This is a genomic window from Nocardioides sp. Root240 (genome assembly GCF_001428825.1).
In the GTDB taxonomy this organism is placed as follows: Bacteria; Actinomycetota; Actinomycetes; order Propionibacteriales; family Nocardioidaceae; genus Nocardioides.
This window is the reverse complement of the sequence record NZ_LMIT01000015.1, coordinates 1-55,482: the sequence shown is the minus strand read 5'-3', so window position 1 is coordinate 55,482 and position 55,482 is coordinate 1. Positions and strand designations below refer to the sequence as shown.

The 55,482-nt window shown below is 70.3% G+C and carries 55 protein-coding genes and 1 pseudogene (1 of these 56 only partly in view); 16 read left to right on the top strand and 40 right to left on the bottom strand.

Annotation, left to right across the window (positions count from 1 at the left end; genetic code table 11):
- A protein-coding gene (locus ASE20_RS21320; protein WP_056896598.1) for a carotenoid oxygenase family protein crosses the window boundary here: on the bottom strand, positions 1-155 show its 5' end (the start). 1,339 nt of this gene lie to the left of the window's left edge; 155 of the gene's 1,494 nt are visible here — the first part of the coding sequence; it begins with the start codon at positions 153-155; the stop codon falls past the left edge of the window.
- A 219-nt stretch (positions 156-374) separates the two neighbouring features.
- Here ASE20_RS21320 and ASE20_RS25730 point away from each other — a divergent pair.
- The 5 genes and pseudogenes from ASE20_RS25730 to ASE20_RS21300 all read left to right on the top strand — a co-directional run.
- Positions 375-779: pseudogene (locus ASE20_RS25730) on the top strand (ABC transporter ATP-binding protein); the annotation flags it as partial.
- 1 nt (position 780) lies between these two features.
- On the top strand, positions 781-1,294 hold a 514-nt coding region (locus ASE20_RS25725), incomplete at its 5' end, for an AAA family ATPase (protein WP_414858382.1).
- A gap of 6 nt (positions 1,295-1,300) precedes the next feature.
- On the top strand, positions 1,301-2,047 hold the full coding sequence (locus ASE20_RS21310) for a hypothetical protein (RefSeq protein WP_056896597.1): 747 nt from the start codon (positions 1,301-1,303) through the stop codon (positions 2,045-2,047).
- Positions 2,040-2,777: a hypothetical protein gene (locus tag ASE20_RS21305; protein WP_056896596.1), complete on the top strand. Its 738-nt coding sequence runs from the start codon at positions 2,040-2,042 to the stop codon at positions 2,775-2,777. The genes ASE20_RS21310 and ASE20_RS21305 overlap by 8 nt, the downstream gene beginning before the upstream one ends.
- Positions 2,774-4,348 carry a phytoene desaturase family protein gene (locus ASE20_RS21300; RefSeq protein ID WP_056896595.1) on the top strand — a complete coding sequence of 525 codons (1,575 nt, stop codon included), beginning with the start codon at positions 2,774-2,776 and terminating at the stop codon, positions 4,346-4,348. The genes ASE20_RS21305 and ASE20_RS21300 overlap by 4 nt, the downstream gene beginning before the upstream one ends.
- A gap of 7 nt (positions 4,349-4,355) precedes the next feature.
- Here ASE20_RS21300 and ASE20_RS21295 read toward each other — a convergent pair whose 3' ends face one another.
- From ASE20_RS21295 to ASE20_RS21275, 5 genes are all read right to left on the bottom strand, one after another.
- A complete protein-coding gene (locus tag ASE20_RS21295; protein ID WP_056896594.1) occupies positions 4,356-4,967 on the bottom strand; it encodes a TetR/AcrR family transcriptional regulator in 612 nt (203 codons plus the stop codon).
- Positions 4,968-4,972: 5 nt separating this feature from the next.
- Complete coding sequence (locus ASE20_RS21290) at positions 4,973-6,145, bottom strand: phosphotransferase (RefSeq protein WP_056896593.1); 1,173 nt, start codon at positions 6,143-6,145, stop codon at positions 4,973-4,975.
- A 508-nt stretch (positions 6,146-6,653) separates the two neighbouring features.
- Positions 6,654-8,594 (bottom strand): flavin-containing monooxygenase, encoded by a 1,941-nt coding sequence (locus ASE20_RS21285; protein ID WP_056896592.1) that lies wholly within the window; start codon positions 8,592-8,594, stop codon positions 6,654-6,656.
- Between the two features lie 143 nt (positions 8,595-8,737).
- Positions 8,738-9,505: a crotonase/enoyl-CoA hydratase family protein gene (locus ASE20_RS21280; RefSeq protein ID WP_056896591.1), complete on the bottom strand. Its 768-nt coding sequence runs from the start codon at positions 9,503-9,505 to the stop codon at positions 8,738-8,740.
- Positions 9,502-10,269 carry an SDR family NAD(P)-dependent oxidoreductase gene (locus ASE20_RS21275; RefSeq protein ID WP_056896590.1) on the bottom strand — a complete coding sequence of 256 codons (768 nt, stop codon included), beginning with the start codon at positions 10,267-10,269 and terminating at the stop codon, positions 9,502-9,504. The genes ASE20_RS21280 and ASE20_RS21275 overlap by 4 nt, the downstream gene beginning before the upstream one ends.
- A gap of 99 nt (positions 10,270-10,368) precedes the next feature.
- On the opposite strand from ASE20_RS21275, the gene ASE20_RS21270 reads away from it, so the two are divergent.
- A complete protein-coding gene (locus ASE20_RS21270; RefSeq protein ID WP_056896589.1) occupies positions 10,369-11,133 on the top strand; it encodes an enoyl-CoA hydratase/isomerase family protein in 765 nt (254 codons plus the stop codon).
- Positions 11,134-11,341: 208 nt separating this feature from the next.
- Here the strand turns inward: ASE20_RS21270 and ASE20_RS21265 are convergent, their stop codons facing one another.
- Genes ASE20_RS21265 through ASE20_RS21255 form a run of 3 tightly spaced genes read right to left on the bottom strand, consistent with a single transcriptional unit; the run spans position 11,342 to position 15,872 of the window.
- Entirely contained in the window at positions 11,342-12,478 is a 1,137-nt protein-coding gene (locus tag ASE20_RS21265) for a CaiB/BaiF CoA transferase family protein (RefSeq protein WP_056896588.1), read from the bottom strand.
- Positions 12,475-14,268: an AMP-dependent synthetase/ligase gene (locus ASE20_RS21260; RefSeq protein ID WP_056896879.1), complete on the bottom strand. Its 1,794-nt coding sequence runs from the start codon at positions 14,266-14,268 to the stop codon at positions 12,475-12,477. Before ASE20_RS21260 ends, ASE20_RS21265 begins: the two co-directional genes overlap by 4 nt.
- Before the next feature lie 23 nt (positions 14,269-14,291).
- Positions 14,292-15,872, bottom strand: a complete 1,581-nt coding sequence (locus ASE20_RS21255) for an aldehyde dehydrogenase family protein (protein WP_056896587.1) — start codon at positions 15,870-15,872, stop codon at positions 14,292-14,294.
- Between the two features lie 143 nt (positions 15,873-16,015).
- Between ASE20_RS21255 and ASE20_RS21250 the strand changes: the two genes are divergently transcribed.
- The gene (locus tag ASE20_RS21250) at positions 16,016-16,696 is read left to right on the top strand and encodes a TetR/AcrR family transcriptional regulator (protein ID WP_082612751.1); all 681 of its coding nucleotides are present in this window, start codon (positions 16,016-16,018) and stop codon (positions 16,694-16,696) included.
- A gap of 72 nt (positions 16,697-16,768) precedes the next feature.
- On the opposite strand, the gene ASE20_RS21245 is transcribed toward ASE20_RS21250, so the two are convergent.
- The 16 genes from ASE20_RS21245 to ASE20_RS21170 form a co-directional block, all read right to left on the bottom strand.
- A complete protein-coding gene (locus ASE20_RS21245) occupies positions 16,769-17,956 on the bottom strand; it encodes an NAD(P)/FAD-dependent oxidoreductase (protein WP_056896586.1) in 1,188 nt (395 codons plus the stop codon).
- A 5-nt stretch (positions 17,957-17,961) separates the two neighbouring features.
- Complete coding sequence (locus tag ASE20_RS21240; protein WP_056896585.1) at positions 17,962-18,156, bottom strand: ferredoxin; 195 nt, start codon at positions 18,154-18,156, stop codon at positions 17,962-17,964.
- Between the two features lie 29 nt (positions 18,157-18,185).
- Entirely contained in the window at positions 18,186-19,436 is a 1,251-nt protein-coding gene (locus tag ASE20_RS21235) for a cytochrome P450 (protein ID WP_056896584.1), read from the bottom strand.
- A gap of 105 nt (positions 19,437-19,541) precedes the next feature.
- Positions 19,542-19,949 (bottom strand): SCP2 sterol-binding domain-containing protein, encoded by a 408-nt coding sequence (locus ASE20_RS21230; protein WP_056896583.1) that lies wholly within the window; start codon positions 19,947-19,949, stop codon positions 19,542-19,544.
- A 72-nt stretch (positions 19,950-20,021) separates the two neighbouring features.
- A complete protein-coding gene (locus ASE20_RS21225) occupies positions 20,022-20,600 on the bottom strand; it encodes a hypothetical protein (protein ID WP_157538330.1) in 579 nt (192 codons plus the stop codon).
- On the bottom strand, positions 20,597-21,091 hold the full coding sequence (locus ASE20_RS21220) for a hypothetical protein (RefSeq protein ID WP_056896581.1): 495 nt from the start codon (positions 21,089-21,091) through the stop codon (positions 20,597-20,599). Before ASE20_RS21220 ends, ASE20_RS21225 begins: the two co-directional genes overlap by 4 nt.
- A complete protein-coding gene (locus ASE20_RS21215; RefSeq protein WP_056896580.1) occupies positions 21,088-22,410 on the bottom strand; it encodes an MCE family protein in 1,323 nt (440 codons plus the stop codon). The genes ASE20_RS21220 and ASE20_RS21215 overlap by 4 nt, the downstream gene beginning before the upstream one ends.
- The gene (locus tag ASE20_RS21210) at positions 22,410-23,696 is read right to left on the bottom strand and encodes an MCE family protein (RefSeq protein WP_056896579.1); all 1,287 of its coding nucleotides are present in this window, start codon (positions 23,694-23,696) and stop codon (positions 22,410-22,412) included. The genes ASE20_RS21215 and ASE20_RS21210 overlap by 1 nt, the downstream gene beginning before the upstream one ends.
- A 1-nt stretch (position 23,697) precedes the next feature.
- Positions 23,698-24,918 carry an MCE family protein gene (locus tag ASE20_RS21205; RefSeq protein ID WP_056896578.1) on the bottom strand — a complete coding sequence of 407 codons (1,221 nt, stop codon included), beginning with the start codon at positions 24,916-24,918 and terminating at the stop codon, positions 23,698-23,700.
- Positions 24,918-25,943, bottom strand: coding sequence for an MCE family protein (locus ASE20_RS21200; RefSeq protein WP_056896577.1), 1,026 nt, complete (start codon positions 25,941-25,943; stop codon positions 24,918-24,920). Before ASE20_RS21200 ends, ASE20_RS21205 begins: the two co-directional genes overlap by 1 nt.
- Positions 25,940-26,974, bottom strand: coding sequence for an MCE family protein (locus ASE20_RS21195; RefSeq protein WP_056896576.1), 1,035 nt, complete (start codon positions 26,972-26,974; stop codon positions 25,940-25,942). Before ASE20_RS21195 ends, ASE20_RS21200 begins: the two co-directional genes overlap by 4 nt.
- Positions 26,971-28,224, bottom strand: a complete 1,254-nt coding sequence (locus ASE20_RS21190) for an MCE family protein (RefSeq protein WP_056896575.1) — start codon at positions 28,222-28,224, stop codon at positions 26,971-26,973. The genes ASE20_RS21195 and ASE20_RS21190 overlap by 4 nt, the downstream gene beginning before the upstream one ends.
- A 7-nt stretch (positions 28,225-28,231) precedes the next feature.
- The gene (locus tag ASE20_RS21185) at positions 28,232-29,107 is read right to left on the bottom strand and encodes an ABC transporter permease (RefSeq protein ID WP_056896878.1); all 876 of its coding nucleotides are present in this window, start codon (positions 29,105-29,107) and stop codon (positions 28,232-28,234) included.
- A 16-nt stretch (positions 29,108-29,123) separates the two neighbouring features.
- Entirely contained in the window at positions 29,124-29,909 is a 786-nt protein-coding gene (locus ASE20_RS21180; RefSeq protein ID WP_056896574.1) for an MlaE family ABC transporter permease, read from the bottom strand.
- A 143-nt stretch (positions 29,910-30,052) separates the two neighbouring features.
- Positions 30,053-31,219, bottom strand: a complete 1,167-nt coding sequence (locus tag ASE20_RS21175; RefSeq protein ID WP_056896573.1) for an acyl-CoA dehydrogenase family protein — start codon at positions 31,217-31,219, stop codon at positions 30,053-30,055.
- 16 nt (positions 31,220-31,235) lie between these two features.
- On the bottom strand, positions 31,236-32,021 hold the full coding sequence (locus ASE20_RS21170) for an enoyl-CoA hydratase/isomerase family protein (RefSeq protein ID WP_056896572.1): 786 nt from the start codon (positions 32,019-32,021) through the stop codon (positions 31,236-31,238).
- A gap of 131 nt (positions 32,022-32,152) precedes the next feature.
- On the opposite strand from ASE20_RS21170, the gene ASE20_RS21165 reads away from it, so the two are divergent.
- Positions 32,153-33,280 carry an acyl-CoA dehydrogenase family protein gene (locus tag ASE20_RS21165; RefSeq protein ID WP_200952908.1) on the top strand — a complete coding sequence of 376 codons (1,128 nt, stop codon included), beginning with the start codon at positions 32,153-32,155 and terminating at the stop codon, positions 33,278-33,280.
- A 113-nt stretch (positions 33,281-33,393) separates the two neighbouring features.
- On the opposite strand, the gene ASE20_RS21160 is transcribed toward ASE20_RS21165, so the two are convergent.
- Positions 33,394-34,191 (bottom strand): enoyl-CoA hydratase/isomerase family protein, encoded by a 798-nt coding sequence (locus tag ASE20_RS21160; RefSeq protein ID WP_056896571.1) that lies wholly within the window; start codon positions 34,189-34,191, stop codon positions 33,394-33,396.
- A gap of 48 nt (positions 34,192-34,239) precedes the next feature.
- Here ASE20_RS21160 and ASE20_RS21155 point away from each other — a divergent pair, with 48 nt between their 5' ends.
- Both ASE20_RS21155 and ASE20_RS21150 read left to right on the top strand, forming a co-directional pair.
- On the top strand, positions 34,240-34,710 hold the full coding sequence (locus tag ASE20_RS21155; RefSeq protein ID WP_056896570.1) for a PaaI family thioesterase: 471 nt from the start codon (positions 34,240-34,242) through the stop codon (positions 34,708-34,710).
- Between the two features lie 2 nt (positions 34,711-34,712).
- Positions 34,713-35,513, top strand: coding sequence for an alpha/beta fold hydrolase (locus ASE20_RS21150; protein WP_225868960.1), 801 nt, complete (start codon positions 34,713-34,715; stop codon positions 35,511-35,513).
- A gap of 10 nt (positions 35,514-35,523) precedes the next feature.
- On the opposite strand, the gene ASE20_RS21145 is transcribed toward ASE20_RS21150, so the two are convergent.
- Together ASE20_RS21145 and ASE20_RS21140 are read right to left on the bottom strand one after the other, a co-directional pair.
- Entirely contained in the window at positions 35,524-36,084 is a 561-nt protein-coding gene (locus tag ASE20_RS21145) for a TetR/AcrR family transcriptional regulator (protein ID WP_056896568.1), read from the bottom strand.
- Positions 36,085-36,116: 32 nt separating this feature from the next.
- Positions 36,117-36,821 (bottom strand): hypothetical protein, encoded by a 705-nt coding sequence (locus ASE20_RS21140; RefSeq protein ID WP_056896567.1) that lies wholly within the window; start codon positions 36,819-36,821, stop codon positions 36,117-36,119.
- 113 nt (positions 36,822-36,934) lie between these two features.
- Here ASE20_RS21140 and ASE20_RS21135 point away from each other — a divergent pair, with 113 nt between their 5' ends.
- Positions 36,935-38,509 carry a phytoene desaturase family protein gene (locus tag ASE20_RS21135; protein ID WP_056896566.1) on the top strand — a complete coding sequence of 525 codons (1,575 nt, stop codon included), beginning with the start codon at positions 36,935-36,937 and terminating at the stop codon, positions 38,507-38,509.
- A gap of 10 nt (positions 38,510-38,519) precedes the next feature.
- On the top strand, positions 38,520-39,227 hold the full coding sequence (locus tag ASE20_RS21130) for a hypothetical protein (RefSeq protein ID WP_056896565.1): 708 nt from the start codon (positions 38,520-38,522) through the stop codon (positions 39,225-39,227).
- Between the two features lie 115 nt (positions 39,228-39,342).
- Here the strand turns inward: ASE20_RS21130 and ASE20_RS21125 are convergent, their stop codons facing one another.
- From ASE20_RS21125 to ASE20_RS21090, 8 genes are all read right to left on the bottom strand, one after another.
- Positions 39,343-39,675, bottom strand: a complete 333-nt coding sequence (locus ASE20_RS21125) for a GIY-YIG nuclease family protein (protein ID WP_056896564.1) — start codon at positions 39,673-39,675, stop codon at positions 39,343-39,345.
- A 257-nt stretch (positions 39,676-39,932) separates the two neighbouring features.
- The gene (locus tag ASE20_RS21120) at positions 39,933-40,952 is read right to left on the bottom strand and encodes an acyl-CoA dehydrogenase family protein (RefSeq protein ID WP_056896563.1); all 1,020 of its coding nucleotides are present in this window, start codon (positions 40,950-40,952) and stop codon (positions 39,933-39,935) included.
- A 1-nt stretch (position 40,953) separates the two neighbouring features.
- Entirely contained in the window at positions 40,954-42,111 is a 1,158-nt protein-coding gene (locus tag ASE20_RS21115; RefSeq protein ID WP_056896562.1) for an acyl-CoA dehydrogenase family protein, read from the bottom strand.
- A gap of 11 nt (positions 42,112-42,122) precedes the next feature.
- Complete coding sequence (locus ASE20_RS21110) at positions 42,123-43,313, bottom strand: thiolase family protein (protein WP_056896561.1); 1,191 nt, start codon at positions 43,311-43,313, stop codon at positions 42,123-42,125.
- Positions 43,314-43,351: 38 nt separating this feature from the next.
- Entirely contained in the window at positions 43,352-43,759 is a 408-nt protein-coding gene (locus ASE20_RS21105; RefSeq protein WP_056896560.1) for a nuclear transport factor 2 family protein, read from the bottom strand.
- An 89-nt stretch (positions 43,760-43,848) separates the two neighbouring features.
- The gene (locus ASE20_RS21100; RefSeq protein ID WP_056896559.1) at positions 43,849-45,270 is read right to left on the bottom strand and encodes a wax ester/triacylglycerol synthase domain-containing protein; all 1,422 of its coding nucleotides are present in this window, start codon (positions 45,268-45,270) and stop codon (positions 43,849-43,851) included.
- Positions 45,254-46,162, bottom strand: a complete 909-nt coding sequence (locus ASE20_RS21095; RefSeq protein WP_056896558.1) for an alpha/beta fold hydrolase — start codon at positions 46,160-46,162, stop codon at positions 45,254-45,256. Before ASE20_RS21095 ends, ASE20_RS21100 begins: the two co-directional genes overlap by 17 nt.
- 329 nt (positions 46,163-46,491) lie before the next feature.
- The gene (locus ASE20_RS21090; protein WP_056896557.1) at positions 46,492-48,828 is read right to left on the bottom strand and encodes an ATP-binding protein; all 2,337 of its coding nucleotides are present in this window, start codon (positions 48,826-48,828) and stop codon (positions 46,492-46,494) included.
- Between the two features lie 152 nt (positions 48,829-48,980).
- Here ASE20_RS21090 and ASE20_RS21085 point away from each other — a divergent pair, with 152 nt between their 5' ends.
- Together ASE20_RS21085 and ASE20_RS21080 are read left to right on the top strand one after the other, a co-directional pair.
- Positions 48,981-49,706 carry an SGNH/GDSL hydrolase family protein gene (locus tag ASE20_RS21085; RefSeq protein ID WP_157538331.1) on the top strand — a complete coding sequence of 242 codons (726 nt, stop codon included), beginning with the start codon at positions 48,981-48,983 and terminating at the stop codon, positions 49,704-49,706.
- 6 nt (positions 49,707-49,712) lie between these two features.
- Positions 49,713-50,075, top strand: a complete 363-nt coding sequence (locus ASE20_RS21080) for a hypothetical protein (protein ID WP_056917916.1) — start codon at positions 49,713-49,715, stop codon at positions 50,073-50,075.
- A gap of 82 nt (positions 50,076-50,157) precedes the next feature.
- Here ASE20_RS21080 and ASE20_RS21075 read toward each other — a convergent pair whose 3' ends face one another.
- Entirely contained in the window at positions 50,158-50,877 is a 720-nt protein-coding gene (locus ASE20_RS21075) for a hypothetical protein (protein WP_056896554.1), read from the bottom strand.
- The gene (locus ASE20_RS21070; protein ID WP_056896553.1) at positions 50,874-51,578 is read right to left on the bottom strand and encodes a hypothetical protein; all 705 of its coding nucleotides are present in this window, start codon (positions 51,576-51,578) and stop codon (positions 50,874-50,876) included. The genes ASE20_RS21075 and ASE20_RS21070 overlap by 4 nt, the downstream gene beginning before the upstream one ends.
- A gap of 151 nt (positions 51,579-51,729) precedes the next feature.
- Between ASE20_RS21070 and ASE20_RS21065 the strand changes: the two genes are divergently transcribed.
- The gene (locus tag ASE20_RS21065) at positions 51,730-53,370 is read left to right on the top strand and encodes a GMC family oxidoreductase (RefSeq protein WP_056896876.1); all 1,641 of its coding nucleotides are present in this window, start codon (positions 51,730-51,732) and stop codon (positions 53,368-53,370) included.
- A gap of 28 nt (positions 53,371-53,398) precedes the next feature.
- On the opposite strand, the gene ASE20_RS21060 is transcribed toward ASE20_RS21065, so the two are convergent.
- Both ASE20_RS21060 and ASE20_RS21055 read right to left on the bottom strand, forming a co-directional pair.
- A complete protein-coding gene (locus ASE20_RS21060; protein ID WP_056896552.1) occupies positions 53,399-53,794 on the bottom strand; it encodes a hypothetical protein in 396 nt (131 codons plus the stop codon).
- 348 nt (positions 53,795-54,142) lie between these two features.
- Positions 54,143-54,544, bottom strand: coding sequence for a nuclear transport factor 2 family protein (locus ASE20_RS21055; RefSeq protein ID WP_056896551.1), 402 nt, complete (start codon positions 54,542-54,544; stop codon positions 54,143-54,145).
- Between the two features lie 96 nt (positions 54,545-54,640).
- Here ASE20_RS21055 and ASE20_RS21050 point away from each other — a divergent pair, with 96 nt between their 5' ends.
- Complete coding sequence (locus ASE20_RS21050) at positions 54,641-55,003, top strand: winged helix-turn-helix transcriptional regulator (RefSeq protein WP_056896550.1); 363 nt, start codon at positions 54,641-54,643, stop codon at positions 55,001-55,003.
- Positions 55,004-55,482 lie beyond the last annotated feature (479 nt).

Genomic DNA, 55,482 nt, shown 5'->3' with positions numbered 1-55,482 from the left:
GGACGCTTCCAGGTCGGCCCGACGCGGTAGAAGCCGCCGGCCAGGTCCTTCGGGATCTCGCCGTGCGTGACGATGCACTCGTCAACCGTGGCCTCGAACCGCATGGGCTGGAAGGGCCCGCGCAGTGAGTTCTCGGTCGGGAGGTCGTAGCTCATCGTTGCTCCTCGTTTCGCCTCAAGCATCCGCCTCGGACGACGGTCCGTCCATCGGCGCGACATTCTGAACTTGCTCGTCTCAATTTATAGACCGAACCAGCGCCGGTCAAGGACCCACGGGCTCTCGCGACGTCCACGAAAGGCGCTCCCCTGTTGACGTGACGCGGCTCACGAGGTTTATTTAGACTGCAAGGATCATAAATACCACGGGGAGTCACCATGGGCGTCGAGATCAAGATCGACCACCTCACCAAGAGCTTCGGGAAGCACCTCATCTGGGGCGACGTCTCGCTGACGCTTCCCGCCGGGGAGATCTCGGTGATGCTCGGTCCGTCGGGCACGGGCAAGTCGGTGCTGCTCAAGACCCTCATCGGCCTGCTCAAGCCGGATGCCGGATCGGTCATCATCGAGGGCACCGACATCGCCGCCTGTCGCAAGGCCGAGCTGTTCGAGATCCGCAAGCTCTTCGGCGTGCTGTTCCAGGACGGCGCGATGTTCGGCTCGATGAACCTCTACGACAACGTCGCCTTCCCGCTGCGCGAGCACACCAGCAAGGGCGAGACCGAGATCCGCGGCATCGTGATGGAGAAGATGGAGCTGGTCGGCCTCACGGGCGCCGAGCTCNGGCCGGCCTGGCCCGCGCGCTCGTGCTCGACCCCGAGATCCTGCTGATCGACGAGCCGGACTCGGGCCTGGACCCGGTGCGCACCTCGTTCATCAACCAGCTCTTCGTCGACCTCAACGCCCAGATCGACGCGACCTTCCTGATCGTCACCCACGACATCCACACGGCTCGCACGGTGCCGGACAACATCGGCCTGCTCTACCACCGGCACCTGGCGATGTTCGGGCCCCGCGAGATGCTGCTGTCGTCGGAGGAGCCCGTGGTCCGCCAGTTCCTGAACGCCCAGAAGGTAGGCCCGATCGGCATGTCGGAGGAGAAGGACGCCGACGAGCTCGCCGCGGAGAAGGACCTGAGCCTCGCGGCGCTGCCGCCGATCGCTCCGCAGCTCCTTCCGTCGAGCGGCATCCCCCGCAAGGGCCAGCGCCAGCCCGGTGCCTGGTGCCGCGAGCACGGCGTGACGCCGCCGCCCGGCTCCTTCTCCGAGACCCTCTCCCCCGCCGCGATCGGGGTCTGAGCTGCCGTGCAGGGCTACGACCCGCAGGTGACGCTCGCCGCCATCACGGACAACGCCGTCCCGATCGTCGTCATCGGCGGCATCTCGATCGTCGCCATGTGGGTGTTCTTCGTGGAGGCGGCCCGGATGAGCCGGCGCGACCGCGTCGCGCCGATGGCACTGTGGATGACGGTGCTCTGGTGGCCGCACGACGGCAACTACCTGCTGCGCTTCGACGACTGGTTCTCGACGTACGACCACTGGTTCATGCAGCTGTTCTGGTTCGCCATCATCGTCACCTTCGTCTCGGAGACGATCTACGTCGTCCAGACCATCCGCTACGGCCGTGACGAGCTCTCGCCCGGACAGTCCCAGGGGATGCACACGCTGCGCATCCTCGGTGCACTGGCCGCGGGCGTGATCAGCTGGTCACTGCTCAAGGGCTCGCTCGAGGACCCGCTGTTCCTGCTGTCCTTCATGGGCACGCTGCTGTGGGGCCTGCCGTCGTCGATGGCGCTGCTGACCCGCCGCCGCTCCGCCGTGGGCCAGTCGCTGCTCGAGTGGCAGGCCTACTGCGTGATGACCTTCTGCTACTCGATCGCCTCGATCGGCTTCTTCGAGGACGACTTCTTCCACTCCTGGCAGTACGTCGGGATCTGTGCCGCTGCGTGCACCTGGAGCGTCGCCGTCGTCGTACAGCTGCGCGCCGCCGGCGCCGTCCGCAGCTCCTGGACCCCCGTCCGTGCTCCCGGGGAGGTGCCCGCCCATGTATGACCCCGCCACCATCCTCGGGGCCATCGACGACCACACGTGGCCGATCATGATCGGCTTCACCCTCGCCATGGTGCTGCAGAACGTCGCGATGGTGACCGCCGTCGTGATGACCCGGCGCGAAGGCTGGATCTCGATCCCGCTCCCCTGCACCTTCCTGTGGTTCGCGCACGACCTGGGCGTCGTCGTCCGCTTCGACACCTGGTTCCACACCTACGACCACTGGTTCCTCAAGCTGTTCTGGGTCGGCCTGGTCACCGCCTTCCTGCTCGAGCTGGTCTTCATGGCGCAGGCGCTGCGGGTCGGCCGCAAGGAGTACCTGCCGAACGGGACGCAGCAGCAGTGGGCGGCCCTGCTCTTCGGAGGGGCGGCGCTCTTCGTCCTCGCGTGGGAGTACCAGAAGACGATCTGGGACGACCCGCTCTACCAGGCCCTGGCGGCGACGACGCTCTACGCGCTGCCCATGGCCGTCGTACCGCTGGTGCTGCGCCGGCGCTCGGCGATCTCGCAGTCGCCAGTCATCTACGCCTGCTTCGCCGCCATGGTGCCGCTGTGGTGGGGCGTCACGGCCGGCGCGTACGGCGACGCCTTCCGCACCTGGCAGTACCTCGGCTCGGGTGTCGTCGCCTTCACCTGCCTGACCGCGGTCGCGGTGTGGATCCACCGGCTGCGGTCGACCGGCGAGGTCAACGAGCCGCGCCTCGACGAGGTCGCCGCGCTGGCTGCCCGATGAGCACCTACGACTACGTCGTCGTCGGCGCCGGCCACAACGGCCTGTCCGCCGGCGCCACCCTCGCCACGGCGGATCGCTCGGTCTGCGTGGTCGAGCAGCTCGCCATCCCCGGCGGCCTGTCGGCGAGCCACGCCTACCTGCCCGAGGCGCCCGAGCACCTGCTGAGCCTGGGTGCGATGGACGACATGTTCATGGCCCAGACGCCACTGGCCCGGGAGCTCGGACTCGCCCGGCACGGCTACGCGACCATCCCGCTCGACCATCCCTACGGCTGGATCGACGAGGACGGCGAGACCCTGCTGCTGTGGCGCGACATCCGTCGCGCGATCGAGGAGATCAAGCACTTCTCGCGGGCCGACGCCCGCACCTACGCCGACCTGCAGGGCCCGATCAACTGGGTGATGGACCTCGTCGACAAGCTCTTCGTCCAGCACCCGTCCGCGTGGGGCAAGCGCGACTTCGCCCGCTACCTGCTGCGCCACCGGCCCGACCGGGCCACCCGTCGGCTGCTCGGCGGACTGGCCACACTCAACGCCTTCGAGTGGATCTCCGAGACCTTCGAGTCCGACGCGATGCGCGGGCTGTGGGCCTACTGGTCGAGCATGATCGGCCCCTCCGACGCGATCGGCAGCGGCGCCTACGTCCTCGGCTTCGCCGGCGTCCACCGCGGCCCGGGTGTCCTGCGTCCCCGGGGCGGCATGTCCGGTCTGGTCCGGGCGATGCAGGGCGTGCTCGAGGAGCACGGCGGCGAGCTGCGGCTGAGCTCGCCGGTCGCGGAGATCCTCGTCGAGGGCGGCCGGGCGATCGGCGTACGGCTGGCGGACGGGGCGGCGCTGAAGGCGCGGTACGGCGTGCTGTCGAACCTCGCCCCGCAGGTCACCTTCGGCCCGCTGCTCGCCCCCGAGCACCTGTCGCGCGCCGAGCACAACCGGGTCGCGATGGTGCCGTCGAACTCGATCAACGTCGCGGCCTTCAAGATCGACGTCGCGACGGGCGGACGGGTCGGCTTCCCCGCCGCAGAGCTGCGCCGCTCGAAGCGCGACGACGCCGACGTCCGCAAGGCCACCCTGATGACCGGCACCCTCGAGGACCACATCGCGCAGATGCGGGCCATGAAGGTCGGCCTCAACACCGAGGATCCCCCGGTCTACATGGCGATCCTCTCCGCGGTGGACCCGACGATCGCACCCGACGGCGGCGACGTGCTCTACCTCAACTCGAACGTTCCGCTCCGCCCCGACGGCGGCTGGGAGACCTCGAAGGACGCGATCACCGACGCGGTCTGGAAGTCCGCGCAGCGCTTCCTCGGCGGCACGGACACCGAGATCGGCCGGGTGGTCTCGAGCCCTGCCGACTTCGAGTCCCGCTTCGCCGCACCCGCCGGCGCCTTCTTCCACGTCGACATGCTGGTCAACCGGCTCGGGCCCTCGCGGCCTGCACGGGGCTTCGGCGGCTACGACACCCCTGTCCCCGGGCTCTACCTCGCCGGCGCGGCCGCCCATCCCAGCGGTGGGGTCACCGGGTGGCCGGGGCGGCTGGCCGCCCAGCACGCGCTCCGGCAGGAGCGCTGAGGCCCGGTCAGGGGTCCAGCTGGGCGAGGAAGCCCGCCAGCACGAACTTCGTGACGGCATCGGTGAGCCGGTCCGGGTCGCGGTTGGGGCTGTCCGCGGCGAACATCAGGTCGGCGAACGTCGCCACCGACAGGATCAGGCCCATCGACAGCGAGACCGCCATCTCCGCGTCGTCACCGCCCTCCCCTCCCAGGGCCGCGGCGAAGCGCCGTACGGCCTGGCCGTGGGTGCCGTCGGTGGCGATCTCGCGCGGCCCTCCGTCCCGCTGGGCGAGGGCCCACGCGACGAGCAGGCCCTGGTGCTCGCGGACGAAGGCGAGCAGCTGGACCACGAAGACGCGGACCTTCTCCTCCAGCCCGGGCGGGTCGTCCTGCTCCTCCCACTCACCGAGGAAGCCGTCGACGAACTCCCGCGCCGGGCCGATGATCGACTGCTCGAAGAGGCCGGCCTTCGAGCCGAAGTAGCGATAGACGAGGGTCTCGGAGACCTCGGCCCGCACAGCCACCTCGGCGAGGCTGGCGTCGTGGTAGCCGCGCTCGCTGAACACCGTGCGCGCGTGCGCGAGGACGGCGGCGCGCGCCTCGCCGCGACGGTGGGGACGACGCCGGATCTCTGCCACGGGTCCTAGATTCCCAGAGCGCCGAAGCAGTCCAGGTCGTCGATGGCCGTCGCAATCCGCTCGATGATCGCGAGGCTGATCTCGTCGGGCTGCATCTTCGGCTGGTACCAGGCGCGACCGATGGTGAACGTCCAGGCCGACAGGGGGTAGAACATGCTCTGCCGGTAGCGGAGCAGCGCCTCGTCGATGTCGGGCGCGACGCCGCCGGCGAGCGCCAGCTGCTCCAGGTAGTGCTCGAGGAGCTCGTGCTCCCAGGCGCGACGGTCCTCTGGGCGGCACGCCGAGGAGATGAAGTACGCGACGTCGTAGGACCAGCCTCCACGCATGACCGCCTGCCAGTCGGTGATGCCCATGGCCCCGTCGGCCGTGACGTAGGTCTGGCCGGCGTGCGAGTCGCCGTGCAGCAGGGTGGGCGTCATCTCGTCGGTGCAGACGCGCAGTCCCTTCTGGGTGCCGGCCCACAGCCGGTCCGCCTCACCGACCAGCGACCGGGGGATGACCGCGGCGGCACGTTCCATGCCGACCTTGCATCGGGCCTCGAAGTCGAGCATGCCGGCGACGTTGTCGTAGTGGTCCGTCGGGGTCTTGAGGACCTTGAGCTCGGGCGAGTCCCACCATGCCCCGTGGTAGCCCGCCATGTTGCGGAGCACGTCCTCGACCTGCGTGCGGCTCAGCGGAGCCGTGGGCTGGACGAAGGTGGCACCCTTCGAGGCGTCGATGTCCTCCAGCACGATGATGCTGCGCCATGACCTCTCGTCGACCGCACCCCAGTACCCCTTCGGCGCCTCCATGGCGATGCTCGGGCGGAACGTCATGAAGAAGTGGGTCTCCCCCGCCAGCACGTCGGCCCCGCCGAGCAGCAGTCGCTGGGTGAAGCTGGCCGTCGACTTCGTGAAGAGCTCGGTCGGCAGGCCGGCAGCCGTGCCGGCGGCGTTGTACTCCACGCGCAGGGCCGCCCGCTCCGACGTACCGCTCGAGCCGCCGGGGCTGTGCCACGCCACCACCTCGGCGCCGGGCACGCCACGGCACAGCACCGCGGTCAGCCACTCGGGCGTCAGCGTGACGCCGTTGGAGGGCACGTCGCTCGCCACGCGCGGCGTGACGGGACGGATCTTCTCGGCGACGACGTGGGCCCCGACGGTCGCAGCGCGGCCGGCGAGCCAGAGCAACTTCTGCATGGAGAAAGTTTAGGCATGCTCAACTATCTTTGTGAAGTAGATCATCTCAAAAAGATCGGACAGCAGGGCGCCGCTGGATGCCTCCAGGGCTGCGGTGTCGTGGGCGGCGGGGTTCCCAGGGGGCAGCAACGGGGAGTCGGGTGGGGGTCGGGTCCGGCGGCCGGGCTGCGGCCGGCTTGGGAGTGGTGGCGCGTGGCGACCCCCTCGAGTGGGCAAGAACCGCACGTTTTCGGGCAAATTCTTTGCGGTCTGTGACCAAACGGCACCCCTCCCAGGCCAGCAAGAGCCACTNGGCGGCCGCGTCAGCGGCGGCGCGGACGAAGTCCGCGCCGACAACCGCGCCGCCCATCCGACCAACAGGATCCAGCAGCACGAGCAGTCCCAGAAGCAGGGCCAGGGGATTCGAGGCTCAACCACCGGAGCACCTCGACCACCGCGGCAAGTCCCGAAAAATGAGCTTGCGCCCGGACCTCCCCCAGAAGTCCAGGCGCAAGCCGTCAGGCGATGGCTACGACGACGCGTCCGCCACCCTCGTCTCGTGGTAGTCGGCGACGTCGAGCTCGCGCATCCGTCCCCAGGAGTCGAGGTAGGTCCACGGGCTGCTCACGACGATCCGGCCGGCCTCGTTCCGGTACCAGGTGGTCATGCCGGGGTGGGACCAGATGCACTTGTCGAGCTCGGCGTCGAGCTCCTTGTTGTAGGCCCAGAAGACGTCCTCGTCGACCTCGAGACTGCTCACCTCGCCCGAGGCCAGGCGGGCGATCCCCTGCATGATGTAGCGGACCTGGAACTCGCACGCCAGGATCGCGCTGCCGCCGTGGCCGGCGTTGGTGTTCGGGCCGTTGAGGATGAACATGTTCGGGAAGTCCGGCACCGTCACGCCGAGGTAGGCGCGGGCGTCGTGGTCGCCCCACTGCTCGGCGAGGCTCCTGCCCGAGACGCCACGGATCTCCATGGGCCACAGGAACTGCAGCGCCTTGAAGCCGGTCGCCCACACGAGGATGTCTGCCTCGTGCAGCTCGCCGTCAGCGGTGACGACACCCTCGGGCGCGATCCGCTGCACGTCGGTCGTGACCAGCTCCACGTCGTCGCGCTGGACGGTGCGGAACCAGCCGTTGTCGAGGAGCGGGCGCTTGCCGTACGGCGGGTACTCGGGGATGCAGGCGTCATACAGGTCGGTCCGGTCGCCGAGCTGGTCCTTGATGTACTTGGTCAGGAAGACGCGGTGCCGCTCGTTGGCCTCGTTGATCGAGAGATCCGGCTTGGTCCACTCCGGGTCGATCCGCAGCGACGAGTGCAGGCGGTCGCTGAAGTTCCAGAAGGCGCGCAGCCGGTACCACCGGGTGTAGAGCGGCAGCCGGTCCATCAGGTAGAGCACGCCCTCGGGGACGTCGCGGTGGTAATTCGGGTGCGGGACCGCCCACTGCTTGGAGCGCTGGAAGACGACGACCTTCTTCGCGACGCCGGCGATCGAGGGCACCAGCTGCATCGCGCTGGCGCCGGTGCCGATCACGGCGACCGTCTTGCCGGCGTACTCGACCTCGGGGTCCCACTCGGCGGTGTGCATGATCGGGCCGGCGAAGGAGTCCGCACCCGCGATGTCCGGGATCGAGGGGCGGTTGACCATGCCGACCCCGGTGGCGAGCACCGGAGCGGTGTACGTCGCGCCCACACCGGCACCGTCGACGACCTCGAGCCGCCAGGTGGTCGTCGTGGTGTCGAAGTCGGCGCTCCGGACCTCCTGGCCGAACACGATGTGCTCACGGATGCCGTAGCTGTCGACGAGGCGGGAGAGGTACTGGTGCACCTCGGGGCGCTTCGCGAAGAAGCGGCTCCACGCGCCGTTCGGCTCGAACGAGAAGGAGTAGAGGTGGCTCGGGGTGTCCACGCCGCAACCGGGGTAGACGTTCTCCCACCAGGTGCCGCCGATCTCGTGGTTCTTCTCGATGATCGTGAACGGGACGCCGGCACCCTTGAGCTTGATAGCGAGCGCGATGCCGGAGAGGCCGGCGCCGATGATCAGGACCTCGAAGCCCTCGGGCAAGGGGTGCGGGACGTCGATGTCGCGCGAGAGGACGCCGAGCTCCTCGGCGAGCAGCTCGCCGTACTCCTCCGGGATCTCCTCGACCAGCGCGACCCCGAGCATGCGGGTGACCTGGTCGGGCGTCAGCGGGCGCTCGGCGATCAGACCGGACTCGGCGTCCAGGATCGCGCGCAGCGCGGCGGAACGGATCTCGGCCTGGACGTCCTCGGGCAGCGAGCCCGAGTCGTTGTCGTCGAGCACGGGACCGCGCTGGGGTCGGTACTTCCCCGACAGCCACTTGTCGTCGCCTGTCAGGTGTGCCAGCACGAGCAGCAGGGTGGGGATGTTCGCGTCCTCGAGGGCCGCCGCCAGGCGGTCGCGGTCCGGGGCCGAACCGTCCTCGACTCGGTTGATCAGCTGGGTCACGTGATTCCCCTTCTGGAAAATCTTATTGAACGTCTATGTCTCAATAATACCTCCCGGAGGCTGCATTTCGTCAACAGCGCGCCTCAAAAACGGACAGTGGCCGGCCACACCCGCGACCGACCACTGCCTTGACACGACTCGTCTCAGGCGCCGCTCCAGACGGGCGTCCGCTTCTCCACGAAGGCGCGGGCACCCTCTGCGGCGTCCGCGGACGATCGAACCGGGTCGGTGTGGGCCGCCTGTCGGTCGAAGCCCTCGTCGAGCGTCCAGTCGGCGGACTCCACCACGATCCTCTTCGCCGCGCGGACGGCGAGCGGCGCGTTGGCGTTGATGGCCGCGGCCAGCTCGCGGGCCACCACGAGCGCCTCCCCGTCGGGCGCCACACGGTTGACCAGGCCCCACTCCTTCGCCTGGCCGGCGGTCAGCGGCTCGCCGGTCATGATCAGCTCCAGCGCGACCGCCTGCGGGATCCGCCGCGGGAGGCGCAGCACGCCGCCGGCGGCGGCCACCAGGCCGCGCTTGACCTCGGGCAGGCCGAGTCGCGAGCTCTCCGTCGCCACCACGAGGTCGCAGGCGAGCGCGATCTCCAGCCCGCCACCGAGGGCGTTGCCCTCGATCGCGGCGATGAGCGGCTTGTCGCACGGGCGCCGGACGATGCCGAAGGCACCGCGACGCTCGTGGATCGGGCGCTCCTTGGTGGCGGCGAACGCCTTGAGGTCCATGCCGGCACAGAACGTCGTACCGGCACCGGTCAGGATCGCCACCGCGACGTCGCCGCGCTCGTCGACCTCGTCGAGGGCCTCGGCGATCGCCAGGGCCGTGGGCAGGTCGATCGCGTTGCGGACCTCGGGCCGGTTCAACGTGATCGTCGCGATCCCGTCGTCGACCTCGAGCAGGACGGCGTCGCTCATCGCGGCGACATCCGGATCGCGCCGTCGAGACGGATGGTCTCGCCGTTGAGCATGCCGTTGTCGATGATGCTCAGCGCGAGCTTGGCGTACTCGTCGGGCTGACCGAGGCGGCTCGGGTGCGGGACGATCTTGGCGAGCGAGTCGCGCACGTCGTCGCTGAGGCGGTTGAGCAGCGGGGTGTCGAAGGTGCCGGGCGCGATGGTGCAGACGCGGATCTGCTTCCCGGCGAGGTCGCGCGCGGCGACGATCGTCATGCCCACGATGCCGGCCTTGGCCGAGGCGTAGGGGATCTGGCCGATCTGGCCCTCGAACGCCGCGACCGACGAGGTGAGGATGCAGACGCCGCGGTCGCCGTCGACGGGCTCGTTCTTCGCCATCCGGGCGGCGGCGAGGCGCAGCACGTTGAAGCTGCCGATCAGGTTGATGCCGACGACCTCGGAGTAGAGCTCGATGTCGCCCGGCGTACCGTCGCGGTTGACCAGGCGGACGGCGCCACCGCGACCCGCGCAGTGCACGACGGCTCGCAACGGGGCGGCCTCCTCGGCAGCGTCGTAGGCCTCGTTCATGGCGTCGGCGTCCCGGACGTCGGCCGGCGCGAAGACCACCCGGTCACCGAGCGACTCGGCGACGTCCTTGCCGTCGGAGGACGAGAGGTCGGCGATGACGATGCGCTCGGCACCGGCTTCGAGGAGCCGCTTCACCGTGGCGAGCCCGAGACCGGACGCACCCCCGGTGACGACGGCCGAAGATCCAACGAGGTCCATCTGGACACACCTTTCCTTTTTGAGTCCTGTTGTCTCTAATATAAGGACGCGAGGACCCACGGGTCAACGACGACCACCCAGCGACGACGGAGGCCACCCATGGAGTCGACCGACCACCTGCTCTGCCAGCGCCAGGACGGCTATGCCGTGGTGACGCTGAACCGGCCGGAGCGCTACAACGCGCTCAACCACGCCCTCGTCGCCGACCTGCGCGAGCTGATGGCGAAGCTCGACGCGGAGGCCGACGTCCGCGCGATCGTGCTCACCGGCACCGGCAAGGCGTTCTGCGCCGGGGCCGACCTCAACGCCGGGCCGAGCGACGTCGAGGACGTCATCCGCCGGCTCTACATCCCCCTCGTCGAGCAGCTCGCCGCGATGGACACCCCCGTGATCGCGGCCGTCAACGGCCCCGCCGCCGGTGCTGGCTTCTCCCTCGCCCTCAACGCCGACTTCCGGCTCGCGTCGACGAAGGCGTCGTTCAGCATGTCGTTCGTGAAGGTCGGGCTGGTCCCCGACGCCGGCGCCACCTGGCTGCTCCCCCGCATCGTCGGCGCCACCCGGGCCACCGAGATCGCCCTCCTCGGCCGCAAGGTGACCGCCGAGCAGGCGCTCGCCTGGAACCTCGTCAACGAGCTGATCCCGTCCGAGGACCTGCTCTGGCGCGCCACCGCCCTCGCCGCCGAGATCGCCGCCCTGTCGGCCTCGGTCGGCCCGATCCGGCAGCTGCTGCGCGCCGGCCAGTCCGTCGACCTCCCCACGCAACTGGACGCCGAGGCGGTCGCCCAGGGGCGCGCCCAGCAGCACCCGCACTACGAGGAGGCCAAGCAGGCCTTCGTGGAGAAGCGGGCGCCGCGCTTCTGGTGATCGGCCCGACGGGAGTTTCACCGGCCGGCCGGTGAAACTCCCGTGCTTGGACGAGGAAACTCACGCTGGGACGAGGAAGTTTCGTCGTCCAGGCGTGAGTTTCGTCGTCCCAGCACGCGCCGCGTCGGACCTGCCCAGCACGCCGAAAGGGGCGTTGCCGCACGGCAGGTGAGCAGCAACGCCCCGGTTCGGGGTACGACGGAACAGCTCAGGCCTGGACGGCCACTCCGTCGTCGATGAGGCCCGCGACGTCCTCGACGCCCCACGCGGTGAGGACGTCGCGGGTGTCCTGGCCGATGGCCGGCGGGGCGTCCGGGAGTGCGGACGACGTACGGCTGAACCGCGGCGCGGGGGCCGGCTGGACGACACCGCCGACCTCGACGAAGGTCTCCCGCTTGGCGAGGTGCGGGTGCTCGGCGGCCTCGCGGAGCGAGAGGACGGGCGCCACGCAGGCGTCGGTGCCCTCGAAGACCTCGGCCCACTCGTCGCGGGTACGCGACGCGAACGCCGCCTCCAACGCAGAACGGATCCCGGGCCACCGGGCGGGGTCGGACCGGTCGGCGACGGCCGGGTCCAGCTCGAGCAGGCGCACCAGCTCGTCGTAGAACTGCGGCTCCAGCGCCCCGACGGCCATCCACTGTCCGTCGGAGGTGGCGTAGGTGTCGTACCAGGGCATGCCGCCGTCGAGCATGTTGGCGCCGCGGCGGTCCCGCCACAGGCCCGTCGCGAGCATGCCGTGCAGCAAACCGGTCAGCGAGCTGGCGCCATCGACGATCGCGGCGTCGACGACCTGGCCGCGGCCCGAGCGGGCGGCCTCCCAGCACGCGGCGAGCACGCCGGTGACGAGGAACATCGAGCCGCCCCCGAAGTCGCCGACGAGGTTGACGGGTGGGATCGGCGGGCCGTCGGCACGGCCCATCGCGTGCAGCGCCCCGGTGACGGCGATGTAGCCGATGTCATGGCCGGCCGCGGCCGCCAGCGGTCCCTCCTGGCCCCAGCCGGTCATCCGGCCGTAGACCAGGCGCGGGTTGGCCGCCCAGCAGTCCTCGGGACCGAGACCGAGGCGCTCGGTGACGCCGGGCCGGAACCCCTCGAGCAGTACGTCGGCCTGCGCCACCAGCTGCAGCACGGCGCGCACGCCCCGCGGGTCCCGCAGGTCGAGCACGACCGAGCGGCGGTTGCGCCGCAGCACGTCCTGCTCAGGCGGGACGGAGCTGCCCTGGCGGCCGGGCCGCTCGACCCGGACGACCTCGGCACCCATGTCGGCGAGCAGCATCGCGGCGTACGGGCCGGGCCCGATGCCTGCCAGCTCGACGACCTTCAGCCCGGAGAGGGGTCCGGTCACGCGTACATCCCCTCGATCTCGTCGGCGTACTTCACGTGGATCACGCGGCGCTTGAGCTTCGCCGTCGGCGTGAGCTCGTCGGTGTCCGGGAGCCAGGCCGACCCGAGGACCGTGAACTTCTTGATCTGCTCGTTGCCGTGGAGCCGCTTGTTGGCGCGGTCGACGATCCCCTCGACCTCGGCGAGCAGCACCGGCGAGGCGACGAGCTCCTCGAGCGAGAGGCCCTCCAGGCCGAGGTTCTTGGCGTGGACCGGCGCGGCCTCGGGGTCGAGCGTGATCAGCGCGGTGACGTAGCTGCGGGCGTCGCCGATGGCGACGACCTGGCCGACCAGCGAGCTCTCGCCGCGGACGGCGGACTCGATGTTGGCGGGCGACATGTTCTTGCCCGCCGAGGTGATGATGATCTCCTTCTTGCGGTCGACGATCTTGATGAAGCCGTGCTCGTCGATCGTCGCGATGTCACCGGTGTGCAGCCAGCCGTCGGCGTCGAGTGCCTCGGCGGTCGCCTCGGGCTGCTTGCGGTAGCCGGAGAAGTTCAGCTCGGCGCGGCACAGCAGCTCGCCGTCCTCGGCCAGCTTGACCTCGACGCCGGGCAGCGGCTTGCCCGCCGTACCGGTCTTGTAGTCCTCGACCCGGTTGAAGACGTTGAGCGAGCCCTCGGTGAGGCCGTAGGCCTCGAGCATCGGGACGCCGACCGCGCGGAAGAACTGGGACAGCTCCGGGCTCGACGGGGCGCCGCCGACGAAGGCGGCCTTGATGTTGTCGAGGCCCAGCCGTGCGAGCAGGGGCGTGATCCGGTCGAGGATCGCGTCGTGGCGCTCGACGAGCGCCGCGGCCTCGTCGGCCGGTACGCCGCTGCCAGCCTCGACCGCGCGGACCCGCTCGAGCCCGAGGTCGACGACCTCCTGGAGCGCGACGCGCTGCTCGTCGGGCTGGCCGGCGATCATCGCCTCGATGGCGACCTGGAGCTTCTCCCACAGCCGCGGCACGGAGAAGAAGGCGTCGGGCCGGCTGGTGGCCAGCGCGACCGGAACCTCCTTCATGTCGGGACACGCGGTGATCGTGGCGCCGTACCCCAGCGACATGTAGTGGGCCGTGATCCGGCCACCGGCGTGGGCCATCGGCAGGAACGAGATGATCCCGTCCACGGGCAGCGGCAGCGCCGCGTCGAGCGCGCGCTGCTCGGCCATCACCGTGCGGTGCGACCACTGCGCGCCCTTGGGCGGCCCGGTGGTGCCGGAGGTGTAGATCAGGGTGACCAGGTCGTCCGGGGTGACCGCACGCCAGGCCGCGTCGAAGTCGAAGGACGCGTCGGCACCGGCCTCGACCGCCGCGAGGCTGGTGGTGCCCTCGGCCTCGCCGTCGACGACGATCACCGTCTCGATCTGGCCGTCCAGCTGGGAGGCGGCCTCGAGCACCTTGGGCAGGAAGGCCTGCTCGGTGACGACGAAGCGCGCGTCGGCGTTCGAGAGCTGGTGGGCGATCTGCTCGGCAGGCGAGCTGTTGAAGATCGCGAAGGGGATCGCCCCGAGGTGCACGGCCGCGAAGTCGACCTGGTGGCACTCGGGGGTGTTGGGCAGCAGCATGGCGATCGTGTCGCCCTTGCCGAGCCCGGCAGCGGCGAGCCCGGCCGCGATGCTGCGCACCCGCGCGTCGAGCTCGGACCAGGTGAGGCTCACGCTGCCGTCGATGTTGCGCAGGGCGACCTTGTCACCGTGCTGCGCGACGGTTCGCTGGAAGGCCTCGGGCACGGTACCGGCCGAGAGCGGGGTGGGAGGTGCGTCGTTCATCGTCAGGGTCTCCTGGTCGGGGTTCACTTCGCGGGCCGGCCGAGCCGGCGACGCCAGTCGTGCATGCCGAGCAGCCGGAGCGCCTTGTCGGTCAGCGCGGCCTTCTTCGACGTGTTCGGGTACCAGTGGATCTCGCTCTTGAGATGCACCTTCTCGCTCACGAAGGCCTGCTGGCGGCAGTACTTCCGGATGCCGTTGGCCCCGCCGAAGCGGTGGCCGAGTCCCGAGGACTTCCAGCCGCCCATCGGCAGCGGGAACTGGAAGACGTTCGTCATCGCGTTGTTGATGTTCATGCCGCCGGTCTCCACCTGGCGACCCACGCGCAGGCCCCGCTCGGGGTCGGTCGTCCACACGCTCCCCGCGAGGCCGTACGGCGAGTCGTTGGCCAGGCGCACGGCCTCGCCCTCGTCCTCGACCTTCATCACGGGCAGGAGCGGACCGAAGGTCTCCTCGGTCATCGCCAGCATGGTGTGGTCGACGTCGACGAGCACGGTGGGCGGGTAGAACAGCCCGTCGGTACGACGCTCGCCCCCGGTCAGCACCGTGGCCCCCTTGGCGACGGCGTCGGCGACGTGGCGCTCGACGATGGCCATCTGGTTCTCGTTGGCCATCGCGCCGTAGTCCGCCTCGAAGGCGCCCTGGGCGTCGTGGCCGACCCGCAGCTCGCCGACCGCCTTGACGAGACGGCTGACGAACTCGTCGTGGATCGGCGCCTCGACGTACACCCGCTCGATGGCGATGCAGGACTGGCCGGCGTTGAACAGCCCGCCCCACACCGCTCCCTGGACGGCGCGGTCCAGGTCGGCGTCGGAGAGGACGACCATGGCGTCCTTGCCCCCGAGCTCGAGGCTGGCGGGGATCAGCCGCTCGGCGCAGCGGATGCCGATCCGGCGGCCGGTCGCCGTGGACCCGGTGAACTGGACCATGTCGACCTGGTCGACGACGGCAGCCCCGGTCTCGCCGAGCCCGGTCGCGATGCCGAGGACCGGCGGGGCGCCGATCTCCTCCCAGCCGCGGACCGCCTCGGCCCACGCGAGCGGGGTGACCTCGGACGGCTTGGTCAGGACGGCGGCGCCGGCCATCAGCGCACCGGGCACGTCCATCATCGGCATGGCGAGCGGGTAGTTCCAGGGCGTGATGACGCCGACCAGCTGGTGCGGGCGGCGGATCAGCCGGAGCTTCTTGGTGATCGCGGAGACGTTGTGCGGCGACGGCCGCTCGTCGGCGAGGAACTTCGCCGCGTTCTTCGCGTAGTAGTTGATGACCTCGACCGCGACGAGCAGCTCGATCTGGGCGTCTCCCCAGCTCTTGCCGGCCTCGCGGTGGACCAGGCCGAGGATCCGCTCCTTGTTGTCGACGAGCCAGTCGAGCCACGCGAGCAGGTGCTTCTTGCGCCCCTCGGGACCGAGCGCCTCCCACGCGGGCTGCGCCGCCCGGAGCCGGGCGGCGAGCTCGGCGACGTCGCCGGCGGACATGTCCGGGACGGTCCCGACGACGGTGTCGTTCGCGGGGTTGCGGACCTCGACGGGGGCGGCCGCCGTCGGCTCGGCGGCGCGCGCCTTCCGCGCCTTCGGGATCGACGAGGTGTCGGGAGAAGCACTCATGGTCCGAGGTTATGAGAATCTGCGTCTCAATACAAGGGAATCAGAACGCCGGTGCTGTTGTTTTGAGATCCGGTACGTCGGTAATGTGCTCCCTGAGACGGGTGGCCGTGCGGCGACCCGCCACCCATCCCAGGGAGCCAGCCATGACCGCAGAACCGACCCCGAAGGCGCCTCGCCCCCGCGGACGGCCGCGCCTGGACATCGACCCCGATGCGGTCGCCGACGCCGTTGCGGAGCTCTTCGCCGAGGGGGGCCTCGAGGCGGTCTCCATCCTCGACACCGCCGAGAAGCTCTCGGTCAGCCGCGCGACGCTCTACCGGACGGTGCCCACCAAGGAGCACCTGATCGGCATCCTGTTCGAGCGCAGCACCGGCGAGCTCACCGAGAACGCCAAGACCCTCGTCAAGGAGATCGACGACGTCGAGGAGCGCCTGCTCGCGCTGGTCCGTCTCCAGGTCGACGCCGCGATCCGGATGCGCCGCTACATGCCGGTCTTCTTCGGAGGCGGCGACCTGCCGCCCGAGGTCTTCGAGCGCTGGCACAAGTGGAGCCGCGACTACGAGAAGATCTGGGTCGACGTCGTCAAGCAGAACATCGACGCGGGCCTGCTCAACCAGGCCGACCCGGTGATCGTCGCCCGCCTGCTCCTCGGCTCCTGCATCTGGGTCTCGCGCTGGTACCGCCCCAAGGAGAAGTTCAGCCCCGAGGAGATCACCGAGGTCGCCGTCGACCTGGTGCGCTCGCTCCAGGCCCCGAAGGCCAAGGCTCCCGCAAGGAAGGCGGCCGCGGCGAAGAAGGTGACCGCGAAGAAGCCCGCCAAGTAGCAACCGCAGGGACGACGAAGGACCTGCCGGCACCGCCGGCAGGTCCTTCGTCCCGTTCGCTCGGGACACGCCCTACGGCGCCACGAGCTGTCGCTGGTAGCCGATGATGCTGCGGTTCATGTTGAACGCGATCGCACCGACCAGCTCGCCGTCACGCCGACCCTCGGCCAGCAGCGACGGCTTCTCGACGTCCTCCTCGACGATCGTCCAGCTGTCGGCGGCGCGCAGGAAGCCGGCCGACTTGATCTTCACGTTGTACTGGTCCGACCAGAACGTCGGGACCGACGCCATGGCCGCCATCTCGGCGCGCTCCCCCACCGGCAGCAGCAGGTTGCGAGCGGCCAGGTCGGCCATGTCACGCGCGTTCGACCAGTGCTCGATGCAGACCGCGCCCTCGCCGTGGTGGTGCGGCCAGGCCGCGATGTCACCGGCGGCGACGATGCCGGCGACCGGCTGGCCATCCGCGTCGAGGACCGTGCAGGTGGCGTCGCACACGACGACGTCGCGGTCCATCGACAGGCCGGCGTCGGCGAACCACTCCGAGTTCGGGACCGAGCCCACCGCGACCAGCACGACGGAGGCCTCGAGCAGCTCGCCGTCCTCGAGGCGTACGCCGGTCACCCGGTCCTCGCCCTCGAAGCCCGCGACACCGCGACCGAGACGGAACCGCACGCCCTGCGCCTCGTGGAGCCGGGCGGCGCGCGCACCGACCTCGGGTCCCATGACGGGCATCGGGTGCTCCGACACGTCGACCACGGTGACGTCGACACCCTCCTTGCGCAGGGTGGCCGCGACCTCGCAGCCGATGAAGCCGGCGCCGACGATGACCACCTTCGCGCCGGGACCGATGGAGGAGCGGAACGCCGCCGTGTCGGCCAGGTCGCGCAGGGTGTGCACGCCCGAGGACGGCATCTCGCCGGGCCAGGGACGGGCCCGGCGACCGGTGGCGATCAGCAGGCCGTCGTAGCCCACCTCGGTGCCGTCGTCGAGGACGACCACCCGGCGCTCGCGGTCCAGCCGCTCGGCCCGCCGGCCGAGCACCCACGACACGTCGGGAGCATCGCCCGGCAGGGCGCACTGCTCCTCCGTGTAGGTGCCGGCGAGCAGCTGCTTGGACAGGGGCGGTCGGTCGTAGGGCAGGTGCTCCTCGTCGGAGACGATGGTGACCCGCCCGTCGTACCCGGCGTCGCGCAGGCTCTGCGCGAACCGGAAGCCGGCGAGGCCGCCGCCGACGACGACCACGTCCTGCAGCTCGGACACGGTCGTCAGCCCTCGATGCGGATGGCGGCGACGGGGCACATCTTGGCCGCCTGGACGACGGTGGCGCGGTGCTCCTCCCCCGGCTCGGCGTCGAGGACCTGGACGACCTCGTCGTCCTCCCCGATGTCGAAGAAGTCGGGCGCGACGACGACGCAGTCGCCGTGCACCTCGCAGAGGTTGGTGTCGACGGTGATCTTCATGGCGTGCTCCTGGTGGATCCGGGCCGACCTCAGGCCGGGGTGATGGTGACGGGCAGCTCGTAGACGCCGCGGGAGTAGGCGTCGCGCACGTAGCTGATGGGACCTGCCGGCTCGATGCTCGAGGTCCGCTGGAAGAGCTCCTCGAAGAGGATCTTCATCTCGAGCGAGGCGACGTGCTGACCCAGGCACTTGTGCGGGCCGCGGCCGAAGCTGACGTGCGGGTTCTCGATCCGGTCGGGCTGGAACACCTCGGGCCGGTCGAAGGCGCGCTCGTCGAAGTTGCCGGCGGCGAACAGCATGGCGACGATGTCGCCCTCCTTGACCTGCTTGCCGTGCAGCTCGTGGTCGCGGGTCGCCGTCCGCACCAGGTGGGTGAACGGCGACGCAATCCGGACCATCTCCTGGATCAACGTGTTCGGGATGTTGTCCTTGCGCTCGCGCACCCAGGCCATCGCCTCCGGGTTGCGCATCAGCTCGTGCATCCCGTGCGACATGGCCGTGCGGGTGCTCTCCGCGGCGCCGCTGGCCAGCAGTGCGACGTTGCCCATGATCTCCTCGGGCGACATGAGCGGGTCGCCGCCCTCGCCGGAGGCGACCAGGCGGGACATCACGTCGTCGGCCGGGTTCGCGCGCTTCAGCTCGGCGAGCTCCTCGGAGTAGACCATCAGGTTGCCGATGGCCTCCATGACCTCGTCGAAGGATGCGGTGATCCGGGTGTCGAACGGTGCCGCGAACTTGTCGACCCAACCGAAGAACTTGGCGCGGTCCTCCTGCGGTACGCCGAGCACGTCACCCAGCGCCTCCATCGGCATGTTGTGCGCGATGGTGTGCACGAAGTTGAACGTGCCCTTCTCGAGCGCGTCGTCGACGACGTCCTTGGCGTACTGGCGGAACTTGCCCTCCAGCTTGCGCACGAAGCCCGGCGTGAAGCCCTTGGCCAGCACCTGGCGCTGGGCACGGTGCCGCTCGCCGTCGGTGGTCAGCATGGCCGGCATGCCGCCGTTCTTCGGGTCGATCGGGACGACCTGCCAGATGTTCACGTAGCCACGGTCGGCCGCGTAGAGCTCGGTGTTGCGGTCGACCTCCCAGATGTCCTCGTTCCGGCTGACCACCCAGGCCCGGTCGATGAGCATCGGGTCGTCGAACTCCTGGAGGTAGCAGGGCTCCTCGTCACGGAGGTGGCGGTACTGCTCCAGGGGCAGACCGAAGGTCGTCGGGTCGCCCTCGGCGTAGGTGTCGTAGTCGAAGATCTTGATCTCCGGCGCCGTCGTGGTGGTCATGATCGCTCCTGGTGGAAGAGGGCCTGGGATTTCTTAGCCGCCGTGTCTCAAATATACGGTGGGTCGCCGAAGTGCGTCAACGACCGCTCGCCGAATTTTGAGACGTCAGGCCTCGCGACCGATGGAGGTGAGGTGCTCCCGGTACAGGCCGTAGGCGGGCTGGAGCGCGGGCACGAGGCCCATCAGCTTCGCGACGCCGCCGCTGACCTTGATCTTGCGGCGGGCCAGGGCCACCGGCAGGTTGAGCTGGCCGAGCCAGAACTTGTGGCCGTCCTCGGCCGACATGGTCAGGTCGACCTCAGCCTCACGCCCGTCGGCGTCCGCGCCGACGTACAGGACCGGAGGGTCGACGGTGGCGTCGAGCAGGAAGACGCCGTCGGGGTCCTCGTGCACCACCCGGAAGGAGGTGTGGGCGGAGGAGAACTTCTTGCCGACCACCGGGTCGGTCGTCAGGCTCTGCATGAACGGGGTGAAGACTTCGTACATCTCGTCGGACGAGGTGAACACGGCCATGGCGGATTCCTTTCGAGGGGTGGGTACGACGCCCGGCGCCGCGGGCGCGGCGTCGAGTGGTCGGGAGGAGGGTCAGACGGGGTCGAGGGCGGTGATCAGCCAGTCGCCGTCGACCTTCTGGCCGGTCACGACCAGGCGACTGCCCTGGGTCCGCGGCTGGTCGAGCTCGGAGCTCCGGGTGGTCACGTTGACGAAGAACAGGATCTTGACCTCGTCCGACGACGACGAGACGACGCCCGAGGCACTGATCCGCGCCTCGGTGACGACCTTGGCCCTGGTGGCCGCGGGACCGATCTTGTCGTTGACGAGGGCCTGGTACTGGTCGGCGAAGGAACCACCGAGCCACGTGCTCTCGGTCGCGAGCTCGTCGTCGAGCCGGCGGTAGTCGTAGGTCAGCAGCTGCTCGACGTGGCCGGCGAGGACCTTCCGGGCCTGGGGACCGGCATCGGCGTCCACGTCGTGGCCGCGGTTGACGACGAAGAGCGCCACGGCGAGCACCGCGAGCACTGCCGGGAGAGCCCAACGCCCGCGTCCACCGCGCACCCACGACGGTGCTTCGGCGCTGGGCCGTCGGACCCGTACGTCGAGCGAGCCAGCCGAACCGCCCGCCTCCACCAGCTCGTCGCTGGGTGCTTCGTCGGTCGCGTTCATGCCACGAACTCCATCCCCGTGATCAGCCAATCGTCGCCCGATCCCTCGAGCGACACCTTCATCCGGTAGTCACGCTGGGTGGGCTTCGTCGCCTTGCCCGTCGTGACGTCGACCGTGGTGGCGACCAGGACGTCGGCCTTGCGCCCGTCGTACGCCGACACGGCGACCGACTTCAGCTTGCCGCTCGCCCGGATCTTGTCGTTGGCGACCACGTCGGCGAAGGTCTGGGAGAACCCGTCGAACTGGCGCTTGAAGTCCCCACTGAGCCGCTTGCCCATCGCCGCGACCTTCGCGTCGATGGTGTCGGTGTCGAGCGTGGTCAGGTCGAGCACCTGGTCGGTCGCGACCTCGACGGCCGCATTCCGGGCGTGATCGTCACCGCGGTGGTCGCGCCACACCACGCCCTGCCAGACCAGCCCGGCACCGGCCAGGACGGTCAGCACGAGCAGCAGCGCGACGGAGGAGCCGGGCTTCTTGCCTGCGAGGTTCATGGCGTCACCAATCCGGTCAGGAGTTCCTGCCAGCCGTCGGCCGACGGCGTGGCGCCACTCAGGAGGAAGGAGTCGAGCCCGAGGTCGACGGATCCGCTGGTCGCGTCCGTCGAGCCGGCCGCGTCGGCGTTCGTGCGCCGGCCTCCGAAGTCCAGGCCGCACGCCGCCGCCGTGGCGCCGGTCCCACCGTTGGGGCACGGGTGGTTGCGGGCGCCGCGAGGCGCGAGGACGCTGTCCGCCGAGACCTTGCACCAGGACGTGGTCGAGGGCGCCCGCGCGCTCAGGTCGGCGGGGTTGCGCATCTTGTTGGCGTTCTCGAAGCCCTGGGTGCAGGTCGGAGGGTCGAAGCTCAGCTTGAACCACAGGTTCGCCTGGGAACGGTCGGGGCCGCGCTGGTTGACCGGGATCGACGACGTGACCGCGGCGAGGACGGCCGGTGTGACGATCAGGACGTGCTCGATGCCGTCCTTGTAGACCTTGAGCACCTCGCCGAGGTCGGCCAGGTCGGAGATCACACCCGGCGCGACGCCGGTGATGTCGACCGCGAACTCGCTGATCGTCTCCATCGCCGGACCCGTGCCCTCGAGGAGGGCCTTCAGGTCACCGTTGCTCGCCGCCAGCTCCGTGGTGAACGAGTCCAGGCTGTCGGCGTAGGAACGGATGGAGGAATCCAGGTCGGCCTGGGTGCCGAGCACCGGCTTCGAGTCCTCGATGAGCTTGATCGTCTGGGGCAGGTTCCGCTGGGCCTCGGACTGGAAGACCTGGCTGGCGTCGATGAAGGTGCCCAGCTCGTCGCCGGCGCCCTGGAGAGCGAGCCCGAGCTCGTCCACGACCGTGTCCAGGTCATCCTCCGGGATCGACCGGAGCAGGCCGTCGACGGACGTCAGCAGCTTGTCGGTCGTCGTGGGGATGACCGTGGCGGCCACCGGGACGGTGTCGCCGTCGGCGTAGGTCGCGCCGTCCGAGGCGTTCGCGGCAGGCACGAAGTTCACGTACTGCTCGCCGATCACCGACGAGCTGCGGACCTCGACGACCGAGTCCTTCGGCAGCTCGGTGCCGTTGTCGATCTGGAGCCTGGCGACGACGCCGCCACCCTTGGCGAGCTCGACGTCGGTGACCTTGCCGACCTCGACACCGCGGTAGGTGACCATCGCCTGCGGGTAGATGCCCCCGGCGCCGGCGAGCTCGACCTCGAGGTCGTAGCGGCCGATGCCGACCTGCTGCGGCAGCCGGACGTAGTAGAGGGCCGTGACGAGCAGCGCGACCACGGTGATCGCGATGAACACGCCGAGCTTGACCTTGGTGACCTTGGACAGCATCAGCGACCACCTCCCAGGAGACCGTTGAGAAGGCTGGACAGCACGTCCTTGCCGCCCGGGGACGGCGTCGGGGTGCCGTTGCCCGACGTCCCGGAGGAACCCGAGCTCCTGGCGTCCTTGCCGGACGAGGCGCTACCCGTGAGGTCGGGCAGGACCCCCTCGACCGTGCCGAGCAGTCCGTCCAGCGGGTCCTCGGCGAGCGGGTCGGAGGCGTCCGCCGCCGGCCCCGTGGGCGAGCCACCCAGCAGCGCGGGGAGCAGTCCGTCCAGCGGCGTGCCCCCCAGCCAGTGGTTGGTGAGGTCCTGGGCGCTGACCTCGATCTCGGTGATGAGGTTCATGTAGTCGCCGTAGATGACGTTGCCGGCGTCGCGCATGTTGAACGGGTAGGTCACGCCGTCGACGCTCTTCGCGAGCTTGTCGCCGTGGTCGGCCAGCGTCTTGGTGATCCGGCGCAGGTGGGCGAGGTTCTCCTGGAAGGCGACCTTGGTGTCGCCGATGACCTCGTGCGCGGTGGTGCCGAAGCCCGCGACGGCGCGTAGCGCGCGGACCAGCTCGGCCCGCTCGTCCTCGAGGACCTGGAGCCCCTCCGGGATCTCCTGCAGGATCCGGGTGACCTTGCCCTTGTCGCCGGTGACGGCCTTCGACAGGCGGTTCATCTGGGTCAGGACCGACGCGATGTTGTCGCGTTGGCCGTCGAGCCGATCGGTGAAGGTGCTGACCGTGCGCATGAACGACTTGATGTCGTCGGTGCGGCCGCCGAGGGCCGCGTTCAGCTCCTTGGCGATCGTCTGGATCTGCGGGAGGCCGCCGCCGTTGAGCAGCATCGACGCGGCGGTGAGCACCTCCTCGGTCTCCGGGTAGCGCCGTGTGCGGTCGAGCGCGATGACGTCGCCCGTGGCGAGCACGTCCGTGGCACCCTGGCCGTCGCGGGTCGCCGGGTCCTTGAGCTCGAGGTACTCCGCACCGAGGAGGCTCTTCTGGGCGACGGACGCGACCACGTCGGCCGGGACGTGGCTGCCCTCCTCGAGACCGATGGTCAGGGTCGCGACCCAATCCTCCAGCTCGATCTTGCGGACCGATCCGATGGTCACCTCGTCGTACTTGACCTCGGAGTTGGGGACGAGGTTCGCGGCGTTCTCGAGCTGGACGGTGATCGTCAGGCTGTCGTCTCCGCGCCCCTTGGTGAAGGGCAGGGACACCGAGTTGATGCCGGTCCAGCTGCAGCCGCTGAGCCCCACCATCAGGGCCAGGCATCCCAGCGCCGCTCGCACAGTGCGCTTGGTCATCTCACAGTCCCCCCAGCAGCTGCGTGACCAGGTCGGCCTGGTCCGTCTGCTTCGTGGTCTTCGGCGTGGTCGTCGGGCTCTTCGTGTCGGGGCTCCCCGGTTCGATCACGCCGCCGGCTCCTCCACCGTTGTTGGTGACGCCGCCGATCCCGACGGGCGGAGCGTTGAGCGCGAAGTACTTCAGGAGCGGGGTCAGGGCGTTCTGGCAGTCGGTCGGGTTCCCACCGGCCGCGAGCAGTGCTCCGCAGACGATCTGCGCCGGTGCCTGGAGGTTGTTGATCGCCAGCGCACCGGTGATCAGGTTCCCGTTCTCGCCGCGCGGGTCGAGGATGTTGTAGAAGTTCGAGAGCGCCGTCGGCGCGACCTGGAGCAGGTCGGCGATCTTCTGGCGGTCGTCCGACAACAGGGACGTCGTGGTCCGCAGCTCCTTGAGGGTGTCGACCGTCAGGTCCTTGTTCCTCGCGAGGAACGAGTCCAGGGACCTGAAGGCCTTCTGCAGGCCGTCGAGCGCCCCGGAGAGGGACTTGCGGTCCACCTCGAGGATCGCGGCGACCTGGGCGAGCTTGATGTTGAAGGCCCGGACCTGCGCGTCGCTGTCCTTGATCGCAGCGACGAAGACCTGCAGGTTCCGCACCGTCGCGAACAGGTCGCCACTGTTGTCGGCCAGGGTGCTCATGGCCTCGGACACGTTCTCGAGAGTGTCGTTCATCGTCTGGCCGTTGCCGTCGAGGAAGCCGGCCGCCGAGCTGATCAGCTCGCTCGTCGCCCCCTTGTCGTTGCTCCCCCTGGGACCGAGCGCGGTCGAGAGCTGGACCAGCTGGTCCTTGATGTCGTCCCACTCGACCGGGATCGCGGTGCGCGACATCGGGATCTCGGCGCCGTTCTCGAGCCTGGGGCCGTCCGAACCCACCGGACCGAGGACGATCGACCGCACCGACACCAGCGAGGGCGCCACGACGGCAGCCTTCACGTCAGCGGGCACCGGGTAGTCGTCGTCGATCTCGAACTCGACCTTGACCCGGTCCTTCTCGGGGGTCACGGAGGTGACCGTGCCGATCGGCACCCCGAGGGCGGTGACGTCGTCGCCGACGTAGATGCCCTTGAACTGGGCGAAGTACGCCGTGACCCTGGTCGAGCCCCCGTCGACGAACATGAACCCGCCGAGGGTCACGACGACGAGGAGCGCGAGGGCGATCTTGACCGCCCGATTGCCGAGTCCCATCAGAACCCTCCCTGGTTGCCCTGCAGGATGCCCGCGAGGCCGCCGGTGACGAGGTCCTCCGGCGAGCCGACGTTGGCCAGGTAGGCCTGGAAGAACGGACCTCCGGCGACCGACTCGCCCAAGGACCGGGCGTAGGCACCGGTGTTGCCGATCGCGAAGTCGAGCGTGCTGCGGTAGTCGCCGAGCAGGCGGGCCGCCTGCCGGAGCTCCGTGAGCGCGGGCCTGAGCGAGACCTTGTTGTCCTTGACGAAGCCGGACAGCTGGGCGCTGACCGTCTCGACGCTCTGCAGCAGCTCGCCGATCACCTTGCGCCGCGACTCGAGCTCGGTGAAGAGCAGCGAGCCGTTGGTGAAGATCGACGTGATGTCCTTGTTGCGGTCGGCCAGCACGTCGGAGAGACCGCTGGCCTCCTGCAGGAGCGTGGCCAGCTCCGAGTCGCGCGAGCTGAGGGTCTTGGACAGCTCGCTGACGCCGGTGAGCGCGGAGCGGAACTCCTTGGGCGTTGCCGACAGCACCTTGCTGACCGAGTCGAAGGACGCGGCGAGCCGGTCGGTGTCGATCTTCGAGGTGCTGGTCGTCAGCTCCCCGAGCTCCTCGTTGACGGCGAAGCCGGCGTCGGTCCGCTCCAGCGGGATCATGTCCGAGTCGCCCTTGCCACCGGGCTCGATGGCGAGGAACTTGCTGCCCAGCGCGTTGTCGCTCTTGACGGTCGCGCGCGTCTGGTCGCCGACCTCCACCTCGGAGAGCCGGAAGCTCACCTCCACGTGGTCGTCGACCAGCTTGACGGACTTCACCTCGCCGACCTTGATGCCGGCCACCCGGACCTCGTCACCGCCCCGGATCCCGCCGGCCTCGCTGAGCTCGGCGGTGTACGACGTGTGCCCGACCAGGTCGAGCACCTTGCCGATGTTGAGCGCGACGGCGAGGAGGGCGATCGTGAGGGCGAGACCGACGATGCCGATGAGCCCGAGATCCATCTCGGAGAACGCGGTACGCGGCGCCTTGAGCTGCTTCTTGCGCTTCACTTCTGGATCCCCCCGCATCGTCCGGTGTCGTCCTTGACCCACGGCGAGTAGACGTCGAGGTCCTCGCCCGGCAGGTCGATCTTGAGCTTCACGCCGCAGAGGTAGAAGTTGAAGAAGGACCCGTAGGAGCCGAGGCGCGCGATCTTCGACCCGACCACCGGGTACTGGTCGAGCGCGTCGCGGATGTCGTCGGTGTTGTTGTTGATGTGACCCGCGAGCACGCCGATCTGGTCGATGTTGGCCTTGAGGTCGGGCCGGATGCGGGCCAGCAGGTCCGCGGTGTCCTGTGCCGCGACGTTGATCGAGGCGAGCGACGAACCGATGGTCCTCCGGTCCTCCGCGTAGCCCTTCATGAGGCCCGAGAGACCCGTGACCAGCTGGTCCAGGTCACCGCGGTGGTCGTTGAGCAACGCGAGGGCCTCGGAGAGGTTCGTGATCGTCTCGCCGATCAGGTCGTCCCGCTCGGCGAGGCGCGAGGTGAACGACCCGACGTTGGCGAGCATGGACTGCACCGCACCGGCCTCGCCCTGGGTCACGCTGATGACGTTCTTGGCGAGCTCGTTGACCTGGTCGGCGTCGAGCGCCCGCATCAACGGGTCGAAGCCCTGGAAGAACTGGTCGAGGTCGAGCGCGGGTTGGGTACGACCCACCGGGATCGTGTCGCCGGGAGCGAGCGCGCCGGCGCCCTTGCTCCCCGGCGTGAGATCGAGGTAGCGGTCACCGGTGAGGTTGGCGTACCGGATACGCGCCTGGGTGCTGTCGGTCAGCGACACCGTCTTCGCCACGGTGAACGACACCCGTGCGGTGCCGTCGTCGGCCAGCTCGATGTCCTTGACCGTGCCCACGGCGACCCCGTTGCCGCGGACGTCGCTGCCGGTCGTGAGGCCGGAGGCATCGGTGAAGAGCGCGCTGTACTCGTCGCTGGGCTGGATCCGCACCTTGGCGAACACGATGCCGACCATCGCGATGAGGAAGCCCATCGTGAGCACGAAGGTCAGGACCTGGACGAGCGGTCCTCTGGAGATCCTCACTGTCCGCTCCCCTCTGCGCCGCCCCCGAGGAGGTTGCCGAGCGCGTCGTACCCGAACCAGTCGTGGACGAGGTCGCCGTAGAACTCCACCGGGTCCTCGGCCAGGCCGACCGGCTTGTCGGTGTTCGCGTCCTCGTAGACGTCCTTGGTGCCGTCGTCGAAGTTGACGTGGGCGACCGTCGGATCCTGTGCGGTGCCGCTGCGGTAGCAGGTCGGCTTGATGCCGCTGACCAGCTTGGGCCTGTTCTCCTCGAGCGTGTAGGGCTCCATGCCCGGCAGGAAGCCGGTCTTGGCGTAGAAGTAGTGCTCGTCCTTCTCCGGGTTGCCGAAGAACTTCGAGAACACCCGCACGTGCTCGTTGAGGCCGTCGATGATGCAGCCGACGTTCTGGCTGTAGCCGGCGACCAGGCGGGTGACGGGCAGCCACTGCCGGTTGAAGGAGGCCAACGGTCCGTGCAGTGCTCGGAGCAGGCGGCTGGCGGACTCCGCACCCTTGACGGTGCCGCGCAGCGCGGACTCGAGATCGCCCTGCTGCTGGGTCAGCGTCCCGGACGTGACCGCGAAGTTGTCACCGGTGTCGATGAGCTTCGGGGCCGCGTCGGCGTAGGTGTCCAGCACGGTGGGTGCCGTCGCGAGGTCGTCCTCGAGGGTGCCCAGGTGCGGGTCGAGCGCCTTGAGGTAGGTGTCCCAGTCGCTGAAGAACTGGCCGAACTTCTCGCCGCGCCCGTCCAGCGCCGTGGCTGCGGCGTTGAGCGAGGAGTTGAGGGAGACCGGGTCGACGGCGGTCAGCACGTCGATGCCGTGCTGGAAGACGTCGTTGGCCTCGACCGTGACGCCGTCGGTGGTGATGACCGCACCGGCCTCGATCGTGGCACCGGCGCTGCCGCCGTCGGCGGACCTGAGGTCGACGAACTTCGACCCGAAGGCGGTCGTGGCGCGCAGCGAGGCCACCACGTCGGCGGGGATCAGGTCGGCCTTGTCGGCGTCGAGGGCGATCTCGATCCGGACCTTGCCGTCGGCGGTCGGCTCGGTGCTGCGCACCTCGCCCACCGGGACGCCCGACATGCGGACGCGTGCGCCCTCGTCGAGGAGGAGCCCGGCGCGGTCCGACTCGACCGTCACCATGACGACGTCGGCGAAGGCGCGCTGGTAGGTGGCGATCAGCAGGCCGCAGATCGTGACGATGATGGCCAGCCCCACGGCGCCCAGGATCTGGGTGTGGTGGCGGGCGTGCTCGGTGCGTGTGCTCATGGCCGCCTCACCCGGTGATGTTCAGGCTGTGCGACGTGCCGTAGAGCGCGAAGCTCAGCAGCATGTCGGCGAACAGGATGGCGATCAGGGACAGTCGGACGGCGCTGCCGACGGCCTGGCCGACACCGGCCGGGCCGCCCTTGGCCGTGTAGCCGTAGTAACAGCAGACCGCCATGATCACGACGGCCATGCACATCACCTTGACGAAGGACAGCACGATGTCGCCGGGAATCAGGAAGGTGTTGAAGTAGTGCTGGTAGGCACCGCTCGACTGCCCGAAGCCCAACGTGACGACCAGTCGGGTCGCAGCGAAGGACGCGAGCAGCGACACGGCGTACAGCGGGATGATCGAGATCAGTCCCGCCACGATCCGGGTGCTCACCAGGTAGGGGATCGAGCGGATCGACATCACCTCGAGCGCGTCGATCTCCTCGCTCACCCGCATGGCGCCGAGCTGGGCCGTGAAGCCCGCACCGACCGTTGCGGTCAGGGCGATTCCGGCCAGGGCGGGGGCCGCGAGCCGCGTGTTGATGTAGGCCGAGATGAACCCGCTCAACGCCTCGACGCCGATGTTGCTGAGCTGCGAGTAGCCCTGGAGGCCGAGCTCGATGCCGGCGAAGGCCGTCAGGAAGGAGACGACCACCACGGTGCCGCCGATGAGCGCGATCGCACCACTGCCGAAGGCGACGGTCGAGATCAGGCGCAGCACCTCCCGGCGGTACCGGGTCAGCGCGAACGGGATGCCCTGCAGCGCGGCGAGGTAGAACCGGAACTGCTCGCCGCTGTGGAGCAGCGTCCGGCTGGGCAGCGTGACGACCTTCTTGATCGAGGCGAGCTGCTGCTGCCGGATCTGCGCCGCGAGCGCGGCGCGATCCTCGGACATGGTCGGGGCGCTCATGTCACCCTCCCAGCTGAAGGTAGACGGTGGTGACGGTGGAGTTGATGACCAGCAGCACCATCAGGGTCAGCACGACGGTCTGGTTGACGGCCTCGCCGACGCCCTTCGGACCACCCTTGGCGTTCATGCCGAGGTGGCAGGCGACCAGCGCTGCGGCGACGCCGAAGAGTGCCGTCTTGATGATGGCCGTGACGAACGACCCGAAGCCGGTCACCAGGGTCAGGTTGGAGACGAAGAGGCCCGGACTGGCCCCGCCGAGGGTGACGGCGAAGACGTAGGTGCCGATCAGGCCCACGACGCAGACGATGCCGTAGAGGCCGAGCGCGACCACGACGAAGGCGAGGATGCGCGGGGCGACGAGGCGCTGCATCGGGTCGAGCCCGAGGACCTCCATCGCGTCCAGCTCCTCACGGATCTTCCGGGCGCCGAGGTCCGCACACACCGCGGTCGCACCGGCACCCGCGACGACGAGCACGCTGCAGAAGGGCCCGAGCTCCTGGATCACCACCAGGCCGGCGCCGGCCCCGGAGAGGTCGGTGGCACCGATCTCCTGGAGCAGCTGGTTGATGAAGAACTGCACGACGACCGTGAACGGGATGGTCACGAAGATCGCCGGGAGGAACGAGACGCTGGCGATGAAGACCGTCTGCTCGAGGAACTCCCCGACCGCGAAGGGCCGGCGGAACATCGCCCGCAGCGAGTCGCCCGCCAGGGCGAAGAAGCTGCCCAGCGGCGTCAGCTTCGCCCTGATCGGCGAGACCTTCGCCGGAGTGATCGTGGTGGCCATTCCTCATCTCCCCATGCATTTATGCGACTGCTTGGCTCAATACTAAACGACAACATGTGACCCCGGTTACCCCTGGCGAGGACTTTTTTGAGACGAGAGGGTCTTTTTTGTCTCGAAAGGTTGCCGGATCCGGTGCCGGGACGTCAGCGCGCCGGCCGCAGGCCGTACGTCGACGAGATGATGTCGCGCTGGATCTCGTTCGTGCCGGCGTAGATCGTGGCCGGGATGGCCAGTCGCAGGTGCCGCTCCATGTCGAACTCGAGCGTGTAGCCGTAGCCGCCCATCAGCTGGATGCCCTCGAGGGCGACCCGCTTCGCGGTCTCGGTGACCTTGACCTTGGCCATCGAGGTCGCTCGGATCAGCTCCTCGGGCGCGCCCTCGGCCGCCGCGACCCGGCGGGCCGTGTCGTACGTGAGCGCCCGCGAGGCCTCGATCTCGATCGCCAGGTCCGCGATGCGGTGGCGGACGGCCTGGAAGGAGCCGATCGGCGCGCCGAACTGCTCGCGCTGCCTGAGGTAGGCGAGGAGGTCGTCGAACGAGCGCTGGGCCATGCCGAGGCCCTGCGCCGCACAGACGATGCGCTCGCCGTTGAGGCCGGACATGACCTGCTTCCAGGCCCCGCCCTCCTCGCCGACGACCGCGGAGGCCGGCACCTCGAGGTCGGTGAAGAAGAGGTCGTTGACCTCCGCTCCCCCACCCATGGTGCGGATCGGGCGGATCTCCAGGCCGGGCGTCGAGGTGGGGACCTCGAACATGGTCAGCCCGTCATGCGGGCGGTCGCCGCGACCGGTCCGGGCGACGAGAAGGATCTTCGACGCGAACTGCGCGTCGGAGCACCAGGTCTTCTGCCCGGTGATCCGGTAGACGTCGCCGTCGCGGACCGCCTTGCAGGAGACGGCGGCCGCGTCGGAGCCCGCGCCCGGCTCGGAGATGCTGATCGACATCACCTCGCCCGCGCAGATCGCGCCGAGGACGTCCTTCTTCTGCTGCTCGGAGGCGTAGCGCTTGTAGACGCCGGCGACGGTGTGCGACGTACCGGCGCCGTGGACGGGGACCATGCCCCGCCACAGCTCCTCGAACAGGACGACCTGCTCGATGATGCCGCCACCGCTGCCGCCGTACTCCTCCGGGATCGAGACGCCGAGATATCCGGACGCCGCGAGCTTCGCGTAGACCGCGTCGGCGTGCTGCTCGCGGTTGTCGTCGGTCAGTGCAGCGCGCTGCTCGCGCGACCCGCACTCCTTCGCTGCGAACTGACGTACCGCCGCCGCGAACTCTTCCTGCTCCTCGGTGAATCCACGTGCGTTCATGACAGTTCCTCCTGGGTCATCGTCCGGTCCACTGCGGCGGGCGGCGCTCGACGAACGCCGTCATGCCCTCCACGCGGTCCTCGCTGGCGAACGCCAGCTCCATCAGCTTTCGCTCGGTGAGCATCCCGAGCGACAGGGATCCCTCCTCGGCCGCGAGGACGGCGCGCTTCGCGAGCCGGACCGCGATCGGCGGACCGGCCGCGACCTCCTGCGCCAGGGCGAGCGCCTCCTCGCGCCAGGCCGCCGGGTCGACGAGGCGGTTCACGAAGCCGAGGGCGTGCGCCTCGTGCGCCGTGACCGGCCGGCCGGTCAGGACCAGCTCCATCGCGCGGTGCTTGCCGATCGTCCGGGCGAGGCGCTGGGTCCCGCCGCCGCCCGGCATGATCCCGACCTTGATCTCCGCCTGGGAGAAGGTCGCCGTCTCGGCCGCGACGACGAGGTCGCAGGCCAGGGCGAGCTCACAGCCGCCACCCAGGGCAGCGCCGGAGACGGCGGCGACCAGAGGCACCTCGATCTCGGCGAGGCGCATCCAGAACCGGCTCGCCGGCGCCGCCAGCACGTCGTGCAGTGGGCGCTCGCGCATGCCCTTGATGTCGGCACCCGCGACGAAGGCCCGGTCGTGCCCGGCGATCACGACCGCGCCGACCTCCGGGTCGACATCGATCTCGCGGAGCACGGCGAGCAGCTCGTCCATCATCGCGGGCGACAGCGCGTTGAGCTGGTCGGGGCGGTTCAGCTGGACCAGCGCGACCCGTCCGTGACGCTCGACGAGGACGCCGGGCACGCCGTCTGCACTGGACATCGCTTCCCTCCCGGAACCACGTCCGGCGGATCCGGGTGGTCGTACGACTTGTTTATGAACCTGCTTGTCTCAATACTAGGAAGGCGTCGGAGGTGCGTCAACCAGCACCCCCGCCCCACAGGAGGAACGCCATGCTGACCCGTACCGTCTTCGAGCCCGAGCACGAGGCCTTCCGCGCGAACGTGCGCACCTTCCTCGAGGAGGAGGTGGTCCCCGAGTACGCCGACTGGATCACCGAGGGCCGCCCGTCGGCCCGCTTCTGGAAAGGTGTCGGCGCGCTCGGCGTCCTCGGCATCGGCGTCCCCGAGGAGTACGGCGGCACGCCCGGTACCGACTTCCGGCACAGCGTCGTGGTCACCGAGGAGATCCAGCGACTCGGCCTCGCGATCGGCGGGCTCCGCGTGCACACCGACATCTGCGTGCCCTACCTGCTGCACCACGCCTCCGACGAGCAGCGCCGCCAGTGGCTGCCGGGCATGTGCGCGGGCGACGTCGTCGTCGCGCTCGGCCTGTCGGAGCCGGGCGCCGGATCGGACCTCAAGGCGATCGCGACCCGCGCCGAGCGCGACGGCGACCACTACGTCGTCAACGGCGCCAAGACGTTCATCTCCAACGGCGCCTCGGCCGACCTGGTGATCCTCGCGGTGAAGACCGACCCGGCCGCCGGCCGCGACGGCATCAGCCTGCTGCTGGTCGACACCACCACGCCCGGATTCGCCCGCGGCCGCAAGCTGGACAAGCTCGGGCTCGCCGCCCAGGACCTCGCCGAGCTGTCGTTCACCGACATGCGGATCCCCGTCAGCGCCCGGCTCGGAGTGGAGAACGAGGGCTTCCGCTACCTCACCTCGAACCTGGCCCACGAGCGGCTCTCGATCGCCGTCAACTCGCAGGCCGCCGCCGTCGCCGCGCTCGACTGGACGGTCGCCGACATCGCCGGCACCGGCGCCGGCCAGGACACGAAGTTCACCCTCGCCGCCTGCGCCACCGAGGTGGCCGCCGGCCAGGCGTTGGTCGACCAGGCGATCAGCGAGCACGTCGCCGACCGCCTCGGCGTCGCCGACGCCGCTCTGGTCAAGCTGTTCGCGACCGAGCTGCAGGGGCGGGTCGTCGACCAGTGCCTCTCCGTGACCGATCCGGCCACGGCGTACGCCACCGACTCGAGGATCGGCAACGCCTACCTCGACGGCCGGGTCAGCCGGATCTACGCCGGCTCGAGCGAGATCATGAAGGTGATCGTGGGGCAGCAGCTCGGACTCTGAAGCCCGCCGCCGGTGGTTGAGGTGCGAGGCCCTTTGCGGTGGTTGAGGTGCGGCGGGCCCGGAGGTTTCGAGGCGTCCTCGCTGGCGCTCGTCGCACCTCAACCACCGAGAGCTCAGCGGCCGGCGAAGCGTGGGCTGCGGCGCTCCTTGAACGACGCGACACCCTCGAGCAGGTCCTCGCTCGCCAGCGTCTGCTCCTCGAACGCCAGCGCCAGGTCGACGACCTCGTCGGCCCGCTGGCGCGAGACCTGGTTGAGCGCGCGCTTCGTCCCCTGGACCGCGAGCGGCGCGAGCCGGGCCATCCGGCGGGCGATCTCGGTGGCGGCGGGGTGCGCCTCCTCCGGGGTCTCGACGAGGTCGGTGACGACGCCGAGACGCAGTGCAGTGTCGGCGTCCAGCGGGTCGCCGGTCAGCAGGTGGCGGCGGGCGCGGGTCATGCCCATCGCCTGGGGCCAGACCAGGCAGCCGCCGTCACCGGCGACGAGGCCGATCGCGACGTGCGTGTCGGCGAGGACCGCGTTGCGGGAGGCGACGACCGCGTCGCAGAGCATCGCGACGGTCGCACCGAGACCGATGGCCGCCCCCTGGACGGCGACCACGATCGGCTGGGGCAGGGCGAGGAAGGCGTCGAGGAGGTGGCGCGCGTCGCCGATGATCCCCCGGCGTACGTCGGCGTCCTTGTTCGCCGACTCCATCAGCTCGAAGTCGCCGCCGGCGGAGAACGCCCTGCCCGTCGAGGCGAGCACGACGGCCCGGACGGACCGATCGGCAGCGATGTCGCGCAACGCCCGGGTGAGCTCGTGGTGCAGCTCGGGGTCGAAGCGGTTCATCAGCTCGGGCCGCGAGAGCACGATCTCGCAGACCCCGTCGTCGTCGATCGCGAGCTGGAGCGTCTGGTAGCCGTCGGTCATGCCCGCTATTATTGCGACGACTAGGTCCAATAATCAATGGGAGCACGCATGGACACGACGGCCGGGCTGCGCGCCCTCCCCCGCCACGAGGACCCCGACGCGGACTGGGTCGCATGGGCCGACGCCTACCCGACCTTCGTGGGCGCGGGCCTGCGCTGCCTGTCGATGGGCCGCACGCAGGCGTCGTTCGAGTACGTCGGCACCCCCTTCCCGCTCAACCCGAACGGCGCCGTCAACGGCGGCATCGTCGCGCTCGCGGTGGACCAGATCATGGGCGTGATGGGCGCGCGCGTCGCGCCGACGGGGACCATGCCCGTGACCGCCGTCCTGCAGGTGCAGTACCACTCGCCCGCCATCGAGCCGCTCCGCATGGATGCCACCGCGATCCACGCCGGCCGCAACCTGCAGACCATCGAGGTCGTCGTGACGGACGCGCGCGGCCGCCGCTGCAGCACCGCCACCGGCACCATGGCGGTCGGCAACCTCGAGCAGCGGATCGCGCCGGCGGTGCAGTCGTGACGATGGTCGAGGTGGAGCCCGGCGTCCACGTCTTCGCCCAGGACCTCGGCCCGAAGGATGCTCCCGCGGTCGTACTCGTGCCCGGCTTCGGGATGACCCACGAGGCCTGGGACCGCCAGGTCGGCGTCCTCACCGACGCCGGTCACCGCATCGTGGCGATCGACCAGCGCGGCCACGGTCGCTCCGACAAGCCCCTCACCGGGTACGACGTCGCCCGGCTCAGCGACGACCTGCTGGTCGTGCTCGACGCCCTCGCCGTCGAGACGTGCGCACTGGTGGGCTGGTCCTTCGGTGGCCAGGTCTGCTTCCGCACGGCGGCGGCCGCACCCGACCGCGTCGAGCGACTGGTGCTCGTCGGCTCCAACGCGGTCCGGGCCAGCCGCAGCGACGCCTTCCCGTTCGGCGCCCCCGCCGAGCCGACGATCGCGGCGATGGTCGAGCTCGAGCTGCGCGACCGCTTCGCCGCCCGTCGTACGACGATCCGCAGCGGGTTCGGCACCGAGCCCTCGCCCGCGGTCGTCGACTGGATGACGAACCAGTCGCTGCAGATGCCGTCGTGGGCGTCGGTCGCCTGCTACCACTCGATGCTCGGCACCGACCTGGTCGCCGACATCCCGGCAGTGAAGCAGCCGGTCCTGCAGGTCATCGGCGCCGACGACCCGGTGCACTCCGCGAAGGGCGCGCACTGGCTGTCCGAGAGGCTCGCGGACACCCGGCTCGCCGTGATCCCCGACTGCGGGCACTACCCGATGTTCGAGGCGCCGGCCGCCCTCGACCAGCACCTGCTCGACTTCCTCGCCTGAGGCAGGCCCGTCAGACCAGCACGGACGGTACGGCGTACTGCCGCAGCTCCCGGCGCAGCGCCGCCGGGTCGTCGTGCTCCCCCAGCAGGAACCAGGTGAGCACGCCCTGCAGCCAGCGCGCCGCGAGGTCGACGGTCGCGCCGGGCCGCAGCCGGCCGCTCGCGTCGGCGTCCTCGAGGATCGGGTGCAGGCTCTGCTCGATCAGCACCTCGAGCGGGTGCGAGCCGCCGAGCACCGCGCGCACGCGGTCGCCGGGCAGCGCGGCCGCGAGGGTGGCCAGCTCCGCGTCGGCAGCGGTCACCTCGATCGCGTTCGCGAGGAACTCCGCGAGCCGGTCGACCAGGTCCTCGTATGCCGCGTGGTCGAACGCGTCGACCCGGGCCTGGAGCTCCTCGCAGACCTGCACGATCGCGAGCTCGACGAGGTCGTCGCGGGTCGAGACCGACTTGTAGACCGTCTGCCGTACGACGCCCGCGGCCCGGGCGATGTCGGACATCGACGTGCCGGCGACACCCAGGCGGAGGAAGGCCTCCCGTGCTCCCCGGACCAGCCGGGCAGTCGAGGCGTCCATGGAAGCCAGCCTAGGGCGTGTCGGGCAGGGGCTCAGCCCGGCTCCGTGCCCTCGTCGATCTGGACGGTCAGCGCGCGGTGCACCTCGTAGCTGATGCAGGCCATCCAGATCGCGAAGGCGGCGAGCGGGATGTAGATGCCGACGATGCCGTTCCAGGCGAACGGCCCGTCCTTGAAGAAGAGCACCAGGCCGGCGGGCGTGATCAGCAGCGCCGCCCACGCGGTCAGGTAGCCGAGCCAGCGCGGCAGCACCGGCTCGGGGCGCCGGTCGATGAAGATCGCCGCCACGATGCACCACATCTGCATCCACAGCGACCAGATCACGGTGACGAAGAGGATCCAGCCGACGTCGTGGAGCGCCTCGGTGACGGCCGGTGGGCGCTCGTCGTAGCGGAAGGCGGCGGCCATCCAGACCCCGATCGGCGTGATGAACTCCAGCGACAGCAGGCCGCAGGACACCAGCTGGGTGGCGGCGAGGATGCGGGCCCCCTCGATCCGCTTGAGCTGGCCGGAGATCGCCGCGGCCCACGGCACCAGCAGGGCCGACGCGGCCATCACGATGACCAGCCCCACCCGGATCAGGGTCGGGTCGTCGGCGTACAGCTGCTGGACCTCCTCGGCGCTCGCGCTCGGCGCGGAGGGCGGGAAGAAGCCCATCACGAAGATGAACGTGGCGAACCAGATGAGCACCATCAGGGGTCCGGTCCAGATGAGCACGCGGTGGACGCGAGCCTCCATGACGTCGCCTCACTTCCGGTCGAGGGGCGATGAATTGTGAGGCGAGACTATTCACAAAGGCGTCGTTTGTACATACTCTGTCGAAATGTCGCCTTCCGGAAGAGGGGCCCGCGATGGCCGAGAGCTTTGACTTCGTCGTGATCGGCGGCGGCCACAACGGCCTCAGCGCGGCCTGCACCCTCGGCGCCGCAGGCGCCTCGGTGCTCGTCGTCGAGCAGCAACCCGTGCTGGGCGGGCTCTCGACGAGCCACGCCTACCTGCCCGAGGCGCCCGACCACGTGCTCAGCCTCGGGGCGATGGACGACATGTTCATGTCCTGCACCTCGATCGTCGACGACCTCCGGCTGCGGCGGCACGGCTTCGAGACGATCACCGTGCCGGCGCCGTACGGATGGATCGGGCCCGACGGCGAGACGCTGCTGCTGTTCGCCGACCTCGACCGCACCCTGGCGGAGGTGCGCCGCTTCTCGCCGTACGACGCCCGGGCGTACGCCGACCTGCAACCCGCGCTGTCGTGGATCTTCCGCGCGCTGGTGACGGTCATGTCGCGGCACCCCGCCGAGCTGCCGAAGCGCGAGCTCGGGCGCCACCTGCTCCGGCTGGCTCCCGACCGCACCACCCGGCGCCGGCTCGGCCAGATCATGTCGAGCAACCTCGTCGAGCTGATGGCCGAGACCTTCCGCAGCGACGCGATGCGCTCGCTCGGCACCTACTGGGGCTCGATGATCGGGCCGATCGACGCGGACGGGGGCGGCTTCTACTGCGTCGGGCTCGCGGCCGTGCACAGCCGGCCGGGCGTGCAGCGCCCACGCGGTGGGATGCGGTCGATCGTCGGTGCGCTCGAGGGTCGCGCCCGGTCGCTGGGCGTCGAGGTGCGCAGCGGGTGCGGCGTGGAGCAGGTCCTGGTGGACGGCGGGGAGGTCCGGGGCGTCCGGCTGACCGACGGCACGGTGGTGGACGCGCGGCGCGGCGTGCTGGCCGCCGTACCTCCGCAGACGGCGTACGGGCCGCTGCTCGAGCCCGGCGTCCTCGACTACAGCGTCACGGCCAAGGTCGCGATGCTGCCCGCGAGCGGCAACAACTCCGCCACGTTCAAGGTGGACCTCGCCGTCGGCGGGCCGGTCACCTTCCCTGTCGCCCAGGGCCAGCGCGACCGGCTCGACGGGCACGACCTGCGGACCGTCTCGCTGATGACCGGCACCTTCGCCGACCAGATCGAGCAGCTGCGGCTGATCCGCCAGGGCCGCTCGCTGGCCGCACCGCCGTCGTACCTCGCCGTGCTGTCGGGCCTCGACCCCACCGTCGCGCCTCCCGGGCAGGACGTCGTCTACCTGGCCTCGAACGTGCCCGCCCAGCCGCGCGAGGACTGGCCCGACATCCGCGACCGGTACGCCGACGGCGTCCTCGCCACCGCCCGCACCCACCTGTCCGGGCTGGACGCCGAGATCGGGCGCGTGGTCACCTCGCCCGCCGACTTCGGCGAGCAGTACGCCACGCCCAACGGGTCCTACTTCCACGTCGACATGACGCCGCTGCGTCTGGCCATGAACCGCCCTGCGCCGGGCCTCGGCGGCTACCGTTCCCCCGTCGCCGGCTACTTCCACGCCGGCGCTGGATCGCACCCCGGCGGTGGCGTGAGCGGCTGGCCCGGCCGCCTTGCCGCCCGGACCGCGCTCGCGGAGCGCTGAGGAGACGCCCGTGTACGACGTGCAGCCCGTCCTCGACCGGATCAACGAGCCCTCCCTGCCGTTGCTGGTCTTCACCGCGATCGCCTGGGCGACCGGCTTCGTGCAGATCGTGCAGGCGTTCCGCTGCGGCCGCCGCGACCGCGTGCCCGCGGCACCCATCGGGATGACGGCCTTCCTGCTGGCCCACGACGGCACCTTCGCCCTGAACGCCGACCACTGGCTGAACGACGTGGACGTCTGGTACTTCTCGATCTTCTGGGTCGGCATGGTGATCTCGGTCGGCATCGAGCTGATGCTGGTGCGGCAGTACCTCGCCCTCGGCCAGCCGCTGGTCGCCCCGGACCTGCCACGCTGGATGTTCGTCGGCTCCTACCTGCTGCTCCAGGCGTTCGCCTTCATCGGCCTCTGGTGGCTCCAGTCGCTGCTCGACGACCCGCTGCGGCTGGTCAGCCTCGCTGCGACACAGGTGGTCGCCGTGGTGTTCCTGGTGCCGTGGATCCTGGCGCGAGGCGATGCCCGCGGGCAGTCGCGAGCGTTCGCGTGGGCGACGGTCCTGGGTCCCGGCGGCCTGGCCCTCGGCCTGTTCCCCGCGCTCTCGCCCGAGCTGTTCGACAACGCCCACTTCTGGGCACTGTGCGCCAGCCTCGTGTCGCTGTCGGTCACCTACCTGCTGCTGCTCGAGCACCACCTGCGCCGCGACGCCCTCCCCGGTGGTTGAGGTGCGACGAGCGCCAGCGAGGAGCCTCGAAACCTCCGGGCCCGGTGCACCCAACCCTCGTCGGCACAGTCCCAGCACCACGGCCAGAGGTTTCGAGGCTCGCTGCGCTCGCACCTCAACCACCGGGAGCGTCGTCCGCGTCCTTCTCGGCCGCAAGCCTCTTCTGGACCGCTAGTCGTCGCGACAGGTCGGGCAGCTCGTTCCACGCCCCGTTGATCAGCGCTTCCCGCTTCTTGCGACTCCAGCCCTGGACCTGTTTCTCGAACCGGAACGCATCCTCGACCCGGTCGTACCAGACGCACCACACGAGCTCGACCGGTCGACGCCGGTAGGTGTACACCGCGCCGAGCTCACCTTGTTGGTGTTGCCAGACGCGTCCTTCGATGTCCCAGGTACTGCCCACGTAGTAGCTGTCGTCGCTGCAGCGCAGCATGTAGGTCCACGGCATGCGGACCGACTCCCCACCCGTCAACCATCCGCAAACGCGGCACCCGGTGGCCCGTGGAGGGGAGCGCACTCCCGTCGCTGGTTGAGGTGCGACGAGCGCCAGCGAGGAGCCTCGAAACCCCCGGTCCCCGTGCACCCAACTACCCGGGGCACAGTCCCAAGAACATGGCCAGAGGTTTCGAGGCTCGCTGCGCTCGCACCTCAACCACCGCCCAGGCTCGGCGCTGGCGCGCCTCGCACCTCAATCACCGGCAGGGGTCAGAGCCCGAGCGCCGAGGCCAGCACGGCGCGCGGCTCGCTGGTCGCGGCCGAGGCGACCCGGACGAACCGGGCGTCACCGAAGGCGTGGGCGATGGGGTACTCCCGCATGTAGCCGTAGCCACCGTGCAGCTGCATGCCCTGGTCGACCGCACGGTCGTGCACGTTGGCGGCGACGATGCGGACGGCGGCGGCGAGCGCCGGCGTGAGCGTGCCCCCGACGACGGCGGCGAGCGCGGCGTCGACCATCCCGCGGGCGGCGGTCAGCTCGGCACCCACCTCGGCGAGCCGGAAGCGGGTGTTCTCGAACGTCGCGAGCTTGCGGCCGAAGACGGCCCGGTCCTGCACGTAGTCGACGGTGAGGTCGAAGGCCGCGCGGGCCGCGCCGACGCTGACCACCGCGCCCCACAGGTCGAGCGCGGCGAGCAGCCCCGGGGCGTCGTACCCGTCGCCCGCGAGCACCGATGCGGGCACCACTACATCGGCCGCTGCCGCGTCGGTCCCCCCGAGCAGGCGGGACGGCACGACCGCCAGCTCGTCGCGCCGCACGACGACGCACCGGTCGGGCCGCGCGGCGTCGACCAGCACGAAGACGTCCGCGATGCCCGCCCCCGGTACGCCGGCCGCACGCCCCTCGGCGGAGACCACGGCCACGCAACCGATCAGCTCCCCCGCCGCCAGGCCGGCCACCTCGGCCGACCCAGCAGCGACCAGCGCCGGCAGCACCACACCGACGTGCCGAGCGACGACGAGGGCGAGACCGGTCGCACCGGTCGCCGCCAGCTCCTCGACGAGCACCGCGGCGAAGCGCGGGTCGTCCAGACCGGCGCCACCGAGCTCCTCGGGCACCGTGGTGCCGAGGAAGCCCTGCTCGCCGGCGGCCGCGAGCAGCCCGCGGTCGAAGCCACCGTCGGCACGCCACTGGTCGAGCTGCCCGACCACGTGGTCGGCGAGGAAGCGGCGGACCGACTGCGCGAAGTCGTCGTGGTCGGCGTCGTACCCGACGCGCGGCGCCAGCACGTCAGGCCCGCTGGTCGAACCGGCGGCCGAGGTACTCGGAGACGATCCGGGTGCGCTGGATCGTCGGCGTACCGCCGGCGATGGCCCAGCCGACCGCGTCGCGGTGCATCCGCTCGATCTCGTACTCCTCGGAGTAGCCGTAGCCGCCGTGGAGCTGGATCGCGAGGTCGGTGACCTTCTTGACCATCTCGTTGGCGAAGCACTTGGCCAGCGACGCCTCGAGCTGCTGGGGCGCGCCATCGCCGGCGTTGGACGCAGCGCGGTAGATGAGCAGGCGCGCGATGTCGACCTGGGAGATCATGTCGGCCAGCGCGATCTGGGTGGCCTGGAAGTCGACGATCGCCTTGCCGAACTGCTGGCGCTCCTGGACGTACGCCGCGGTGCGGTCCAGCGCCTCCTGGGCGATCGCGAGGCACATCGTGGAGTTGCCGAGGCGCTCGATCGAGAACGCGGTGAACAGCTTGCTGAAGCCGCCCTCGGGGATGATCACGTTCTCCAGCGGGACCCGGACGTCGTCGAAGAACATGTCCGCCGAGCCGACGCCGCGGTGGCCCATCAGGTGCTCCTGCGGGCCGAAGGTCAGGCCGGGGGTGTCCTTGTCGACGACGACCGCGCCCATCCCCTTGCCGCCGGGGGTGTCACTGAAGCGCACGTAGACGAGGTACTGCTCGGCGACACCGCCACCGGAGCACCAGCGCTTGGCCCCGTTGATGACGACCTCGTCACCCTCGATCCGCGCCTTCGTCTTCACGTCGGTCGCGGCCGAGCCCGCGTCGGGCTCGGAGATGCTGATCGCGATGATCTTCTCGCCGCGGGTCACCGGCGGCAGGAACTTCTGCTTCTGCTCCTCGGTGCCGAACAGGTGGATCACGCGGGCCGGACCGGCCGACGCCTCGAACAGCGGCCAGGCGCAGAGCTGGTTCGCCTTGGCGAACTCCTCCTGGACGATGAGGGCGTCGATCAGCGGACGGCCGCCGCCGCCGTACTCCTCGGGGAGGGCGAGCGCGAGCAGGCCCAGGTCCGCGATCTTCTTGCGCTCCTCCGCGGGGAAGTGGGTGCGGTCACGGTCCCACTGGCGGGAGAGGTCGGAGTACTGCTCCCGGGCGAACCTGCGCGCGAGGTTCTTGAGCTCCTGCTGCTCTTCGGTCAGCTCGAACACGGTCGTTCTCCTCAGATTCGTTCGATGATGGTCGCGTTGGCCATGCCGCCGGCCTCGCACATGGTCTGCAGGCCGTAGCGGCCGCCCGTCGCCTCGAGGCCGTTGAGCATCGTGGTCATCAGGCGGGCGCCGGACCCGCCCAGCGGGTGGCCCAGGGCGATCGCGCCGCCACGCGGGTTGAGCCGCGACTCGTCGGCGCCGAAGTGCTGCGCCCAGGCCAGCGGCACGGGCGCGAAGGCCTCGTTGACCTCGTAGTGGTCGATGGCGTCGAGGCTCAGGCCGGAGCGCTTCAGGGCCTTCTCGGTCGCGGGGATCGGGCCGGTCAGCATCCGGATCGGGTCGTCGCCGGCGACGGCCATGGTGTGGATGCGTGCGCGCGGGGTCAGGCCGAGCTCGGCGGCGCGCTCCTCGGACATGATCAGGATCGCGGCGGCGCCGTCGGTCAGCTGCGAGGAGTTGCCGGGCGTGATCTTCCACTCGGCGATCTCGGGGAACCGGGCGCGGTACTCGTCGGTCGCGAAGACCGTCGGCAGGCCCGCCAGGCCCTCGACCGTCGTACCGGGGCGCGGCGTCTCGTCGAGGGTCACCACGGTGCCGTCGGGCAGCGTGACCGGGACGATCTCGGCGCTGGCGTCGGAGGCGACCGCGAGCTCGTGCGACAGGGCGGAGAAGGTGTCGAGGCGCGAGCGCGAGAGCCCGAACTCGTGGGCGATGATCTCCGCGGAGACACCCTGCGGGACCAGGCCGGGCGCGTACCGCTCGGCGACCGACGGGCCGAACGGGTCCATGCCGATCCGGCCGGCGCCCATCGGGATCCGGCTCATCGACTCCACGCCCGAGGCGACGACGATGTCGTGGACGCCGGCGATGACGCCCTGGGCGGCGAACTCGACCGCCTGCTGGCTGGAGCCGCAGGCCCGGTGGACCGCGACCGACGGGACCGACTCGGGCAGGCCTGCGGCGAGCCAGGCCCACCGGCCGACCGGGCCGGACTGCTCACCGACCTGGCTGACGCAGCCGGTGATGACGTCGTCGACGAGCGCCGGGTCGATGCCGCTGCGCTCGATGAGCTGCCGCATCACCTGGCCGAGCAGGTCGGCGGGGTGCAGCGACGAGAGGACGCCGCCGGGCTTGCCGTCCTTGGCCGGCTTCCCCCTGCCGAGGGGCGAGCGGACGGCATCGACGATGACTGCTGTAGGCATGGTTCTCCTTGGTTGGTCCGCGCGTCGGGCAGCAGCCGTCAGCGCAGCAGGTCCTGACACGCGGCGGTGTCCCAGTAGTAGGCGCGGCACTCCTTGACGAGGCCGTCCTCGAAGGTCCAGAGCTCGAGGGCACCGCTGGGGATCGACGAGCCGTTGGCGAGGAAGTCGAAGGTGACCTGTGCGGCGACCTGGTCACCGCCGTCGAGGATCGAGGTGACCGCGAGACCGTCCGGGCCCATGCCCGGGTTCGGCGTGGCCAGGCCCGCGAACACCTTGCGCAGCACGGCCTTGCCCTCGACCCGGCCGCCGTACGGCAGGCCCTCGGGCCAGTGCACGGCCGCGTCCTCGTGGAAGGACTCCTCGAGGAGCGCGTCGAGCGCCGCGGCGTCACGCCCGGCAGCGGCTTCGTAGAACGCGGCGACGACCTCGCGCGGCTGGGCACTCATGCGATCTCCTCAGGGAATGATTATTGAATCTTGTCGTCTCAGAATATCGGGACGGCTCGTCTCCGTCAAAGCCCCACCAGTCCGGCGGTTCAGCGGCCGAGCGCGAGGACCTGGTCGAGGCCCTCCTGCAGGCACTCCCACAGCACGTCGGTGTCCGGGAAGACGTCGCCGTCGACATTGACCCCGATGCAGCAGATGCCCTCGTGGGTGCACAGCGCGGCGCACATGGACGTGCCGGGCAGCGGGCCGAAGACGAACATCCGCTCGAACGGCACGCCGGCCCAGTACGTCCGGAAGGGCACGCCCTGCCAGCTGCTGGTGGTGAGCGTGGCTCCCGCGTTGAGCCCGGAGATCGCCGCCGCGACCAGCGGCGACGGCGCGAGGTTCATCAGCGGGGTGACCTTGTTCATGATGTCGAGCGCGGGCTCCTCGCGGACCTTGAGCACCCGCTCGTGCATCGCGCGGATCCGGTCGGCGGGGTCGGCGAGGCCCGACGGCGCCGAGAAGAAGGCACCGGTGAACCGGTTGCCGCCCATCGGGTCGTCGTCCCGGCGCATCGACACCGGCATCGAGATCGGTACGTCGCCCAGGGTCGTGCCGTGGCGGTCGTGGTAGACCCGCAGCCCGCCCAGGATCGCCGACACGAAGGCGTCGTTGACCGTGCCGTTCGCGGACTTCGCGGCGCGCTTGAGGTCACCGAGGTCGCACTCGAGGCTGCCGAAGCGCCACTTGGTGCGCGGCCCCGGCTGGAGCAGCTCGCTCTCCGCGCGCGGCGGCGGCGTGGTCACCCGCGGCACCGACGACAGGTACGAACCGGCACCCCGCACCACCCCGACCGGGTCGGCCGCGACCTGGCCGACGGCCTTGGCGCCACCGCGCAGCACCTTGCCGACAGCGCCGGCCTGCCACCGCAGACCATGGCCGGTGGCGTCCTTGCGCGACACCTGCGGCCGCTCGATCGTGCCCGGCGCGACGTCGTACACCTGGTCGGGCTCGCGGTCGAGGATGCGCGAGAAGAGCTGGGTCGCCGCGGCTCCGTCCATCAGCACGTGGTGCGCCTGGAGCAGGTACGCCGCCCGTCCGCCCTCGAGGCCCTCGACGAAGACCGCGGCCCACGGCGGACGGGTCCGGTCGAGTGGCGTGACGGCCATCGCCTGGGCGTACTCCAGCAGCTCGGCCATCGTGCCCTCACCGGGCAGCCGGACGCGGCGCAGGTGGTAGTCGAGGTCGAAGTTCTCGTCGGTCGTCCACATCGGCGGGCCGGTCGGCACCAGCGGCTCCACGACCTTCTCGGCGAACCGCGGCGCGAGCCGGATCCCCCAGCGGTGCGCGGCCTTGATCCGCTCCCAGGTCGGGGTCTCGCCGAGCACGATGACGACCACACCGGTCCACGAGTCCGCCGGCGGCCGCTCGGTGCGCCACATCAGGGCGTCGAGCGGATTGAGCTCCGGCTCCCCCCAGTGCGCCAGCTCCGCGCGTCCGCGCGCGATCTCCTCATCCGACAGTGCCATCGCCGTACCTCCCAGCCGTGGATCCGTTGTGCGTCGTCCATCCCCGGTTCTCGAGGAAGTCGAGGGCGAGGGCGTCGAACTCGTCGGCGGCCTCGAACATCGCGCAGTGCCCGACGTCATCGAGGACGACGAGCTGCGCCTGGTGCAGCCGCGCGACGAGGTCGCGGGCGGCCGCGAGCGGCAGGATGCGGTCCTGTCGGCCCCACGCCAGCAGCACGGGCACGTCGACGCGTTCCGGCGCGAGCTCCCGGAGCTGTTCGCTGCCGAGCCGGACGGCCTCCATGAAGCCGGCGCCGATCGCGCGCGGCATCATCTGGTCGACCAGGGCGACAGGAAGCGCGCGCCAGTGGTGCACGGCCGGCGAGAGCACGAACCGGCCGCCGTTGCCGCGGACCAGCGCGCGTCGTACCCCGGGCGTGAGGAGCACCAGCCGGAACAGCCAGAACGCCGCCTGGATCACCCGCAGCCGGGCCGCGGAGAGCGCGACGCCTCCGGCCGACACCAGCACCAGGCAGGCGGTGCGCTCGGGGCGAGCGGCCGCGAAGCTCAGCGCGACCAGTCCGCCGAGCGAGTGCCCGAAGACGGCGGCACGGTCGATGCCGAGCTCGTCGAGCAGGCCGCGCAGCGTGGTGAGGTAGCCGGAGAACCCGGCGCCCGCCGGCAGCGGCTCGGAGCCGCCGAAGCCGGGCAGGTCGACCGCGATCACGCGGTGCTCCGCACCGAGCGCCTCGAGGTTGAGGAGCCAGGTCTGCCACGACCCGGCCATCCCGTGCACGAGCAGCAGCGGCGACCCCTCGCCGTAGTCGACGTAGCGCACCACCCGCCCGCCGACGATCACGTCGTGGACGTGCGCGCTCCAGTCGACATCGACCCAGGACCCCACGTCGGCCACCGGCCATCCCCCTCGACTTCGCGGCGAGAACCTCGCCGTCCGGTCTATTTATGAGACGGCACGGCTCAGTATGCCATCGTCAAGGAGATTTGGCGACTGGTGATTTCTGGATTGCTGGGGGTGCCGCCGCAGGTCAGGGTCGGCGGCCGGGTGACGCCCGGTTGGGGGGGTGGCGGCGCGCGGCCGCCCGCAGGAGCCACCCCGACAGGATCCAGCAGCACGAGCCAGTCCCAGCACCACGGCCAGAGGTTTCGAGGCTCGCTGGCGCTCGCACCTCAACCAGCGCACGAGGCTCGCTGACGCTCGCACCCCAACCACCGCCAGGACGATCAGCCAGCGACCTCGTCCTGGTGCTCGGCCACCCACGAGGCGATCGCCGTGCGCGAGGTGAAGCCCAGCTTGCGCAGGATGTTCTCGACATGGGCCTCGGCCGTCCGCGTCGACAGCACCAGGCGCTCGGCGATCTGCTGGTTGCTCAGGCCCTCCTGCACCAGCAGGGCGACCTCCCGCTCGCGGCGGGTGAGCGGCGACTTCACCGGTTCGGTACGACGGGCGCGGGTCGCCGCCGCCGGTGCGGGCGCGGCCGCCGTCTCCTCGAGCCCGTAGGCGATCGCGGCCGCGGGGTCCATCGCCGTGCCCGCGGCCATCGCGCGCTCGTACTCCTCAGGGCTGAGCACCGACCGGGTGGCCTGCTCGCACTGCTCGCGCCGCTCGGCGAAGTGGGGCAGGGCGTTGAGCAGGATCCCGAGCGTGTTCCAGATCGAGGTGGCGGCGCCCATCAGCGTCGCCGCGCGCTCGCCGCGGCCCTCGGCTATCGCGACCCAGGCGAGGAACTCCAGCGTCAGCGCGGTCCCGAGCTGGTCGCCGAGGATCCGCTTCATCCCCAGGGCGTCGCGCAGCGTCGCGGTCGCGGCGTCACCATCGCCGTCGGCCAGCTTCAGCACGCCGAGGATGGCCAGCCCGTTCGAGCGCATGTAGAGCTCGGACCGCTCCTCGGTCAGCGCCACGGCCTGCAGCAGTGCGGCCCGCGCACGCTCGGTCTCGCCGGTGAAGCCGGCGAGCATGCCGCCGATCACCAGGCCGAAGCACCTCGTCGACAGGTCGTCGACCTCGGCGAAGCGCTCGACCGCAGACTCGATCAGGTCGACCCCGCGTGCCGTGTCGCCGGTCCAGCCCGCCTGCACGCCCTCGGCGAGGGTGATCTCGGCGGGCGTCACCGGGTCGTCGGCGGCGGCCGGCTCCTCGGCCAGCAGCCGCAGACCCTGCATGATCGCCTCCGCCGAGACGAAGTCGACCTGCATCAGCGCGAACCACGCCGCGACCCGGAGCCCTGTCGACAGCGTGGGTCCGCGCTCGGCGGACTCGGCGCCGGCGAGGGCCTGGTCGAGCCAGCGGCGCGCCTCGCTGACGAAGCCACCGGTGATCCAGAACTGCTCGAGCGAGGCGATCAGGCTCAGCGCGTCGGCCGTGTCGCCGGTCTCGATCGCGTCGTGGAGGGCCGCTCGGATGTTCGCGTGGTCGGCGTGCATCTCGCCGAGGAGCGCCACCTGGTCCGGCCCGGTCCAGGTCGCCCCGAAGTGCCGGGCCCGGCCGAGGAAGTGCTCGCGGTGGCGGCGTCGCACGTCGGAGGTCGTGCCGGCACGCGCCAGCTCACGCTCGCCGTAGAGACGGAGGGTCTCGAGCATGCGGAAGCGGGCCCCGTCGCCGAGGTTCTCCCGTCGTACGACGGAGCGCTCGACCAGCGAGTCGAGGACGTCGAGGAAGGCGTCGCCGAGCCCGGCGCCGGCGACCGCCTCAGCGGCCTCGAACCCGAAGCCGCCGCGGAAGACCGACAGCTCGGCCCACAGCCGGCGCTCGTCCTCGGTGCACAGGTCGTGGGTCCAGTTGACCGACGCCTCCAGCGAGCGCTGGCGGTCGGGGACCTTGCCGCGGAAGCCACGGTTGAGCAGCCGGTAGCGGTCCTCGAGCCGCTCGACCATCGCCTGGGGCGAGAGCACCCGGGTCCGCGCGGCGGCGAGCTCCAGGGCGAGCGGGATGCCCTCGAGCGCGCGGACCAGCTCGACGATCGCAGGGGCGTTGCCGGCGGTCACCGCGAAGCCGGGCTCGATGGCCGCGGCCCGCTCGACGAAGAGGCTGATGGACTCGTACTGCCCCAGCCCCTCGACCGGTACGTCGACGCCCGCCGTCGGCATGGTCAGCGGGGGCACCTGGAACAGGCTCTCCGCGCGCAGGCCGAGCGCCCGCTGGCTCGTCGTCAGCACCCGGACGCCCGGGCACGAGTCGAGGATGTCCTCGACCAGGTCCGCGCAGGCATCGACGAGGTGCTCGCAGTTGTCGATGGTCAGCAACGCGCGGCGGTCGGCGAGGAACTCGGTGATCAGCGCCGGGTCGAAGTCGGCGGACTTCACCTGCAGGCCGATCGCGCGGGCGACGCTGTGGCCCAGCAGGTCGGGGTCGGTGACGTCGGCGAGCTCGACGATCCACGCGGCGTCCTTGTAGACGCGCGACAGGTCCGCGGTGACGCGCCGCGCCAACCGGGTCTTGCCCGCGCCCCCGACACCCGTCAGCGTGACCAGCCGGTGGCCCTCGAGAAGACGCTTGATGGTGTCGAGCTCGCGCCTTCTTCCCACCAGCGGATTGGTCTCCGCCGCGCGCCCCACGACCATGCGCCCATCTCACACGGCCGCACCCACCCACGCAAGCGCGCCCGCCGGTGGCGGACAGGCGTTCTTGCGCAGCCTCCTACGTAGTAGCCCGCATGTGTCGATGGGACCGCTGGAAGGACGGTGGGCATCCAGGCGCGAAGGATGTGAGGACGATGGGCCGACGAGACACCGGGCAACGCACCGTGCGGGTGCCCGCGCGGACCGACGCGACGGGCAGGCTGCGCGGGTACGTGCGGCTGGCCGCGCTCGGGGACGAGCTCGCCGGCGTCGTACCGGACGGGTGGGCTTGGCTGCTCGCCCATGCGGTCGGCCAGGACCACGACCTCTCGTTCCACGCCGCCGCCACGCCGGGCTCGCGCGTCGCCGACGTGCTGCGCAGGCAGGCCTTCGACGCCGTGGCCCACCGCGCGCACGTCGTCCTGCTGACCGTCGGCGGGCACGACCTCCGCTCCGCCGACTGGGACGCCACGGCCTTCCGGCGCGACCTGCTCGACGCCTGCGCCGCGCTGGTCCGCGACGGCGCGCTGCTGGTCCTGTCCCGGCTGCCGTCGGCGGCCGGCGCTGCCGCCCGCGTCGCTGCGGCGAACGCGGCCCTCGACGAGGCGCACCTGCGGTTCGGCGGCGCGTTGCTCGACCTGGCCGCCCACCCGGGCACGGAGGACGCCGAGTTCTGGTCGGTGCCGGGCGCCCTGCCTTCGGAGCTCGGCCACCAGGCCCTGCTCGACGAGGTGGCCGAGCTGCTCGGCGAGCACGGGCTCGCCGTCGCCACGGACCTACGTAGTGATCTACGTACTCCCCACCATGCCTCGCCTATGACGACCGTCACAGACTACGGAGCAGGCCGGGGGCTCCCGCTCCGGCCGGACGAGGAAAGGTGAACTGCCATGACTGTGCACGTGATTCGGGACGAGGCGGCCACCCCCCGCATGCTCGTCGTCCTGGTTGCCCCCACGCACGCACTGCGCCAGTGCGACGCCGCGGTCGACAACGTCGTGCTCGCCGGCGCCGTCACCCTCACGTGCGAGGTCGACGTGAGCGACCGGATGCTCACCTCCGCCGTCGGCGAGGTGCTCCGCACGGTGGACGACGCGGCCGCCGACTTCCCGGGCCTCCCGATCGTCATCGTGGGCCACGGCGACGCCGCCGGGGTGGCGTCGATGGCCGCGGACGCCTGCGGCGACGAGATCTCCGGCCTCGTGCTCACGCACCCGCGCGCCCAGCAGGACCCCACCTCGCACGCTGCCTGACCCTCGAGCTGACCCTCGAGATCGAACGACGCCCCGCGGCGGCCGGCAGGCCCGTCGCGGGGCGTCGTCCTGTCTGGGGGTCTCACCAGTCGTACGCCGACGCGCCCTCCCCCGGGCGCCACGCGGGCAGGGTGCGGACGAGCCACACGTTCGCGAGCGACCAGGCCACGGCGGCGAGCGTGAAGCCGACGAACTCCCAGGAGCGGAAGAAGTCGTCGACGTACCAGAGGGCGCCCTGGAATCCGGCCACGATGATCGCGACGCACGCCGGCTGGACGACCGACTGACCGCGCCGGGTGCGTCGGCGGAGCAGCAGCGCCGTCCCGAAGGGCACCGCCCAGAAGGCCGTGATCGGGAAGGAGATCAGGTAGAGGTCGTCGTCGATCGACCGCTTCACCAGGACCCACAGCGCCGTCATGCCGAGAACCGCTCCCGTCACGCCGAGCGCGAACGCCCGTGGTGACAGGTGCGGCGCCAGCTCGGCGTGCCCGTACCTGACCACCAGGCCGACGAGGGCAAGCTCGATGAGGCTGGTCGCGACCAGCGCGACCCACCACGCCTTGACCCACCAGTGGTCGTAGGTGTGGAACCAGTCGTCGTACTGCAGGACGAAGCCGAGGTCGTGGACCGCGAACCAGCCGACCGCCGGCAGTGCGCAGGCGTAGGCCCGGTCCCGCACGGCCACGCGGAAGGAGGTGACGAGGTAGGTGAACGTCGCCACCGCCACGATCGAGAAGAACCCGAGGACGGGCACGAGGTGGTCGTCGATCGCCGCGAGGGCGGAGTGCGGGTCGTAGGTCACGCCACGCCCACCGAGCCGGGGGCCGGCAGCCGCCGGTACAGCGCGATCAGGCCGACGCTCAGCGCGACGCAGACGACGCTGCCGAGCAACCAGACCGGGTCGCGGAAGGCGCCGCCGAGGACGACCGTCGTGAGAGCGATGTAGAAGACGCCGATGCCGAGGTAGGCCCACAGCTGGTCGGCGCCCACACCGGTGCGGTCGCCGCGGCGCACCATGAACGCGAAGGTCGCCGGCGCGCACATGCCGAAGGTGACCAGGAAGGTCATCAGGTAGAGCGGGTCGTCGAGGTAGGTCCGCGTCACCGACCAGAACACGACGCCCGTGACGAGGGCACCGACGCAGTAGGCGATCCACTGCTTCTGGGTCATCCGGGGTGCGAGCTCGCGACGTCCGTACCGCACGGTCTGGACGAAGAAGACCATCTCGAACAGGTTCGTGACGATCAGCCCGACCCAGAACAGCTTCGGGAACCAGTGGTCGTAGGTCACGAACCAGTCGTCGTAGTTGAGCAGGTAGCTGGCATCGTGACCGATGAACACGGTCGTCGCCCACAGCGCCATCGGCGCGCAGCGGTCGCGGCGGGCCAGCCGCGCACAGGCGAAGAAGTAGTACCAGTTGCAGGCCAGCGCGCCGGCGCCGAGCACGAGGAAGAGGACGACGTTGTCGTCCACCGCCTCGAAGACGTCAGTTGCGTCGTACACCGTGCCTCCTGGCGCCCGGACCGTTCTTTTTCAGGCTTACCGTCTCTAAAATGTCGGCGTCGGTCAAGCAGTCGTTGCCGACTGCTTGTTTTTTCGACGGTGCATCTCAATAATAGTGGGGCACGCACGACCGCACTGAATGGAGCCCGACATGGCCAAGCGCCCGACGTACAGCAACGAAGCCGACTACATCGTGGTGGGCTCGGGCAGCTCCGGTGCCGCGGTCGCGGCACGCCTCGCCGAGTCCGGCGCGAGCGTGATCATGCTGGAGGCCGGCAAGTCCGACGCCAAGGGCATGCACGGCTACATGACCCGCAAGCCCGGCATGTGCGCACCGATGCACTTCGACGAGCGGCTCGAGAAGGGCTTCGACTGGGGCTACAAGTCGACCCCGCAGACCAGCGCCGGCGGCCGCGAGATGCTCGTGACCCGCGGCAAGGTGATGGGCGGCTCGAGCTCGGTCAACGGCATGGTCTACGTGCGCGGCAACCGCGCCAACTTCGACTCCTGGGCCGCCGAGGGCAACGTCGGCTGGGACGCCGACAGCGTCAACGCGGCCTACAAGCGCTCCGAGGACTTCGAGGACGGAGAGAACGCCTACCGCGGCGCGGGCGGGCCGATCAAGGTCTCCCGCAGCCGGATCATCCAGGAGGGCACGCACCAGTTCATCCAGGCGACCTCCGAGGCCCTCGGCGTCAAGATCAACGACGACTACAACGGCGCGGAGCAGGAGGGCATCTCCATCATGCAGGAGAACGTGCGCGACGGCGTGCGCTACTCCTCCACCCGCGGCTACGTCCACGACCTCGCACCCCGCACCCTCGAGGTGCAGACCGAGGTCCTCGCCACGAAGGTCGTGCTCGAGGGCACCCGCGCCGTCGGCGTCGAGGTCATCGACCAGGGCCGCGGCGGCGGCCGCCGCACCATCCGGGCCGGCAAGGAGGTCATCCTCTCCGGCGGCTTCGTCAACAGCCCGCAGCTGCTCATGCTCTCCGGCATCGGTCCCGCTGCCCACCTGGCGAGCCTCGGCATCGACTGCGTCGCGGACCTGCCGGTCGGCGACAACCTGCACGACCACATGTTCCACCCGCTGTCGTTCCAGCTCTCGACCATCAACCTCAGGTCGACGCCGGCGTACTTCCTCAAGGGCATGGTCAGGAACATGTTCGGCCAGGACACCTTCCTCAACCACTCGATCTTCGAGTCGGTGGGCTTCGTGCGCAGCTCGCTCGCGACCGACGTACCGGACATCCAGCTGCACGCCATCCCGTGGAGCTACCCCAACCCGGGCGCCGGCGACCACGGCAAGCAGAAGCCCGACCCGCGTCCGTCGCTCGGTGTCTTCTCCACGCTGATCTACCCGAAGAGCCGCGGCACGATCCGCCTCGCGTCGACCGACCCGACCGCCGCGCCGCTCATCGACTACGGCTACCTCACCGAGGCCGACGACCTCAAGGTCCTCGCCGAGGGCACCGAGATGGCCCGCGCGATCATGGCCAGCTCGGTCTTCGGCTCGTCGGTGAAGGAGGAGATCTACCCCGGCCCGGCCGTCACCAAGGACGACCCGGAGGAGATCCGCCGCCGCGCCGTCTCGGTCATGCACGCCGTCGGCACCTGTCGCATGGGCGTCGACGAGCGCGCCGTCGTCGGCCCGGACCTGAAGGTCCGCGGCATCGAGGGTCTCCGCGTCGCGGACGCCTCGATCATGCCGAGCATCACCGGCGGCAACACCAACGCGCCCTGCTACATGATCGGCGAGCGCGCGTCGGACTTCATCCTCGGGCGGGCCTGACCGGCGAGGGGTCCAGCGCCCTCGACGGTCAGGCGAGCTGGGGCCACACGTGGCCCCACTGGTCGACCTCGAGGCGGTAACGGATGTCGCCTCGCGTGACGGCGATGATCAGGTACGGAGTGAGCCAGAGTCCGGCCGTGAAGATGCACAGGGCGATGTGCCACCAGTGAGTGATGGGCTTCTTCTGACTGAGGATCGCCGACCTCTCGCTCTTCTGCAGGACGACGCTCCCGGAGAGGACAGCCTCTTCGATCGCCTGGTCGAGGGCCTTTGCCCGGGTGGCAGTCGTGGCGAGAGGGTGGGACTCGACGGGAGCGGGATCGCGGAGGGCAGCCAGGTTCGCTGACAGGACCGCCCGTCGGGGACCCTTGCGGTCGGGGCGGGTCCAGACTTTCCTTCTCGGCTCCCAGCGGTAATCGCTCACGCCATGCTCCCCTTGTCCTCGGCTGTCGACCGGCCGGATTCTTCCGCATGTGATTCGGCAAGGAGGTCGTTGGGTCCACGGCATCCGAGATCCGCCCACAGATGACGAATGGGCACCCATCCTCGTCAAGGACGGTGCCCATCTGCCTGCTGTGGTGGAGGTGAGGGATTCGAAGGTCCTCCCAGCGCCGCCACCTCAGGGGCGCAGGTCAACTGCCGCCCATTGGTGCAGCAGTCCCGTCGAGCGGAACGTCCACCGACACGTTCTTCAGGTTGTGCCCGCGGGCGCCCCGCACCAGCACAGCGGTCGGTGCAGGTCTCGGCGTGTGCTTCACCTGGTCCTCCACGGTCAGGGACGTCCCCAGAACTGGTCCTCAGCTGCACCGTCCTCGGAGAAGAGGTGCACCTCGACGATCCTGCCGCCGCGGACGGTCAAGAGGTCCACGCCGGCCATGTCCATCGACACCCCGTCGCGATGCCCCGTGAAGCGGACCGGTACGGCGACGAGGTCCCCGTTGACCATCGCCGGTCCGGTCACAGCAAGCTGGAAGCTGCCCTGACTGGTCTCCATCATCCCGCCCAGCAAGGCACCCACGCCGCCGATGCCGACGTGGTCACCACTGAACTGGTTCGCACCGGGCTGGTGCCAGACCACGGCCTCGTCGAACTGCGCGATGGCTGCCGGGACGTCGCCGCGGCCGAGTGCGTCGAAGTAGGTGGCCGCCACGGCGGCGGGGGTCTGCTCGGACATCTTGATCTCCTCAGGTTCCGGGTGAGACCCGATGGTTACATCCGGTAACCTGTCACCTCAACGTAACTAATGGCTTGTCCACCGAAGGAGTTCTCGATGTCCGACCGACCCTGGGACGTCATGGTCGCGACCTGCCCTTCACGGACCTCTCTGGCGAAGATCGCGAACAAGTGGACCGCGATGATCGTGATCGCGCTCGCCGAAGGGCCGCTGCGGTTCGGCGCGCTCCGCGAGACCGTCGACGGCATCAGCGGGAAGGTCCTCACCGACACCCTCCGCGACCTCGAGCGCGACGGGATCCTGACCCGCACCATGTACAACGAGATGCCGCCACGCGTGGAGTACGAGCTCACCGCGCTCGGGCGGACGCTGCGCGAGCCGCTCGCCGCACTCGGTCGCTGGGCCGAAGAACACGTCGAGACAGTCCTGCGTGCCCGCGACGAGTACGACAGCCGCTGACGCCCGCAGGTCAGTGCACCACGGCGCGCACACCCTCGATCCAACGGCCGAGTCCCAGGACGGGCCGTCTCCGGGTGTGAGGTGGCGCGATCCCCGGCACGTCGGGGGACCGGGCCGGTCTGGATCGGTCGAACGACCCCAGCCGTGGCCCTGCCCTGAAACCCGGCCTCGAGACCGAGGCCTCGGACCGCCTCGGCCGGAGCACCCGGGAGGCCCTCCGCGGCTTCACCACCGGACGGAGGTATGCCCGGGGTAAGCGAGACCGCCCCAGCACGGTGCATCCCGCCCGTGCAACTCCCGGCGCGACAGATCCGAAAAGNCGACCTGCCGGTTCTTGCTTGCTGGTGGAGGTGAGGGGATTCGAACCCCTGACCTTCTCATTGAATCGCCCCGGGTTTCGTGGAGGCTCGGTTACTTGGAACCAGCCCCGGTCGGGACGGGTGTTTCAACGTAGTCGGTGACGGTGTTGTTGGCCCAGT

Excerpts from the sequence above, each read along its gene's own strand:
- ASE20_RS21305 (WP_056896596.1), top strand. The coding sequence starts at position 2,040 with ATGTATGACCCCGCCACCATCCTCGGGGCCATCGACGACCACACGTGG.
- ASE20_RS21300 (WP_056896595.1), top strand. The coding sequence starts at position 2,774 with ATGAGCACCTACGACTACGTCGTCGTCGGCGCCGGCCACAACGGCCTG.
- ASE20_RS21290 (WP_056896593.1), bottom strand. The coding sequence starts at position 6,145 with ATGCAGAAGTTGCTCTGGCTCGCCGGCCGCGCTGCGACCGTCGGGGCC.
- ASE20_RS21280 (WP_056896591.1), bottom strand. The coding sequence starts at position 9,505 with ATGAGCGACGCCGTCCTGCTCGAGGTCGACGACGGGATCGCGACGATC.
- ASE20_RS21275 (WP_056896590.1), bottom strand. The coding sequence starts at position 10,269 with ATGGACCTCGTTGGATCTTCGGCCGTCGTCACCGGGGGTGCGTCCGGT.
- ASE20_RS21270 (WP_056896589.1), top strand. The coding sequence starts at position 10,369 with ATGGAGTCGACCGACCACCTGCTCTGCCAGCGCCAGGACGGCTATGCC.
- ASE20_RS21260 (WP_056896879.1), bottom strand. The coding sequence starts at position 14,268 with ATGAACGACGCACCTCCCACCCCGCTCTCGGCCGGTACCGTGCCCGAG.
- ASE20_RS21255 (WP_056896587.1), bottom strand. The coding sequence starts at position 15,872 with ATGAGTGCTTCTCCCGACACCTCGTCGATCCCGAAGGCGCGGAAGGCG.
- ASE20_RS21250 (WP_082612751.1), top strand. The coding sequence starts at position 16,016 with ATGACCGCAGAACCGACCCCGAAGGCGCCTCGCCCCCGCGGACGGCCG.
- ASE20_RS21240 (WP_056896585.1), bottom strand. The coding sequence starts at position 18,156 with ATGAAGATCACCGTCGACACCAACCTCTGCGAGGTGCACGGCGACTGC.
- ASE20_RS21235 (WP_056896584.1), bottom strand. The coding sequence starts at position 19,436 with ATGACCACCACGACGGCGCCGGAGATCAAGATCTTCGACTACGACACC.
- ASE20_RS21230 (WP_056896583.1), bottom strand. The coding sequence starts at position 19,949 with ATGGCCGTGTTCACCTCGTCCGACGAGATGTACGAAGTCTTCACCCCG.
- ASE20_RS21225 (WP_157538330.1), bottom strand. The coding sequence starts at position 20,600 with ATGAACGCGACCGACGAAGCACCCAGCGACGAGCTGGTGGAGGCGGGC.
- ASE20_RS21220 (WP_056896581.1), bottom strand. The coding sequence starts at position 21,091 with ATGAACCTCGCAGGCAAGAAGCCCGGCTCCTCCGTCGCGCTGCTGCTC.
- ASE20_RS21215 (WP_056896580.1), bottom strand. The coding sequence starts at position 22,410 with ATGCTGTCCAAGGTCACCAAGGTCAAGCTCGGCGTGTTCATCGCGATC.
- ASE20_RS21210 (WP_056896579.1), bottom strand. The coding sequence starts at position 23,696 with ATGACCAAGCGCACTGTGCGAGCGGCGCTGGGATGCCTGGCCCTGATG.
- ASE20_RS21205 (WP_056896578.1), bottom strand. The coding sequence starts at position 24,918 with ATGGGACTCGGCAATCGGGCGGTCAAGATCGCCCTCGCGCTCCTCGTC.
- ASE20_RS21190 (WP_056896575.1), bottom strand. The coding sequence starts at position 28,224 with ATGAGCACACGCACCGAGCACGCCCGCCACCACACCCAGATCCTGGGC.
- ASE20_RS21185 (WP_056896878.1), bottom strand. The coding sequence starts at position 29,107 with ATGTCCGAGGATCGCGCCGCGCTCGCGGCGCAGATCCGGCAGCAGCAG.
- ASE20_RS21180 (WP_056896574.1), bottom strand. The coding sequence starts at position 29,909 with ATGGCCACCACGATCACTCCGGCGAAGGTCTCGCCGATCAGGGCGAAG.
- ASE20_RS21175 (WP_056896573.1), bottom strand. The coding sequence starts at position 31,219 with ATGAACGCACGTGGATTCACCGAGGAGCAGGAAGAGTTCGCGGCGGCG.
- ASE20_RS21170 (WP_056896572.1), bottom strand. The coding sequence starts at position 32,021 with ATGTCCAGTGCAGACGGCGTGCCCGGCGTCCTCGTCGAGCGTCACGGA.
- ASE20_RS21165 (WP_200952908.1), top strand. The coding sequence starts at position 32,153 with ATGCTGACCCGTACCGTCTTCGAGCCCGAGCACGAGGCCTTCCGCGCG.
- ASE20_RS21160 (WP_056896571.1), bottom strand. The coding sequence starts at position 34,191 with ATGACCGACGGCTACCAGACGCTCCAGCTCGCGATCGACGACGACGGG.
- ASE20_RS21155 (WP_056896570.1), top strand. The coding sequence starts at position 34,240 with ATGGACACGACGGCCGGGCTGCGCGCCCTCCCCCGCCACGAGGACCCC.
- ASE20_RS21150 (WP_225868960.1), top strand. The coding sequence starts at position 34,713 with ATGGTCGAGGTGGAGCCCGGCGTCCACGTCTTCGCCCAGGACCTCGGC.
- ASE20_RS21145 (WP_056896568.1), bottom strand. The coding sequence starts at position 36,084 with ATGGACGCCTCGACTGCCCGGCTGGTCCGGGGAGCACGGGAGGCCTTC.
- ASE20_RS21140 (WP_056896567.1), bottom strand. The coding sequence starts at position 36,821 with ATGGAGGCTCGCGTCCACCGCGTGCTCATCTGGACCGGACCCCTGATG.
- ASE20_RS21135 (WP_056896566.1), top strand. The coding sequence starts at position 36,935 with ATGGCCGAGAGCTTTGACTTCGTCGTGATCGGCGGCGGCCACAACGGC.
- ASE20_RS21125 (WP_056896564.1), bottom strand. The coding sequence starts at position 39,675 with ATGCCGTGGACCTACATGCTGCGCTGCAGCGACGACAGCTACTACGTG.
- ASE20_RS21110 (WP_056896561.1), bottom strand. The coding sequence starts at position 43,313 with ATGCCTACAGCAGTCATCGTCGATGCCGTCCGCTCGCCCCTCGGCAGG.
- ASE20_RS21105 (WP_056896560.1), bottom strand. The coding sequence starts at position 43,759 with ATGAGTGCCCAGCCGCGCGAGGTCGTCGCCGCGTTCTACGAAGCCGCT.
- ASE20_RS21100 (WP_056896559.1), bottom strand. The coding sequence starts at position 45,270 with ATGGCACTGTCGGATGAGGAGATCGCGCGCGGACGCGCGGAGCTGGCG.
- ASE20_RS21090 (WP_056896557.1), bottom strand. The coding sequence starts at position 48,828 with ATGGTCGTGGGGCGCGCGGCGGAGACCAATCCGCTGGTGGGAAGAAGG.
- ASE20_RS21085 (WP_157538331.1), top strand. The coding sequence starts at position 48,981 with ATGGGCCGACGAGACACCGGGCAACGCACCGTGCGGGTGCCCGCGCGG.
- ASE20_RS21080 (WP_056917916.1), top strand. The coding sequence starts at position 49,713 with ATGACTGTGCACGTGATTCGGGACGAGGCGGCCACCCCCCGCATGCTC.
- ASE20_RS21065 (WP_056896876.1), top strand. The coding sequence starts at position 51,730 with ATGGCCAAGCGCCCGACGTACAGCAACGAAGCCGACTACATCGTGGTG.
- ASE20_RS21055 (WP_056896551.1), bottom strand. The coding sequence starts at position 54,544 with ATGTCCGAGCAGACCCCCGCCGCCGTGGCGGCCACCTACTTCGACGCA.
- ASE20_RS21050 (WP_056896550.1), top strand. The coding sequence starts at position 54,641 with ATGTCCGACCGACCCTGGGACGTCATGGTCGCGACCTGCCCTTCACGG.